This is a genomic window from Brotaphodocola sp., from assembly GCF_050873065.1.
GTDB lineage: Bacteria > Bacillota > Clostridia > Lachnospirales > Lachnospiraceae > Brotaphodocola.
Genome location: NZ_JBNMIC010000014.1, coordinates 1 through 57,671 on the forward strand (window position 1 = coordinate 1; position 57,671 = coordinate 57,671).

Annotated in this window: 48 protein-coding genes and 1 tRNA gene (1 of these 49 running past the window's edge); 45 read left to right on the top strand and 4 right to left on the bottom strand. The window is 49.6% G+C overall.

Annotation, left to right across the window (positions count from 1 at the left end):
* The first annotated feature begins 317 nt into the window (after nucleotides 1–317).
* From ACR0QE_RS05535 to ACR0QE_RS05595, 13 genes are all read left to right on the top strand, one after another.
* A complete protein-coding gene (locus tag ACR0QE_RS05535; protein WP_432627367.1) occupies nucleotides 318–1,037 on the top strand; it encodes a GntR family transcriptional regulator in 720 nt (239 codons plus the stop codon).
* Between the two features lie 385 nt (nucleotides 1,038–1,422).
* Nucleotides 1,423–2,817 carry a glycoside hydrolase family 1 protein gene (locus ACR0QE_RS05540; RefSeq protein WP_432627368.1) on the top strand — a complete coding sequence of 465 codons (1,395 nt, stop codon included), beginning with the start codon at nucleotides 1,423–1,425 and terminating at the stop codon, nucleotides 2,815–2,817.
* Between the two features lie 131 nt (nucleotides 2,818–2,948).
* Nucleotides 2,949–4,256 carry a PTS sugar transporter subunit IIC gene (locus ACR0QE_RS05545; RefSeq protein ID WP_432627369.1) on the top strand — a complete coding sequence of 436 codons (1,308 nt, stop codon included), beginning with the start codon at nucleotides 2,949–2,951 and terminating at the stop codon, nucleotides 4,254–4,256.
* Between the two features lie 158 nt (nucleotides 4,257–4,414).
* The gene (locus ACR0QE_RS05550; RefSeq protein ID WP_432627370.1) at nucleotides 4,415–4,714 is read left to right on the top strand and encodes a PTS sugar transporter subunit IIB; all 300 of its coding nucleotides are present in this window, start codon (nucleotides 4,415–4,417) and stop codon (nucleotides 4,712–4,714) included.
* Nucleotides 4,714–5,031 carry a PTS lactose/cellobiose transporter subunit IIA gene (locus ACR0QE_RS05555; protein WP_432627371.1) on the top strand — a complete coding sequence of 106 codons (318 nt, stop codon included), beginning with the start codon at nucleotides 4,714–4,716 and terminating at the stop codon, nucleotides 5,029–5,031. The genes ACR0QE_RS05550 and ACR0QE_RS05555 overlap by 1 nt, the downstream gene beginning before the upstream one ends.
* Before the next feature lie 97 nt (nucleotides 5,032–5,128).
* Nucleotides 5,129–5,216: transfer RNA gene (locus tag ACR0QE_RS05560), tRNA-Ser, on the top strand.
* A gap of 108 nt (nucleotides 5,217–5,324) precedes the next feature.
* Complete coding sequence (locus ACR0QE_RS05565; RefSeq protein WP_432627372.1) at nucleotides 5,325–6,107, top strand: HAD family hydrolase; 783 nt, start codon at nucleotides 5,325–5,327, stop codon at nucleotides 6,105–6,107.
* A gap of 44 nt (nucleotides 6,108–6,151) precedes the next feature.
* Complete coding sequence (locus tag ACR0QE_RS05570) at nucleotides 6,152–7,153, top strand: peptidylprolyl isomerase (protein WP_432627373.1); 1,002 nt, start codon at nucleotides 6,152–6,154, stop codon at nucleotides 7,151–7,153.
* A 19-nt stretch (nucleotides 7,154–7,172) separates the two neighbouring features.
* The gene (locus ACR0QE_RS05575; protein WP_432627374.1) at nucleotides 7,173–7,673 is read left to right on the top strand and encodes a DUF5721 family protein; all 501 of its coding nucleotides are present in this window, start codon (nucleotides 7,173–7,175) and stop codon (nucleotides 7,671–7,673) included.
* 161 nt (nucleotides 7,674–7,834) lie between these two features.
* A complete protein-coding gene (gene htpG, locus ACR0QE_RS05580; RefSeq protein WP_432627375.1) occupies nucleotides 7,835–9,835 on the top strand; it encodes a molecular chaperone HtpG in 2,001 nt (666 codons plus the stop codon).
* An 18-nt stretch (nucleotides 9,836–9,853) separates the two neighbouring features.
* On the top strand, nucleotides 9,854–10,720 hold the full coding sequence (gene aroE, locus ACR0QE_RS05585; protein ID WP_432627376.1) for a shikimate dehydrogenase: 867 nt from the start codon (nucleotides 9,854–9,856) through the stop codon (nucleotides 10,718–10,720).
* Nucleotides 10,721–10,930: 210 nt separating this feature from the next.
* Nucleotides 10,931–13,792, top strand: a complete 2,862-nt coding sequence (locus ACR0QE_RS05590) for an ATP-binding protein (RefSeq protein WP_432627377.1) — start codon at nucleotides 10,931–10,933, stop codon at nucleotides 13,790–13,792.
* Between the two features lie 218 nt (nucleotides 13,793–14,010).
* Nucleotides 14,011–16,464, top strand: coding sequence for an ATP-binding protein (locus ACR0QE_RS05595; RefSeq protein WP_432627378.1), 2,454 nt, complete (start codon nucleotides 14,011–14,013; stop codon nucleotides 16,462–16,464).
* A 103-nt stretch (nucleotides 16,465–16,567) separates the two neighbouring features.
* Here ACR0QE_RS05595 and ACR0QE_RS05600 read toward each other — a convergent pair whose 3' ends face one another.
* From ACR0QE_RS05600 to ACR0QE_RS05610, 3 genes are all read right to left on the bottom strand, one after another.
* Nucleotides 16,568–17,926: a hypothetical protein gene (locus ACR0QE_RS05600; protein WP_432627379.1), complete on the bottom strand. Its 1,359-nt coding sequence runs from the start codon at nucleotides 17,924–17,926 to the stop codon at nucleotides 16,568–16,570.
* A gap of 115 nt (nucleotides 17,927–18,041) precedes the next feature.
* Entirely contained in the window at nucleotides 18,042–19,814 is a 1,773-nt protein-coding gene (gene argS / locus ACR0QE_RS05605) for an arginine--tRNA ligase (RefSeq protein ID WP_432627380.1), read from the bottom strand.
* A gap of 194 nt (nucleotides 19,815–20,008) precedes the next feature.
* Nucleotides 20,009–21,091, bottom strand: a complete 1,083-nt coding sequence (locus ACR0QE_RS05610; protein ID WP_432627381.1) for a hypothetical protein — start codon at nucleotides 21,089–21,091, stop codon at nucleotides 20,009–20,011.
* Between the two features lie 199 nt (nucleotides 21,092–21,290).
* On the opposite strand from ACR0QE_RS05610, the gene ACR0QE_RS05615 reads away from it, so the two are divergent.
* From ACR0QE_RS05615 to ACR0QE_RS05770, 32 genes are all read left to right on the top strand, one after another.
* The gene (locus ACR0QE_RS05615) at nucleotides 21,291–21,845 is read left to right on the top strand and encodes a biotin transporter BioY (protein WP_432627382.1); all 555 of its coding nucleotides are present in this window, start codon (nucleotides 21,291–21,293) and stop codon (nucleotides 21,843–21,845) included.
* A gap of 282 nt (nucleotides 21,846–22,127) precedes the next feature.
* Nucleotides 22,128–23,039 (top strand): AEC family transporter, encoded by a 912-nt coding sequence (locus ACR0QE_RS05620; RefSeq protein ID WP_432627383.1) that lies wholly within the window; start codon nucleotides 22,128–22,130, stop codon nucleotides 23,037–23,039.
* A gap of 17 nt (nucleotides 23,040–23,056) precedes the next feature.
* The gene (locus tag ACR0QE_RS05625) at nucleotides 23,057–23,293 is read left to right on the top strand and encodes a hypothetical protein (RefSeq protein ID WP_432627384.1); all 237 of its coding nucleotides are present in this window, start codon (nucleotides 23,057–23,059) and stop codon (nucleotides 23,291–23,293) included.
* 174 nt (nucleotides 23,294–23,467) lie between these two features.
* Nucleotides 23,468–24,085, top strand: coding sequence for a TetR/AcrR family transcriptional regulator (locus ACR0QE_RS05630; RefSeq protein WP_432627385.1), 618 nt, complete (start codon nucleotides 23,468–23,470; stop codon nucleotides 24,083–24,085).
* An 86-nt stretch (nucleotides 24,086–24,171) separates the two neighbouring features.
* Nucleotides 24,172–25,926 carry an ABC transporter ATP-binding protein gene (locus tag ACR0QE_RS05635; RefSeq protein WP_432627411.1) on the top strand — a complete coding sequence of 585 codons (1,755 nt, stop codon included), beginning with the start codon at nucleotides 24,172–24,174 and terminating at the stop codon, nucleotides 25,924–25,926.
* Nucleotides 25,919–27,703, top strand: a complete 1,785-nt coding sequence (locus ACR0QE_RS05640; protein WP_432627386.1) for an ABC transporter ATP-binding protein — start codon at nucleotides 25,919–25,921, stop codon at nucleotides 27,701–27,703. The genes ACR0QE_RS05635 and ACR0QE_RS05640 overlap by 8 nt, the downstream gene beginning before the upstream one ends.
* Before the next feature lie 223 nt (nucleotides 27,704–27,926).
* The gene (locus ACR0QE_RS05645; protein ID WP_432627387.1) at nucleotides 27,927–28,937 is read left to right on the top strand and encodes a hypothetical protein; all 1,011 of its coding nucleotides are present in this window, start codon (nucleotides 27,927–27,929) and stop codon (nucleotides 28,935–28,937) included.
* A gap of 188 nt (nucleotides 28,938–29,125) precedes the next feature.
* Nucleotides 29,126–30,127 carry an isocitrate/isopropylmalate dehydrogenase family protein gene (locus ACR0QE_RS05650; protein ID WP_432627388.1) on the top strand — a complete coding sequence of 334 codons (1,002 nt, stop codon included), beginning with the start codon at nucleotides 29,126–29,128 and terminating at the stop codon, nucleotides 30,125–30,127.
* 290 nt (nucleotides 30,128–30,417) lie between these two features.
* Nucleotides 30,418–32,622, top strand: a complete 2,205-nt coding sequence (locus tag ACR0QE_RS05655) for a M13 family metallopeptidase (RefSeq protein ID WP_432627389.1) — start codon at nucleotides 30,418–30,420, stop codon at nucleotides 32,620–32,622.
* A gap of 23 nt (nucleotides 32,623–32,645) precedes the next feature.
* Nucleotides 32,646–33,455: an ABC transporter ATP-binding protein gene (locus ACR0QE_RS05660; protein WP_432627390.1), complete on the top strand. Its 810-nt coding sequence runs from the start codon at nucleotides 32,646–32,648 to the stop codon at nucleotides 33,453–33,455.
* On the top strand, nucleotides 33,448–34,191 hold the full coding sequence (locus ACR0QE_RS05665; RefSeq protein WP_432627391.1) for a hypothetical protein: 744 nt from the start codon (nucleotides 33,448–33,450) through the stop codon (nucleotides 34,189–34,191). The genes ACR0QE_RS05660 and ACR0QE_RS05665 overlap by 8 nt, the downstream gene beginning before the upstream one ends.
* 228 nt (nucleotides 34,192–34,419) lie before the next feature.
* Nucleotides 34,420–36,033 carry a precorrin-2 C(20)-methyltransferase gene (gene cobI, locus ACR0QE_RS05670; protein ID WP_432627392.1) on the top strand — a complete coding sequence of 538 codons (1,614 nt, stop codon included), beginning with the start codon at nucleotides 34,420–34,422 and terminating at the stop codon, nucleotides 36,031–36,033.
* 55 nt (nucleotides 36,034–36,088) lie between these two features.
* Nucleotides 36,089–36,817 (top strand): precorrin-3B C(17)-methyltransferase, encoded by a 729-nt coding sequence (gene cobJ / locus ACR0QE_RS05675; RefSeq protein ID WP_432627393.1) that lies wholly within the window; start codon nucleotides 36,089–36,091, stop codon nucleotides 36,815–36,817.
* A gap of 114 nt (nucleotides 36,818–36,931) precedes the next feature.
* On the top strand, nucleotides 36,932–38,005 hold the full coding sequence (cobT, locus tag ACR0QE_RS05680) for a nicotinate-nucleotide--dimethylbenzimidazole phosphoribosyltransferase (protein ID WP_432627394.1): 1,074 nt from the start codon (nucleotides 36,932–36,934) through the stop codon (nucleotides 38,003–38,005).
* Nucleotides 38,006–38,136: 131 nt separating this feature from the next.
* Nucleotides 38,137–38,898 (top strand): precorrin-4 C(11)-methyltransferase, encoded by a 762-nt coding sequence (cobM, locus tag ACR0QE_RS05685; protein ID WP_432627395.1) that lies wholly within the window; start codon nucleotides 38,137–38,139, stop codon nucleotides 38,896–38,898.
* Between the two features lie 22 nt (nucleotides 38,899–38,920).
* The gene (locus ACR0QE_RS05690) at nucleotides 38,921–40,576 is read left to right on the top strand and encodes a cobyric acid synthase (RefSeq protein WP_432627412.1); all 1,656 of its coding nucleotides are present in this window, start codon (nucleotides 38,921–38,923) and stop codon (nucleotides 40,574–40,576) included.
* A 4-nt stretch (nucleotides 40,577–40,580) separates the two neighbouring features.
* Nucleotides 40,581–41,207, top strand: coding sequence for a precorrin-8X methylmutase (locus ACR0QE_RS05695; RefSeq protein WP_432627413.1), 627 nt, complete (start codon nucleotides 40,581–40,583; stop codon nucleotides 41,205–41,207).
* A gap of 168 nt (nucleotides 41,208–41,375) precedes the next feature.
* Nucleotides 41,376–42,218, top strand: a complete 843-nt coding sequence (locus tag ACR0QE_RS05700; RefSeq protein ID WP_432627396.1) for a MerR family transcriptional regulator — start codon at nucleotides 41,376–41,378, stop codon at nucleotides 42,216–42,218.
* A gap of 149 nt (nucleotides 42,219–42,367) precedes the next feature.
* Nucleotides 42,368–43,399 carry an NAD(P)H-dependent amine dehydrogenase family protein gene (locus tag ACR0QE_RS05705; protein ID WP_432627397.1) on the top strand — a complete coding sequence of 344 codons (1,032 nt, stop codon included), beginning with the start codon at nucleotides 42,368–42,370 and terminating at the stop codon, nucleotides 43,397–43,399.
* 162 nt (nucleotides 43,400–43,561) lie between these two features.
* Nucleotides 43,562–45,844, top strand: coding sequence for a RelA/SpoT family protein (locus tag ACR0QE_RS05710; protein ID WP_432627398.1), 2,283 nt, complete (start codon nucleotides 43,562–43,564; stop codon nucleotides 45,842–45,844).
* Nucleotides 45,845–46,081: 237 nt separating this feature from the next.
* Nucleotides 46,082–46,732, top strand: coding sequence for an MBL fold metallo-hydrolase (locus ACR0QE_RS05715; protein ID WP_432627399.1), 651 nt, complete (start codon nucleotides 46,082–46,084; stop codon nucleotides 46,730–46,732).
* A 92-nt stretch (nucleotides 46,733–46,824) separates the two neighbouring features.
* Nucleotides 46,825–48,330, top strand: a complete 1,506-nt coding sequence (gene hemZ / locus ACR0QE_RS05720) for a coproporphyrinogen dehydrogenase HemZ (protein WP_432627400.1) — start codon at nucleotides 46,825–46,827, stop codon at nucleotides 48,328–48,330.
* Nucleotides 48,331–48,557: 227 nt separating this feature from the next.
* Complete coding sequence (locus ACR0QE_RS05725) at nucleotides 48,558–48,989, top strand: PTS sugar transporter subunit IIA (RefSeq protein WP_432627401.1); 432 nt, start codon at nucleotides 48,558–48,560, stop codon at nucleotides 48,987–48,989.
* A gap of 132 nt (nucleotides 48,990–49,121) precedes the next feature.
* A complete protein-coding gene (locus ACR0QE_RS05730; protein WP_432627402.1) occupies nucleotides 49,122–49,613 on the top strand; it encodes a PTS system mannose/fructose/N-acetylgalactosamine-transporter subunit IIB in 492 nt (163 codons plus the stop codon).
* A 49-nt stretch (nucleotides 49,614–49,662) separates the two neighbouring features.
* Nucleotides 49,663–50,505, top strand: coding sequence for a PTS mannose/fructose/sorbose/N-acetylgalactosamine transporter subunit IIC (locus tag ACR0QE_RS05735; RefSeq protein ID WP_432627403.1), 843 nt, complete (start codon nucleotides 49,663–49,665; stop codon nucleotides 50,503–50,505).
* A gap of 1 nt (nucleotide 50,506) precedes the next feature.
* Nucleotides 50,507–51,319: a PTS system mannose/fructose/sorbose family transporter subunit IID gene (locus ACR0QE_RS05740; protein WP_432627404.1), complete on the top strand. Its 813-nt coding sequence runs from the start codon at nucleotides 50,507–50,509 to the stop codon at nucleotides 51,317–51,319.
* 263 nt (nucleotides 51,320–51,582) lie between these two features.
* Nucleotides 51,583–51,894, top strand: a complete 312-nt coding sequence (locus ACR0QE_RS05745) for a hypothetical protein (RefSeq protein ID WP_432627405.1) — start codon at nucleotides 51,583–51,585, stop codon at nucleotides 51,892–51,894.
* Nucleotides 51,895–52,114: 220 nt separating this feature from the next.
* Entirely contained in the window at nucleotides 52,115–53,077 is a 963-nt protein-coding gene (locus tag ACR0QE_RS05750) for a sugar ABC transporter substrate-binding protein (RefSeq protein ID WP_432627406.1), read from the top strand.
* Entirely contained in the window at nucleotides 53,055–54,437 is a 1,383-nt protein-coding gene (locus ACR0QE_RS05755; protein ID WP_432627407.1) for a sensor histidine kinase, read from the top strand. The genes ACR0QE_RS05750 and ACR0QE_RS05755 overlap by 23 nt, the downstream gene beginning before the upstream one ends.
* 2 nt (nucleotides 54,438–54,439) lie before the next feature.
* A complete protein-coding gene (locus ACR0QE_RS05760; RefSeq protein WP_432627414.1) occupies nucleotides 54,440–55,123 on the top strand; it encodes a response regulator transcription factor in 684 nt (227 codons plus the stop codon).
* Nucleotides 55,124–55,224: 101 nt separating this feature from the next.
* On the top strand, nucleotides 55,225–56,559 hold the full coding sequence (locus tag ACR0QE_RS05765; RefSeq protein ID WP_432627408.1) for an extracellular solute-binding protein: 1,335 nt from the start codon (nucleotides 55,225–55,227) through the stop codon (nucleotides 56,557–56,559).
* Between the two features lie 52 nt (nucleotides 56,560–56,611).
* Nucleotides 56,612–57,421: a Cof-type HAD-IIB family hydrolase gene (locus ACR0QE_RS05770; protein ID WP_432627409.1), complete on the top strand. Its 810-nt coding sequence runs from the start codon at nucleotides 56,612–56,614 to the stop codon at nucleotides 57,419–57,421.
* Between the two features lie 10 nt (nucleotides 57,422–57,431).
* Here the strand turns inward: ACR0QE_RS05770 and ACR0QE_RS05775 are convergent, their stop codons facing one another.
* Nucleotides 57,432–57,671, bottom strand: partial view of a hypothetical protein gene (locus tag ACR0QE_RS05775; protein ID WP_432627410.1) — the 3' portion only. It continues 105 nt past the right edge of the window; 240 of the gene's 345 nt are visible here — the last part of the coding sequence; the start codon falls outside the window, past its right edge — the gene reads right to left on this strand; the stop codon is at nucleotides 57,432–57,434.

A 57,671-nucleotide genomic window follows, 5' to 3' on the forward strand; every position in this document is an offset into this window, starting at 1 on the left:
ACATCTATAAGGGGTCACCTCCGTTACATTAAACTTTGGTCGGTAAAATGATTGGGAGGCTTCTTATAGATGTATTTTATTACAACAAAAAGAATGTTGGAAGTATGTTTTTCAACACACCCCAACATTCAGTATAGAACCCTCCTTTTCGATGCTTTGTTTGTCTGAATTTGACTGTTGTAATTCCACTCAAATCAATTTATAATAAAATACAAAAAAGATATGACAACTTTTTGACAAGGGATACAGTGAGCGGTGACATGTCGAAAGACTGGAAGCTCAGACAGATCGGATCAATAAGAACAGGGGAGCGGGAAATGTTTAAATACGAGAGTATAGCAGAAGATATTCAGAATAAGATTCAGAACGGGACGTATCAGCCGGACGAGAAACTCCCGCAGGAGATGGAATTGTGCCGGATTTACGATGCGAGCCGGATCACGATCCGGGAGGCGATGGACCTTCTCGTCTATCGCGGTCTGATCACAAAGCGCAGAGGTGCGGGCAGCTTTGTGAAGGCGGTGACCGGAAGTGCCCAGGATCAGGAGGGATTTGCGAGATCCCAGCAGTTCAGCGGTTTCAGCAGGGATCAGGCGGGGAAAAAGGTCTCCTCGGACGTCCATGTGCTGACTCTGATGAAAGCCCCGAAGGAGGTGGCAGAAAAACTTCAGGTCTCGGAGAATGCACTTGTCTTTTATGTGTGCAGAACCCGTTTCGTGGACAAGAAGCCGTATGTCGTAGAATATACGTACATGCCGACCGACTTTATCACGGGGATCACGGAGGATGTGGTCAAGGGATCCATCTATGCATATCTGGAGAATGACCTGAAGCTCAAGATCAAGAGTGCACACCGGACAGCGCGCGCGGATATGCCGACTGAGGATGAGAGAAAATGGCTTGAGATCGGGGATGCCCAGATTCCGATTCTGGAGGTGGAGCAGGTTGCCTACCTCGATGACGGAAGAATCTTTGAGTATTCCAGGTCCAGACACCGGGCAGACTGCTTTGAGCTGAGAAGTATCAGTGTGCGGTAGATGCGTCAGGAAAATTTATTGAAATTTACTGAATTGCGGTTAATTATCACTAAAAAACGAAAAATATAGAAAATATCAAAAATAGTAAAAAAAGAGAATTGATTTGTCGAAAACGAATTGGTTCTCTTTTTTTGTTGGTGTTTTGCACAAAAACAGTGAGATGAAATTGCGCAAGATATAAGAATCGTTCATAGAATTGAGAAAAGAGCAAAAAAACACTTGCAAAACAAACATAACATGATATTATATAAATATGTTATAACAAATTAAAGAATAAACATAACAAAAGTACCAAGCAGAGATAGAAAAGAGACATAAGACAAAGGCAAAAGAAAACTGCGAGTGGAACAGAAAAACAAAGGGGAAGCAAAATAAGGAGGGGAATATGGAGAGAAAGATTCCAAAAAATTTCTTCATCGGTGCTGCGATGTCAGGTCCTCAGACTGAGGGAGCCTGGAAGACTGGCGGTCGTCTTGAGAGCATCTGGGATACCTGGTCTCAGGAGCGCATTTCCGACTTTTATAACAAAGTGGGAAGCTACGTTGGAAACAACTTCTATGAGAAGTACGAGGAAGACATTCGTCTGATGAAGAGCCTCGGCCTCGATTCATTCCGCACATCGATGCAGTGGAGCAGACTGATGGATGAGAATGAGAAGATGAATCCGGAAGGTGCAGAGTTCTACCACAAAGTGATCCGCTGCGCGGAGGATGAGAAGATTGAGCTGTTCATGAACCTGTATCATTTCGATATGCCGGCTTACCTGTTCAGAAAAGGCGGATGGGAGAACCGGGAGGTTGTGGAAGCTTACGTCAACTATGCAAGAACTGCTTTCCGCGAGTTCGGCAAGGAGATCCGCTACTGGTTCACCTTCAATGAGCCGATTGTGGAGCCGGATCAGAGATACCGCAACGGCTTCTGGTATCCGTTCCTCAAGGATGCCAAGCGCGGCATGCAGGTACAGTATCACATCTCCCTCGCGCATGCACTTGCAGTCCGCGAGTTCCGCAAGGCAAAGGAAGAGGGACTGATGAGAGAGGATGCCCAGATCGGACTCATCAACTGCTTCGCACCGCCGTATACGAGAGAGAATCCGACACCGGAGGATCTTGAGGCACTTCGCATGGAGGACGGAATTAACAACCGCTGGTGGCTGGATCTCGTTGCAGAGGGACATCTTCCGGAGGATGTGCTGAAGACGCTTTCGGAGTGCGGACTGATGCCGGAGACAAGACCTGGGGATGAGGAAATCCTGAAAGAGGGCATTGTGGACTGGCTCGGATTCAATTACTACCATCCGTCACGTATTCAGGCTCCGGCAGAGAAGACCGATGAGAACGGATATCCGAAATTCTCCGATCCGTATGTATGGCCGGAGGCAAAGATGAACATCTGGAGAGGATGGGAGATCTACCCGAAGGGCATTTACGATTTCGGAATGAAGATGAAGAACGAGTATCCGAACCTGAAATTCTTCGTATCCGAGAACGGCATGGGCGTGGAGCATGAGGATCGCTTCCGGAATGAGGCGGGAGAGATTCAGGATGATTACCGAATTGAGTTTGTGTCCGAGCATCTCGACTGGATCTTCAAATCCATCGAGGACGGAGCCCAGTGTCTGGGCTATCATTACTGGGGACTCATTGACAACTGGTCCTGGAACAATGCATTCAAAAACCGGTACGGAATGGTGGAAGTGGATCTGATGGGGAATTATCAGAGAAAACTCAAAAAGAGTGCAGGCTGGATCAAACAGTTGATCGAGGAGAGAGAAAAGTAAAAAACGACTAGAAAAGTGACTGGAGAAGCGACAGAAGACAGACTGGAAGAACGACTGGAGAAGAGACTAGAAGAGAGACGGCAGAAAGAAAACGGTAGGGAACAGGAAAACAGGTTTTAGGAGGGGTAACCATGAAAGAGATATCCTTGGAAAATTCAAAATTCGTGGATAAATTTACAATGATTGCATCTAAGATGGGAAATGAAATCCATTTGAGATCTTTAAGAGATGCATTTGCAACAATCATGCCGCTGTACATTTTGGCAGGCCTTGCAGTTCTTGTAAACAACACGGTGTTTTTGTGGATTTTATCTGGTGATGCATTGACAAATGCACAGTACTGGGGCACACTGATTGTAAACGGAACGCTCAATATCAGCTCGCTGCTGATTGCACCGCTTGTCGGATATATGCTGGCAAAAAACCGCGGGTTCGATAACCCGATTTCCGCAGCGCTGATTGCACTTGCAACCCTGGTTGTGATGATGCCGAATATGGTCAGCATCACTCCGGAGGGCGCAGATCAGGCCGTGATGGCTTCCGGAGCCCTGACGTTCTCGAACATCGGAACGCAGGCAATGTTTGCAGGCGTTATCATCGGACTGGTTGCGACGGAGATCTTCCTCTGGGTATCCTCGATTGAGAAACTCAAGATTGATCTCGGAGACAACATTCCGCCGTCTGTTGCAAAGTCCTTCAATGTGCTGATTCCGTTCATCATTGTTATGGCTGGATTTGCAGTGATTGCAACTCTGCTGAACATGGCAGGAACCAACTTGATCCAGCTGATCACGAACCTGATTCAGGAGCCGCTGCGCACCGTTACAACCGGTCTTGTGGGTTGTGTCATCCTGTACAGCCTCGGAAACTTCCTGTGGCTGCTCGGAATTCATCAGTCTGTCATTTACGGATCGATTCTTGAGCCGCTTCTGATTGTCAACATGACGCAGAACATGGCAGCTTATGCAGCAGGTCAGGCAATCCCGAACATCATCAATGTTGCCTTCGTTCCGGCATTCGGAATGATGGGAGGTTCCGGTTCCACAATCTGCCTGCTGATCGCAACGTTTCTCGTCGGCAGAAACAAGGCGACAAAGAGTGTCTCCAAGATGGCGTTTGTTCCGGGAATTTTCAACATCAATGAGCCGGTTATCTTTGGATACTCGATCGTGTACAACATCAGCCTGATTATCCCGTTCATTCTGGTTCCGGCACTTGGAATCATCATCGGATATGCGGCAACCGCCCTTAACCTGATGAACACCTGCGTGGTCTACATTCCGTGGACAACACCGGTTCTCCTGAGCGGATATCTTGCAACTGCCGGTGACTGGAGAGCGATTCTGGTACAGCTTCTGATCCTTGTTCTCGGTGTAATGATCTACATTCCGTTTGTCAAGATCAACGATGCAGTTATGGCAAAGACGATGGAGGAGTAAAGCAGGGGCACAGAACAACCGAAGAAATAATAAAGGCTGAAGAAAACATATAAAAACTTATAGAATAGTCGTAGTCATAGGGTAGTCATAAACTTATAGAGTTTGAGAAAAAGAAAAATAAATAAAAAGAAAAAAATAAGTAACAGGAGGAAATGATCATGAAGAAGATTCTCTTAGTTTGCAATGCAGGAATGTCTACAAGTATGCTGGTGGCAAAGATGAAGAAGGCAGCAGAGAAAGATGGAATCGAGGTTTCCATCGAGGCAAAGCCGCTGTCTGACGCAAAGACCCAGATTCAGGAGACAGACATCGTTCTTCTTGGACCGCAGATCCGCTATGAGCTTGAGAATGTCCGCAAGATTGCAGGAAGCACTCCGGTTGAGGCGATCGACATGAAGGACTATGGCATGATGAACGGTGAGAAGGTGCTCAAGCACGCTCTGGAGGTGATTGGATAATGGACGAGAAAGCAATCTTAACCTGTATGGAGATCATCACCAATACGGGAAGCGCAAAGTCCTCCTACATCGAGGCGATCCATGAGGCGAAGAAGGGTGGTTTTGAGCAGGCTGCAGCGAAGATGGAAGAGGGAGACCAGTTCTACGCAGCGGCTCACGAGGTACATACCTCGATGATTCAGAAGGAAGCTGCCGGTGAGAAGACCGAATTTTCTCTGATCCTGATGCATGCGGAAGATCAGATGGCGAGCACGGAGATGGCGAAAGTACTTGCGACGGAAGTCATTGATGTCTACAAGAAGCTGCTTCAGAAATAAACCGCTTCCTGAAACATAAAATAAATTCTGATTCTGATTTTGCTTTACAATTTTCATAAGATCGTATATAATGGAAAAGCTGGCAGGTGCCAGCTACGGAGATGTACCCAAGTGGCTGAAGGGTCCGCACTCGAAATGCGGTAGGTCGGGTAACCGGCGCGAGGGTTCAAATCCCTCCATCTCCGTTGAAAACCGGACTCGGGCGACTGAGACCGGTTTTTTTCGTATCTAAAGAAGTTTTAAAAATTTTGCAAAAAGTGTTATATTTTTTCAGGGAAAACAGGAGGTGTCGCATGATCAAATTAGTGGTGTCGGATATTGATGGAACACTTTTGCCGGATGGCGGACATGACATGAATCCGGAGCTGTACGAAGTTATCTTGAAACTGCGGGCGGCAGGGATGCAGTTTGCAGCGGCGAGCGGAAGACAGTGGGCGAGCATTGAGCAGGTCTTTGATCCGATCAAGGAAAAGATTTTCTATCTGTCGGACAATGGCGCTTATGTGGGATGCTGTGGCCGTCGTCTGATCGTGAATCCGATCGAGCGCAACCTTGTTGTCGATATGATTCAGGATATCCGCGCAGCTGGTCTGATCGCCATGTACAGTGGCCCTGATATGGTTTATCTGGATGACCCTGACGAGGACTTCTATGACTGGCTTGTCAACGGATACAAGTTCCGGGTACAGCGGGTTGAGGATGTTCTCAAGGTGGATGATCCGTGCATCAAGATTTCTGCATATAAGAAGTTTGGAATTGAGCCGGCGACGACTGCAATCCGGGAAAAATACAACGACAAGATGAAGATCACGATCTCCGGGGATATGTGGATGGACTGCATGAAGACCGGCGTCAACAAAGGTGCGGCAGTGAAACTGCTTCAGGACAGTCTCTCGATCAAGCCGGAGGAGACGATGACATTCGGAGACCAGCTCAACGATATCGAGATGCTCCAACAGGCGTATTACAGCTTTGCTGTGGCAAATGCGCGCCCGGAGGTGAAAGCGGCGGCGCGGTTTGAGGCGGACTCCAATGTGCAGGACGGAGTTCTCAAAATCTTAAAACTCATCGTCTAGTCGTTGGGATCATGAGTGGAAACAATCGCAGGAGAGAACAGAGAGTGAAAAGAAGACCAGGAAAATCAGGAAAAGGAAGACGGATATTTCTGGCGGCAGCGGCAGCGGTGATGTTGGCGGGAAGCGTGTCGGGGTGCAGCGGAAAGATTTCTTCCCTCGTCTCGGAGGGAATGGGCACAGAGGGATTTTCTGATGCGCAGATGATGCTTGTCGTGGCATCGGAGCGCAACCGCTGTCAGAAGATTTACACCGATCAGATCTGGGACATTGCAGTGGATGACGCCGGGACGACGTTCCAGACGTATCTGCTTGCGGAAATCCAGAAATTTTTAAAGGAACTCCGGGTGATGAACCTGCTTGCGGATGAGCGCCAGATCTCGCTCTCTGCGAGGGAGAAAGAGCAGTTAAATGCACTTGCGGATTCCTACTATGAATCGATGAGCGAGGCGGACCGCGCTTACACCGGTGCAAGCCGGGATGATGTCTACACGATGTATGAGGCATACCACCGTGCCAATCGTCTCGTCGATGCGCTGACCCAGAATGTCAACCTTGAGGTCAGAGACAGCGAGGCAAGGGTGATTACCGTTCAGGAGGCCTCTTTCGCGCAGGAGAGTGAGGCACAGGCATTCTGGCGCCGCGTGACGGAGGATGGGATCGATTTTCAGGCAGCGGTGAAGGAGAGCAGCCTGGATGGAACCGCAGAGAAATCCGTGGGGCGCGGGGAGCGCCAGAAGGCGTATGAGGATGCGGTTTTTGCCCTCGAGAGCGGGCAGATCAGCCCGGTCTTTCAGGATGGGGAGCGCTGGTATGTTGTAAAGTGCGTCAATGATTACGATGAGAATGCAACGCTTGAGCGGAAGCAGAAGATGGCGCTTGAGCGGAAGAACCAGGCGTTCCGCCAGATCTATGACAGTTTTGCCGAGAATCATCAGGTGGAGTCAAACGGAGGCTTCTGGGAGAGACTGTCCTTAAAGGACGGAGCAGAGTCGGAGACGGATGACTTTTTTGAGCAGTACCGTCAGGTGATGGACGGAGAGAACTAGGAAATCGGGAGAGAAAACTATGATTGCACTGAAGATAGAAGATCTCAAACATTTTACCGGTCAGCTTTTTGCCGGGGAGGCGTTTGACCACTGGCAGGTCCGCGATGTCTCGGTGGTGACATTCAACACGTTCACGATCGATGGACGGATTCGCCCGGCCTATTACTCGGAGGAGGAGCGCAGGGAGCAGGAGATCGGCGCGTACTCGCTCTGGAGCAGTCTGCGCCCGTTCTGCTATTCGCTGATCCGCGGAAAGCGCCTTCCGGAGAGTTTTCGGATCACACTCCAGCTTGCACCGGATCAGACCGAGGATTTCTTGAAGAACTCGGGAATCGGGTTCACGGCGGACCAGATCGGCAGTCTCTGTCTGAATATCCGCTATGAGAACCGCGAGCTTGTCTGCGTGACCGGGCTTTCCATGAACATTTTTACGCTGGACAAACAGGCGGAACACGCGTGGGATGAGGCAGTGCGCCGCTATTTTAAGGCAAAGCAGATCCCATTCAGCGAGGAGGCTTAATCACTCCGAGTTTTATTAGCACTCATTTTGAATGAGTGCTAATTTTTTATTGACATTTGAATTCTGCTGTATTACAATACCACTTAGTGGCTTATTAAAGAATGAAAGTAACTATTCAGACTGGACAGTTACGAATGAAAATTCGATAAGGAGTGAGATTTATGAGCAATAAGAGTGGCAATTTATCTATTAACAGTGAGAATATATTCCCGATTATCAAGAAATGGCTGTATTCCGACCATGATATCTTCTATCGTGAGCTGGTTTCCAACGGCTGTGATGCAATTACAAAACTGAAAAAACTGGAGCTGATGGGCGAGTACACCAAGCCGGAAGATCTTGAGTACAAGGTTCAGGTCAGTGTGAACCCGGATGACAAGACGATCACCGTGACCGATAATGGTCTTGGTATGACCGCTGAAGAGGTGGAGGAGTACATCAACCAGATCGCATTTTCCGGTGCACAGGACTTTCTTCAGAAGTACAAGGACAAGGCAAATGAGGATCAGATCATCGGTCATTTCGGACTGGGATTCTACTCCGCTTTCATGGTTGCCGACAAGGTGACGATCGACACCCGTTCCTACAAAGAGGGAAGCACCCCGGTACATTGGGAGTCTGAGGGCGGTCTGACCTTCGAGATGAAGGACGGAGACAAGGCAGAGCAGGGAACTTCCATCACGCTGTATCTGAATGAGGACAGCTATGAGTTCTCCAACGAGTACCGCGCAAGAGAAGTGCTCGAGAAGTACTGTTCCTTCATGCCGGTTCCGATTTACTTAAAGAATGAGAAGGCAGAGCCGGAGTACGACACGATCGACAAGGATCAGCTGACAGACAAGGATACCGTGGTTGAGACGGTGGTAGAGCCGGCAAAGACCGAGGAGAAAGAGAATGAGAACGGCGAGAAGGAGACGGTTGAGGTAGAGCCGGCAAAGGAGCGCTACAAGATTCTCAAGCGTCCGGTTCCGGTCAATGACACGAATCCGCTGTGGAACAAGCATCCGAACGAGTGCAAGGACGATGATTACCGCGACTTTTACCGCAAAGTCTTCCACGATTACAAGGAGCCGCTGTTCTGGATCCACCTGAACATGGATTATCCGTTCAACTTAAAGGGAATCCTGTACTTCCCGAAGATCAACACGGAGTACGATTCCATCGAGGGAACGATCAAGCTCTACAACAACCAGGTATTTATCGCAGACAATATCAAGGAAGTTATTCCGGAGTTTCTGATGCTCTTAAAGGGTGTCATCGACTGCCCGGATCTGCCGCTTAACGTATCGAGAAGTGCGCTCCAGAATGATGGCTTCGTAAAGAAGATCTCCGATTACATCACGAAGAAGGTTGCCGACAAGCTGACCGGCATGTGCAAGACCGACCGTGAGAACTACGAGAAGTACTGGGACGACATCGCTCCGTTCATCAAGTTCGGCTGCCTGAAGGATGAGAAGTTCGCTGAGAAGATGAACGATTACATTCTGTTCAAGAATCTCGACGGCAAGTACCTGACTCTGAAAGACTGTCTGGAGGAGAACAAGGAGAAGCACGAGAATACGATCTTCTATGTGACCGACGAGAAGGAGCAGAGCCAGTACATCAACATGTTCAAGGATGCTGGTCTGGACGCTGTCATTCTTCCGCACAGCATCGATTCTCCGTTTATCGGACATCTTGAGCAGAAGAATGAGGGACTCAAGTTCCTGCGCATCGATGCGGATCTGAACGATACCTTCAAGGAAGATGTGAAGGAGGATGACGAGGTCTTCAAGAAGAATGCGGAGACTCTGACTGCTGTCTTCAAGAAGGCACTCGGAAATGACAAGCTTGAGATCAAGGTGGAGAAGCTCAAGAACGAGGGCATCGCTTCGATGCTGACCGTATCTGAGGAGAGCCGCCGTATGCAGGATATGATGAAGATGTACAATATGTACGGCATGGATCCGTCGATGTTTGGCGGAGCCGGAGAGACTCTGGTGCTCAACGCAAACAACAAGCTGGTTCAGTATGTCATGGAACACGGCGAGGATGCAAACACCGCGAAGATCTGCGAACAGCTCTATGATCTGGCACTGCTCAGCCATGGAACCCTGTCTCCGGAGCGCATGACGAACTTCATCAGCCGCAGCAATGAGCTCATGATGATGCTTGCAAAATAAATGGAGGAAGAGCGAATCATGGAAATCAGTGGACGAACTCGGATGCTTTGCCTGATCGGAAGTCCGGTCGGACATTCCGGATCTCCGGCAATGTACAATTACAGTTTTGAAAAATGCGGTCTGGACTATGCCTATCTCGCATTTGACATCAAGGAAGAGGAGACGAAGAAGGCGATCGATGCCCTTCGCCTCCTGAATGTGAGAGGATTCAACATCACAATGCCGTGCAAGACTGCAGCGCTCGCCTGCTGTGACGAGCTCTCGAAAGAGGCGGAGCTGATCGGGGCAGTCAACACGGTTGTGAATGAGAATGGAAAACTGATCGGTTACAATACGGACGGACGCGGCTGGGTCAGAAGTCTCAAAGAGGCGGGCGTGGATATCCACGGCAAGAAGATGACGATCGCAGGTTCCGGCGGAGCGGCAACCTCGATTGAGATCACAGCAGCGCTGGAGGGACTTAGAGAACTCACGATCTTTGCGAGAAAGTCATCGGCCTCCTTTGCAAACGCACAGCACACGGTTGAAAAGATCCGGAGTGCAGTGCCGGAGTGCAGAGTCAATCTGTATGATCTCGCGGACCGGGAAGTCTTCGCGAGAGAACTTGCGGACAGCGATATTTTCACAAATGCGACGAGTGTCGGAATGAAACCGCACGAGGATCAGACGCTGATTGAGGATTCATCCATGTTCCATGAGGGACTTGTCGTGTCGGATGTTGTGTACAATCCGAGAAAGACGAGACTGCTTGAAGATGCCGAGAAAGCCGGATGCAAGATTGTTCCGGGAATCGGAATGCTCTTGTGGCAGGGCGCAGAGGCATTTAAACTTTATACCGGCGAGGAGATGCCTGCACATGAGGTGGAGGAGAAATACTTCCGGTAGGAAAAACGCGGCAAATGATAAGAACATGATGAGAACAGAAATTGCAATCATGTGAATGATATAGAAGCCTATGAGAAGAAAGAGATTCCGGCGTGACAGGGACATGTCACGCCGGGGTCTCTTTTTTCGTTTCCCGGATACTTAAAATTGACAGGTATTTGTGGGGGGGGGTATAATAAAAAACAGGACTGTCTTAGAGGGGAAGATTGTATGAACGGAATGAGGGGAACTTTGCGTAAATGGGGATGCTTTTTGCTGTGTTTTTGTCTGGTGTTTGCATGTTTTCCTATTTTTGCAAGGGCAGAGGAAGGTGGACGAAAAGAACCGGAAGTTGTCCGTGTCGGATGGTATGAGGATGCGTACCACATTACCGGAGCGAACGGCGAGCGGAGCGGATATGGCTATGAGTATGAGCAGGCGATAGCCGCCTACACCGGCTGGAAGTATGAGTATGTAGAGGGCGAATGGTCAAAATTGCTGGAGATGCTTGCGAATGGCGAGATTGATATGATGGGAGCTTTGTCCTACACGGATGAACGTGCAGAAAAAATTCTGTATTCCGATCTGCCGATGGGTGAAGAGAAGTATTATCTGTACGCGGATCTTGCCCACACGGATATTTCCGCCTCGGATCTGTCAACGCTCAATGGAAAGCGCATCGACATGATTAAAGGCGGTATGCAGGAGATCCAGTTTATAGATTGGGAAGAAACGCACAACATCAAGACACAGCATATCTACACGGACACGTTTGAGGGAGGCATTGAGAATGCGGCAAACGGCGAGATCGACGGCGTTGTTTCCACAGAGACACCGCAGTGGGTCGAATTCGGGATGTCTGCGATTGCGACAACCGGAGGATCCCGTATCTATTACGGAATCAACCGGAAACGCCCGGATCTGAAAGAAAAACTGGATGATGCGATGCGAAAAATGGAGAATGACAAGCCGTTTTATGCGGATGAGCTTTATAAGAGATATCTCTCGGCGGCGTCCAGCCCGGTTCTCTCGAGCGATGAGAAGGAGTGGATTGCCCGTCACGGGAAAATCCGGGTCGGTTATCTGAATGGGGACTGTGGGTTCAGCTGCGTGGATGCGGCGAGCGGAGAACTGGTCGGTATCACTGACGATTATATGAAGTTTGCAGCCGATTCCCTCGGAAAACAGGCTCTGGGCTTTCTGGCGGTCGGATCTGACTCGGTGGAGGAGGAGATTCAGGCGCTGAAAGAGGACAAAATCGATATGATTTTTCATTTCACGCAGAATCCCTACATCGCAGAGAAGAATGGTCTGGTGCTCTCCAACACGGTTCTGACGGTCAATATGGCGGCAGTCACAACGCAGGACTATTTCAATGAGAATGAGAGAAACCGCGTTGCAATTCCAAAGGAAGATCAACTTTTGAGGTGGTATGTCTCCTACAATTATCCGAAGTGGGAGATTGTCGAGTATGACTCGTTTAAGGACGCAGAAAAATCGGTGAGGGAGGGCCGCATGGACTGTTTTCTGGTTGAATCGGGACAACTTGGAACCTACATTGAGGATAATAAACTCCGAAATGTATTCCTGACACAGCCGGGAAATATCTCTTTTGCTGTCAATCTCGGCGATACAGAGCTGTTGTCCATTCTGAACAAGACGCTTGAAGCGATGCAGTCCTCGAAGCTCACCGGGGCGTTGTCGATGTATGACAACACCTCAAAGAAAGTTACGGTCATCGATTTTGTGAAGGACAACCTGATTGTGGTGGTGACGGTGTTTGGGGGAGCCGTTCTGCTTATTCTGTTTATCATTTTAGGTTTCTTGAGAAAATCGATGCTTGCGGAGGCGAAAGCCAAGCAGGCGGCACAGCAGTCTGATAAGCTGAACCGGAAACTTCAGGAGAGCCATCATGAGCTTCAGGCGGCACTGATGCGGGCAGAACGCGCCAATTCTGCGAAGACAACGTTCTTAAATAACATGTCTCACGACATCCGGACGCCGATGAATGCGATCATTGGTTTCACCAACATTGCCTTAAAGCAGGTGATTGACAAGGAAGTGAAGAACTGTTTAGAGAAGATTAAGGACAGCTCGGAACTTCTGCTCACACTGATCAACGATGTTCTGGACATCAGCAGAATCGAGAGCGGACACACGAAGTTTAATCCGGCTGTTGTCAACATCAGCAAGGTCACAGACACGGCGTTAAATGTGGTCTCGGGACTGCTCTCCCACCGGAATCTGACGTTTCAGGTGGAGCGGGAGGAGCTGGAAAATCCCTATGTTCTGGCGGATGCCATTCGGATTCGGGAAGTACTGGTGAATATCCTGAGCAATGCCGTCAAGTTTACAGATGACGGTGGCACGATCCGGTTTATCTCCAGCCGCAGAATGGAGGAGAATGGTCATCGCCTTGTCGTCCGCTACGTGATTTCGGACACGGGCATCGGAATGAGCAAGGAATTTCAGAGCCACATTTTTGATGAGTTTGCGCAGGAACAGTCGGGCGCAAGAACGCAGTATAAGGGAACCGGACTTGGAATGTCGATCGCCAAGCATTATATTGATCTGATGGGCGGCACGATTTCCTTGCAGAGCGAGAAAAATAAGGGTACAGTCTTTACGGTTGAGATTCCGCTTGAGATTGTGACGGATGAAGAGAAGATTCCAAAACAGGAAGTTCCGCTTGATCCGAAGAACATCTCGGGGGTTCGCGTCCTTCTGGCGGAGGACAATGATCTGAATGCGGAAATTGCGATCATCCAATTAGAGGATGCGGGACTCAAAGTCACCCGTACCGTCGACGGAAAACAGGCAGTGGATCTCTTTGCAGAAAATCCGTCGGGAACATTTGACATTATTTTGATGGACGTCATGATGCCGAATCTGAACGGTTATCAGGCAACGGCAGCGATTCGCGGTCTCCCGGATCGCCCGGATGGGCGCACGATCCCGATTATTGCATTGACAGCAAATGCGTTCGCGGAAGATATCCAGGCGTCAATGGATGCCGGAATGAACGATCATCTCTCAAAGCCGATCGTGATTGATGAACTTGTGCGGACGATTGCAAGAAACCTGGGAAGATAAAAGAAAACAAAATAAGAAAAAGAAAATTAGGAGAAAAGAAGAAGGCAAAAGATACGGGAAAAGAAGACAGATGCACCCTGTGATTCCGATAAAAATGCTATAAAATAAATAAAAAAAATAATGCAGTTTTTTGCAAACCGTATTATGATTATAGGTAGAGAAAAGGCTGCCGCGGTGGGGAGCGGACTTGGATATTGGAAGGAATCAGAGGGGACAGAATGGAAAACACAAAAGACGACGCACAGAGAATCAGGGACGTATATCATTTTCTCAACAGGCAGATGCAGCAGTTTGAGCGGACTGCGGAACTCCAGCTTGCGATTGACCACTTGATGGAGGGACTGGGAGAGTATTTTTCTGCGGACACGGTACAGCTGTATAAGCGGGAGGAGGGACTCTATACGCTCGCAAGCATCTGGCCGGCTCTGAATCCAAAGATCGATTACTGGATCCGAAAGACCATTCGGGAGACGGATGGTCAGGGGACTTCCGGAATCCGGATGTTTGACGGGGAGGGAGAGCACGAGGGAGACCGGCTGTTTGCGTTTCCGCTTCTCGACAATGGAAAGGTGATTGCCCTGCTTGCGATCGCGAATCCGCGGGAAGATAAGGTTAGGCTCCTTCTTGAGATCGCGGATATGCTCGATGGCTGGTTTGCAAACCGTCTGGCAAAGAGGGATTACTTAAACAGGGACAATCGCGTCCAGAAGCTGTTGTCCGGTCTCGGAAATGATTACACGGCTGTTTACATGATCAATCTGGATACGGACACGTTTGAGATCATCATCAACCAGCAGTCCAACAATGTCGCGAGAGAGCAGAAGTTCAATGATTTTTCCACCTACCTCGACAACTATGCCAACAAATATGTGCTCGAGGAGTCCAGGGAAGAGATGAAGCGGGTTCTGCGCTTCAATTATCTCAAAAAACATTTTGAGACGAACAGTGATTTCTATTTTCGCTTTCACACGGAACTCAACTCGATCGGACAGAGCTATTTTGAGGCGCATGCGGTTCGCCAGTATGAGAATAACGGTCATTTTGTCGTCATCGGTTTCCGCTGTGTCGATGCTCTCGTGAAGAAGGAGATGGAATACCAGAGGGAGCTTGATCAGGCATACAAGAATGCACAGCAGCAGCTCGATGTGATCGCCTCCTCGATTCAGGGCGGAATCAAGATCAGCTACGACGATCCGTTTTACACGTTTAAATACGTGTCAAAGCAGTATGCGTCGATGCTCGGATATGACAGTGTCGAGGAACTGATGGAAACGTCGGGCGGAACGATCATCGGAATTGCACACCCGGATGATGTCGAGCACGGAATCTCAGAGGCACTCGAGCAGTATTCGCACAGTGACAGTTACGCAATCACTTACAGGATGAAGTGTAAGGATGGGACATGGAAATACATCGAGGATCACGGTCATAAAGTGAGAAATGCGAACGGAGAAGTGGAGCACTGGAACCTGATTCTCGACAAGAACGAGCTGATGCAGAAGACAATCGAGCTTGAGAGTGCAAAGCGCGCGAATCAGGCAAAAAATGAATTTTTGTCGAGGATGTCCCACGACATCCGCACCCCGCTCAACGGCATTATCGGTCTTCTCGAGTATGCGGACCGCCACCCGGATGATTTGAAAGGTCTGATGGTCAACCGAAAGAAAGCTCATGTCGCTGCGAATCATCTGCTGTCGCTGATCAACGACATCTTAGAGCTGAACAAGCTCGACAACGGAACTGTGGAGCTTGTGACGGAGCCGTTTAACTTCATTGATCTGATGCACGACGTGAAGACGATCTCGGACATGCGCGCCTCGGAGGAGGGCGTGTCTGTCTTCATGGAGGACAGCTATTTCAACATCAAGGATCCCTATGTGTTTGGAAGCAGCCTCCATGTGAAGCAGATCTTTATCAACATCATGACGAATGCGATCAAATATAACAAAGCAGGGGGATCCGTCTGGTGCAGGATCAGCGAGGAGGATCTCGAGGATGGGAAGATTGCGTTTACCGTCCGCATCACGGACAGCGGAATCGGCATGAGTGAGGAGTTTCTCCAGAATATTTACGAACCGTTTTCTCAGGAAAATTATGATGTGAAGAGTGTTTACTTCGGCACCGGTCTCGGAATGCCGATCGTCAAAAACCTTGTCGACCGGATGGGAGGAAGCATCTCGATCAACAGCAGGGTGAATATGGGAACGTCGGTGGAGGTGACGATCCCGTTTAAAAAGGCGAGACGCTCCGATCTTCCGCCGAAGATGGAGCTGAATGAAAACCATGACCTGACAGGGGTCAAGGTGCTTCTCGTCGAGGACAATGACCTGAATATGGAGATTGCCAGATGTATGCTTGAGGATGAAAACATGGTAGTCACAGAAGCGGGAAACGGGGCGGATGCGGTCCGGGCATTTAAAAACTGCGCGCCGGGAACATTTGACGTGATTCTGATGGACATCATGATGCCGGTGATGGACGGCTTAAGGGCGACGGAGGTGATCCGCAGCTTAGACCGCGAAGACGCAAAGACAATCCCGATCTTTGCGATGACGGCAAATGCATTTTCGGAGGATGTCGAGTCCGCAAAACGGGCAGGAATGAACGAGCACATCGCAAAACCGATCCGGATGAAGGATCTGATGGCAAAGATCAGCCGATATTGTAAATAATCAAATAAAAGAAAAATACCAAAAGAAAAATACCACTGGTTGGATGTCTCCCAGTGGTATTTTTTCGTAAAACATGATTTATGATCCACGATTTATAAATGGATCAGTTTCCTAACTGCTTGATCGCATCAAGAAGAGTCTGGATTGCCGAGTTGACTGTGCCCACAGAGTCCGCGCCCGGGCCGCTGACCGATGCGGTCTGCGCGGTGAAGCGGCAGTTCATCATCAGCAGGTACTGTCCCTTCTCAAGGGTGATCGGAACAGGTGTGGTGTCGATGTATTTCATGGAGATCATGTCCTTGTACTGGCGTCTGGTTGCAGACATGACAAAGACAATGCCGGTGTTGTCCGGATCATCACTCACGAAATACCAGGTTCCGGCAGGAACGTGAACGCCGACCTTGAATTCCGTCGCACTGCGATAGTCGAGATCCGGAACCTCAGAGATCGGGGAGGCGGATGCATTCTCGAAAGTCAGGTATTCGCCTTCCTCAACCTCAACAATCGCGTCGTTTTGAATTCCGCCGTAGTCAATCAGATCATCATGGTCATCCGGTTTGGCTTCGCGGGAGATCATGTAGACTCCGGGATCATCTGACTGGGAGAGAAGAACATACTCTCCGGCAGGGAGATCGGAACCGACCTGGTAAGTTCCGGCAGGGTAGGAGGTCACCGGCTCGGATGTCGAGGTGGAAAGTCCGGGGACGAGATCGCCCGAGACGAGGACCGGAGAGGTCTGCTGGCGCTTGAGCGCCTCCTCCTCGGCAGCTGCGGTTTCCGATGCAGTCGGAATGCGGTAGCGCTTGATGTCGTCGGCAGTCGCAGTGGCTGCGAGCAGACAATCCTCAAGCTGGAGATACTGTCCCTCATGGACAGTGATTACCGCATTGTCCGTCACCTCCATGTAGTCGATCACAGAGTCGTAAGTGTTGCTCGGCCATGCGAGGGTGAAAGCGACGCCTGCCTGCGCGTTTTTTGCGCGCTTGAGCCGGTAGGTTCCTGCGGGGATATGATAACCGATCTTGTACATATTTCCGTAGAAATGATCGATCTGCGTGACTTCTGAGATCGGGGAGGCGCTGCATCTGGTCAGCTTGAGTACCTGCCCTTCACTCAGGGTCACAATCGAGTTGTACGGAAAGGATGCGTGGTCGAGCACCTGAGCATCGTCACTCGTGTCGGACAGAATGGAGTAAGAACCCTTGATTCCGTTTGTCAGAGTGAAGATCACGTATTCCCCGGCAGGCAGATCTGTTCCAATCTGGTAGATGCCCGGCCGGTAAACGGTCTCGGGAACGGAAGTGGATGTGCTCAGGATGTCTTTCGGCTTCAGGATTCCACGGCTGCTCGTGATGACCGGTGAAGTCGGAACTGCCGTCGCATCCGTGTCCGCCCCGTAAGCGGGGGAGAGCACGGAGACGGAAAGAAGCAGAGCAGCAAAAAGAGTGTGGAGTAGTCTCATGATGTCCTTTCTTGAAAGGGATCCATTTTGCTTGGTTGTCGGGATCCCCGTAAAAACGGCGCTTCTGATTTTACCTGTTTTATATGCGCTTTTTACTTTGCATGTAGCCTTTACGTTACATGCGCTCCGGAGCTTCGAATCCGAGAACGTTAATGCAGGTAGTTAAAACATCTTTGGTCAGGGTGATCAGCTGAATCCAGCTTGCCTGACGGGCCTTGTCTTCCTCGGCAAGAATCCGGTTGTCGTGGTAGAAGCTGTTGAAGGCATTGGACAGCTCGTAGATGTACTGGCAGATCTTGTGCGGTGCAGTCTCAGCAAACGCATTCTCCATCACATCGTTGAAACGTGCAAGGCGGAGCATCAGATCTTTCTCTGCGGTGCCTGCTGCCGGAAGAATCTTTGCATCTGCCGGAGCATTTCCTGCCTGGGTCTCCTGATACTTGTTCAGGATGGACTTGATACGAACGATCGTGTACAGGATGTAAGGACCGGTATTTCCCTCGAAGGAGATGAAGCGGTCGAGGTCGAATACGTAATCCTTGGATGCCTGGTTCGTCAGATCGCCGTACTTTAAGGCTGCAAGACCGACGATCTTTGCCGTCTCCTTTGCCTCCTCCTCAGACACGGTGCGGTTCTCCATGATACGGTCGTAAACAGCAGAGTCGATGTCAGCAATCAGGCGCTCTAAGCGCATTACGCCGCCTTCTCTCGTCTTGAACGGCTTGCCATCCTTTCCGTTCATCGTACCGAAACCGATGTGGATCATCTGGGTCTCCGGCTTCACATAGCCGGCCTTTCTTGCCACACGGAATACCTGGACAAAGTGCAGTTCCTGACGCTTGTCCGTGATGTAGATGTATTTTACCGGCTGGAAATCTTTCTCGCGCTCGATGATTGTTCCAAGATCGGAGGTTGCGTACAGTGCAGCACCGTCGGACTTGCGGACGATACACGGTGGAAGCTCCTTGCTGTCGGTCGGCTCTGCGATGTCGACAACGAGGGCACCCTCGCTCTCATGTGCGAGTCCCTTGTCCTGAAGATCCTGAATCAGCCACGGGATGTACTTCTGGGCATCGCTCTCGCCCTTCCAGAGCTCAAAGTGAACATCCAGGTTGCCGTAGTTCTTCTTCAGATCGGCGAGGGAGACAGCCATGATGTGCTTCCAGATTGCGGTGAACGGTGCGTAGCCATTCTGCAGCTTGAAGGTTGCCGTCTGTGCGCGCTCCTTGAATGCCGGGTCCTCTTTCGCTTTTCCGCTTGCGGTCGGGTAGATGTCCTCAAGCTCGCTGATCGTAAACGGTGCCTCTGCCGGATACTCTCCGGTGTAGGACTCATCAAAGTAGACGAGATCCGGCTTGCGGTCGCGCAGCTCCTCGATGATCAGACCCATCTGAAGACCCCAGTCACCGAGGTGGACATCACCGATCATGTTGTAGCCGAGGAATTTACCCATGCGCTTTACGGCCTCACCGATGACTGCGGAGCGCAGATGGCCGACATGAAGCGGCTTTGCCACGTTTGCGCCGCCGTAGTCGACGATGATCGTCTCACCGTGTCCGGTCTCCTCAAGACCCAGCTTCTCTTCCTTCTGCATACCGCCAAGGTAATCAGCAAGGTACTGCGGATTCAGACGGAGGTTGATGAATCCCGGCATAACTGCGGTAATCTCAGAAAACATCTCATCCCCGCTTAAGTTCTCCACAACAGCTGTTGCAATATCGATCGGCTTTTTCTTGTATGCCTTTGCTGCCGCCATTGCGCCGTTGCACTGGTACTCGCACAGGTCCGGGCGGTTGGACAGCACAATTCTTGCGTAAGAGGCTTCATAGCCGCAAGCTTCAAACGCTTTGCGCATCTTGTCTTCGATCAGATTCAGAATCTTCTTCACGTTCTCAAATTCTCCTTTTTCTTCTTCAATATTCTTCAGAGTTCTTCCGATTTCTTCAGACTGATTTCTAATTATAATGGATTTCACAGGAAAATACAACCCGCTTCTCTCAGCTTTCCCGCTCTATTTCCTGCGTTGATTCCCGTTTGTGCACTGCACCTGCCGCACCGGCGGAAACAGAGTTTGCTGCGGCATCACACGCGCAGTAGTTTGCGGATCAGGGAGAGAGAGGCACCTGCGATGCTCACGAGCATCAGCTGGCGGCTTTCACTCTGCACCGCAGTCACTCCGGCAGCCACTGCCTTTGCCATTCCGTGCCACATTGCGCCATCCTCCGGCACAAGATCGGAAAGACGGGTCACGGCATAGACCGCTCCGAGACAGAGAAGAAACGGGATCAGTCCACGGCCGGTATCATAAGTCTTCATGCGGACTTCACCGCCGGCGCCTTTGCGGCTCATGATCCAGAGCGTCCAGATCATTCCGAAAAAGATCACCCCTGCGGCGGATGCGAGATAGAGTGCAAGTCCGTAGTTTCGCTCGTCGACGATCGTCATCACTCCTCCAAGCCCGTCCCTGTTCTGCCAGAACGAGAATGCGCTCATCACGGTCAGAAGTGCCATGAGAACGGCGGAGGCGAGCTGGAGAAGACGGGAGAAGCCGACGATCGCCAGAACGGCCGGTTTTACTGTCTCCTTGACGGGCTCTTTTACCGTTTTTTCGACGATCACCTTTTGGGCGGTGTTTTCAATTTTTTCCGCCTGACCTGCCGGAGAGCGAAGAATCTCCCGGCTCTGCCGTTTCGCTTCAAGGGCACTTTGGCGTCGCTCCTGCTTTTCCTGACGTTTCCGGTCGCGTTCCCGCCGGTCATGTTCCTGCTGGCGCGCTCTCAAATCTTCGAGTTCCGACTGCATCGCGCGGATTTTGCTGTCTTTCTCTTTCTTTTTCTTCAGGTCCTTTTTGTCATTGCGCTCAGAACTTCTCTGGGGCTGTCTGGCCACCCGCTTTTTGCGGGAACGCCCGCGGCCGTTTGGATCGATGGGATCCTTTTGTTCTCTTGTATTCTCAGACGGTGATTCGGATTCTGCTTCTTCCGTGCCGCCATTTTGCGGGATCGTGTTATCATTGTTATCGTTTTGTATATATGAATCTTCTTCGGGGATCTCTGCGCTGTACTTGTCATAGTCTTTGATCGAATATTCGGACAGATTTCTGCCGCTCCGGCACCAGACACAGATTTTTCCGGATGATTTTCGTCCACATCTTGGACAAACCATAATGATCGGCTCCTTTTTATGAATTTGCTACAATATAGCGCGCATTTTTGCAAATGTCAAGAAATGCAGAGACTTTCCGGAAGGGACTTATAAAAAAAATAGTAATGGAATATGGATGGAAAACCTGTTATAATGAAATTGTTAAATACGGAACAGGGAAGGAGAAAATGAGTTGATTAAACAAAAGAGGGGTGCGTCCATGAATCTTGCGGTTTGTGGATTGTTTGCTGCACTGATTGCAGCGGGGGCGTTCATCAAAATAACGATCCCGATGCCGCTGACGGATATGCATTTCACGATGCAGTGGTTTTTCGTATTGCTTGCGGGGCTTTTGCTTTCTTCCAATCAGGCATTTGCAAGTGTCGGTACTTACCTGATTGTGGGTCTGATCGGAATTCCGGTGTTTGCGACGGGCGGCGGTCCGGCATATCTGCTGAAGCCGACCTTCGGTTTTCTGTTAGGATTTGCGCTTGCAGCATGGACGATGGGATTCTTAAGTGAGCGGATGCATGCGACGCGTGCGCTTCCGATGATGATTCCGGCGACCGCAGGCTTTGTGGTATATTATGGAATGGGTCTGATCTATTTTTATCTGATCGCGAACTTCCTTCTTGCGAATCCGATCGGCTGGAAGGAAATCTTTGTTGTGTACTGTGTGGGCACCATGGCACCGGATTACATCCTCTGTGTGCTTGCAGCAGTTGTGGCAGCACGGCTCAAGCCGGTGATCTCACAGATGATGATTTATTCTTAGTGGTATTTTTTGCGGATTCCTGATCGGGGATCTGTTCATTTCAGATGTATGAGTTTTTCACACTCAGGGGACCTGATCAGGATACTTACAGTGAGACAAAAACACACTGTCAGTCAGTTTTATGGCTGCCGGTGTGTTTTTTTGTCCTTCACCTTTTTCTTGCGGGATTGGGATGATTGTATTAAAATGATAAGATAAAAGTCGAGTGCGTGATGGGAAGCGGATGCACGAGACGAAAAAGACAATAAAACAAAGGAGAAAGAGGAAAAAGAGGGAAAAGTTATGGGAGAGATACTGGTTCATGCCGCCTGTTTTGTGGGAATCATTCTGCTTGGATATGTTCTGCGAAGCATTGGATTTTTTGCAGAGGATGATTTCCATGTTCTGAGCAAGATTGTGGTCAAGATCACGCTCACAGCGGCGATCATCACGAATTTCTCGGGGAGAGAGATGGAGACTTCAATGCTGCTTCTGATGGTGATGGGATTTTTGTTCGGCGTATTTATGATCGGGGTCGGCGCAGTCCTTTACCGGAAGAGAGGACGCGAACATCAGGCGTTTGCGATCTTAAATATTTCCGGATGCAACATTGGAAACTTTGCGATGCCGTTTGCACAGGGATTTCTCGGACCGGTCGGAGTCATGGCGGTCAGCCTGTTTGACTGTGGAAACAGCTTTATCTGTATGGGAGGTTCCTGCAGCGTCGCAGATATGGTAAAGTCGGGAAATGGAAAATTTGATTTCCGCCCGATTCTGAAGAGACTTTGCAGCAGCATTCCGCTTTTGACGTATGTGTTTATGACGGTGCTGGCATTCTGTCATCTGTCTCTGCCGCAGCCGATCATTGAGTATGCGGGAATCATCGGAAATGCGAACGTGTTCATGGCAATGCTGATGATCGGAGTCGGTTTCCATTTAAGCGGGGATCGGGAGCAGATCGGAGATATCGTGAGAATTCTCTCTGCGCGCTATTTTGTGGGAATCTGTTTTGCGCTGGCATCGTACTTTTTCCTTCCGTTTCCGCTTGAGTACCGCCAGGCGCTTGTGATCACCTTCCTTGCGCCGATTGCGAGCATCGCTCCGGCATTTACCGCGGAACTCAAAGGAGATTTTGGACTGTCTAGTGCGGTCAACTCGATTTCCATTCTGGTCAGCATCGTTCTGATCACAGTGGCACTCGTTGTGATGCTCTAGGAAAAGAGAAATACAAGATGACTAAGAATATGGATTTACATCAGAAAAAACGTGCACAGAACGAGATTCATATGGAAAATCCAATGCTTACAGGCTCAGCAAACCGTCAGATCATTCGTCTGGCACTGCCTCTTCTCTGCGGAAATATTCTTCAGCAGGGATATGGGGTGGTTGACTCGATGATGATCGGGCGGTTTCTTGGTTTTGATGCATTTGCTGCCGCCGGCAGTCGGCTGGTGCGGACTTCTTATTAGTTATGGGTTACTGGTTCTTGGATTATTGAGAAAAAATGATTATTTAAAATCTTGAGAAAACAGGTTGTCTGTGCGATAATAACAGTGTTATATAACGCTGTTATAAAACGTTGTTACAGAATAAGAAAATTCGTAACACGGGTAATAACATTGACAACACAGAGAGGAATTTCCATGGCAATTCAGAAAAAAGAAACGGTTCAGGCAATCATGGAAGCAGGAAGAGAAGAATTTCTCTCCTGCGGATATGAGAAGGCATCCATGCGGCGGATTGCCCAGAAAGCATCGGTGACGACCGGAGCGATCTACGGGTATTTTGCGAGCAAGGAGGCGCTTTTTGAGGCGCTGACCGGGGATGTGGTATATGGACTTTTGGACTGGTACAGACAGGTGCATGAGGAATTTGCACAACTTCCTCCGGAAAACCAGCCGGGGCGGCTGACCTCGGTTGTGGAGGAATACATTCCGCAGATGATTCACTATATTTATGAGAATTTTGAGGCATTTCGCCTGTTCTTTAGCGGGGGAAATCCGGCAGTCTGCGAGGATTTCATGGATCAGCTCGCAAAGATTGAGGAGAAATCGAGCCGGGAGTTTTTGGCGGCGATGAGACAGATCGGAAAAACAATGCCCGAGATGAGTGATACACTGATTCATATTCTGTGCCGTTCATTCTTTCAGCAGATTCAGGAGTTTGTCTCCCATGAGGTGCCGGAGGAGCAGGCGGTGCATGATGCCCTGATTCTGTCCAGGTTTCAGCATGCGGGCTGGCTCAGTCTGATTGAGTCCTGAAACAGGAATCCCTGAAACCGGGAAAGAAGGACGCAGTGAACAAAGAAAATGGAAAAAACGGGAAAGGAAGAGAGAACGTCACATGGATGACATTCGCAGGCAGTTACCGTTATCTGACGGGACTTGGATGTCTGCTTGCGGGGATCAGTGCAGTGGTGGGACTTTTTCCCTATCTGTATATGTGGAGTGCAATTAAGACCGCTGTTTGCAGCTGGCCGGTGGCAGATGCGCAGGCGCTGATCTTATGTGGATGGAAAGCAGTTGCCTCGGCGCTCGGATCGATGGCACTGTATTTTCTGGCACTTCTTTGCACCCATTTTGCGGCGTTTCGGACGGCGCGAAATTTAAAGAGCAGGGCAATGCATCGCCTGATGGAACTTCCGATCGGAACGATTCGCCAGATCGGAAGCGGAAAAATCCGGCGGATTGTGGATGACGGGGCAGCGCAGACAGAGACGTATCTTGCCCATCAGCTTCCGGATCTGACCGGAGCTTTTGTCACTCCGATTGCGGTTTTGATTCTGTTATTATTTTTTGACTGGAGATTTGGACTGATCAGTCTGATCCCGATGGGAATCGGTGCGGTGTGCTTAAGCCGGATGGCAGGGCCAAAGCTTAAAGAAAAGATGGACCAGTATCAGGATGCACTCGGTGACATGAACAATGAGGCAGTCGAATATGTGCGCGGAATTCCGGTTGTAAAGACATTTCAGCAGAGTGTTTTCTCATTCAAAAATTTTCACGAGGCGATTCTGCGCTTCCGGGACTGGTCGGTGAGCTACACGATCTCCCTGCGGCTTCCGATGTGTGGATATACGACGGCGATCCACTCGGCGTTTCTCTTTCTGATTGTAGCGGGAGTCCTTCTGGTCGGTGATCTCTCATCGGGACAGCAGGCGGTTGACACGGCGCTTGATCTCGTCTTTTATCTGCTGTTCACACCGGTGTGCGTGACGATGATGGACAAGATCATGCACTCAAGCGAGAACACGATGCTTGCAAAAGATGCGATTGAGCGAATCCTTGCGATTATGCGTAAGGAGGAACTTTTAAAGCCGAAACATCCGAAAACTCCCGAAGATACTGCTGTGGAGTTTGATGACGTGAGCTTTTCCTATCGCAAGGACGGAAAGAATGCGCTTGAGCATGTCTCGTTCCGGATAGAGCCGGGTACCTGCACAGTGCTTGTCGGAGAGTCCGGAGGAGGAAAGAGCACGGTTGCAAGCCTGATTCCGCGTTTTTTTGACGTGGATCAGGGGAGAATCCTGATTGGCGGAGTCGACGTCCGCGAGATGGACACCGAGGAACTTATGCGTCAGGTCAGCTTTGTCTTTCAGGACAGCCACCTCTTTAAGGCAACCCTTCTCGAAAACATCCGTGCAGGTCGCCCGGATGCTTCCCGGGAGGAAGTCATGCAGGTCGCTCTTGAGGCACAGTGCAGGGACATCATTGAAAAAATGCCGCAGGGACTCGACACTGTAGTCGGAGAGAAGGGCGTTTACCTGTCCGGCGGAGAGTGTCAGAGAATTGCGCTTGCGCGGGCACTGTTAAAAGACGCCCCGATCGTTGTGCTCGATGAGGCGACGGCATTTGCCGATCCCGACAATGAGGCATTGATTCAGAAAGCATTTGAGAAGCTGATCCGGAAAAAGACGGTGCTGATGATTGCACACCGGCTCTCGACCGTGTGCGGGGCAGATCAGGTCCTTGTGATGCGGGCGGGGACGATCGCAGAGTGCGGAACGCACCGCAAACTGCTCGAACAGAATGGGATCTACTCAAAGATGTGGGCAGATTATCAGGCAGCGGCAGAATGGAAGGTGGGTGAGAGAAATGCGTAAATATCTTCAGAACAAATTTGCGCTCAGTGAACGGGGAGCGTCAGATCTTGTGAGAGCATCGATCGCCTGCACGCTCAGCAACATCGGGCTGATGTTTCCGATGGGAATCCTGACGATTTTTCTTGCGAACCTCTTTGCACCGGTTCTTGCGCTTGCACCGGGCATAATTTCGCCGTCAGCGGGTAGGGCAGCAGTGAATACAGGTAATGTGGCGCAGGACATCGCTGTCGGGGTGATTGTTCTGGCTCTGATTTTCGGGCTGACGTACCACCAGTATAATGCGACGTTTCTCTCCTCTTACCAGGAGAGTGCGGGGATGCGTATCCGCATTGCGGAGAAACTCCGGAAACTTCCGCTCGCATTTTTCGGTCAGAGAGATCTCGCGGATCTGACGACGACGATCATGTCCGACTGTGCATTTATGGAGACGGCTCTGTCCCATTTCATCCCGGAGCTGATCGGTGCATTCTGCTCGACGGTTCTGATTGGAATTGTGATGATGATTTTTAACTGGAAACTGGGAATTGCGATGCTCTGGGTCGTTCCGGTTTCGTTTGGGATTGCGGTCAGTGTACGTCCGGTTGTCGACCGTGCTGAGCGCAGACAGAAAGCAAAAAAGCTCTCTGCGTCAGACGGAATTCAGGAGTGTATCGAGACGATTTCCGATATTCGCGCCAACAATATGCAGAACCGCTATCTTAAGGCGCTTGATGCGAAACTCGATGCGGCGGAAGACGCGACGAGAAAGACGGAATTTATAAATGGAATTCTTGTCACGGCGACTCAGATGATTCTAAAAATCGGAGTGGCGACGACAGTTCTTGCCGGGGCGCACATGCTTGCGGATGGGTCACTCGAACTTTTGACGTTTTTGATCTTTATGATTGCGGCAACGAGAATCTACGGTCCGCTGACGGGCTGTCTTGAAAATCTCTCCGCAGTCTTCTCGGCGCTTCTCGTCGTGGAGCGGATGAAAGAGATTGAGAATCAGCCGGTCCAGAGCGGAGAGAAGGCAATGAAAAATCGCGGATATGATGTTGTCTTTGACCATGTGGGCTTTGCCTATCAGGATGGAAAAACCGTTCTCCGAGATGTCTCGTTTTCTGCAAAGCAGGGACAGATCACGGCCCTTGTCGGACCGTCCGGCGGAGGAAAGAGCACGACAGCAAAGCTCGTCGCCCGCTTCTGGGATGCGACTTCCGGAACGATCACGATCGGCGGGCAGAAGATCAGCGAGATCGATCCCGAGACGCTCTTAAAACAGGTTTCGATCGTCTTTCAGGACGTCATGCTGTTTAACAATACGATCATGGAAAATATCCGGATTGGAAGAAGTTCTGCGACGGATGAGGAAGTCATGGCAGCGGCGCGTATCGCCCACTGTGAGGAATTCATCAAACGCCTTCCGGATGGCTATCAGACCGTGATTGGGGAGAATGGCTCGGAACTCTCTGGCGGTGAGCGTCAGAGACTCTCAATCGCACGGGCGCTGCTGAAAGATGCGCCGATTATTCTGATGGATGAGGCAACCGCCTCCCTCGATGTCGAGAATGAGTCGCTTGTCCAGCAGGCAGTTTCTGAGCTTGTGAAAGACAAAACGGTTCTGATTATTGCGCATCGCATGCGCACCGTCGCAACCGCGGACCAGATCGTTGTCCTAAAAGATGGCGTCGTCGCGGAGTCGGGAACACCGGAAGCGCTGATGGAGCAGAAAGGAATCTTCCGCCATATGACGGAACTTCAGCGCGCAAGCCAGAAGTGGAGTTGCACGAACTGATTTCAGACCGCCCGGTCATTTGTAGGGGAGGAAAATCCCTTGCAGGTGACCGGGCGGTTTTTGCTTTGTAGGGAAAATGTCACCTTCAGGGCGACCATTTCAGATGAGAGATTTGGTATACTCATTGAGAAAGAAAACTTAGTTGCTAAAAAGATACGTCTAATGAGAGCAAGATAATATTGGGCAATCGTTAATATGCACTAAGGGAAAGAGGAAGAGAACGATGAAAAAGCGAAAAGTATTGGCAATGATGTCACTTTTATTAGCACTGGGGTGTACACAACCAGTACTGGCAGTAACCAGTGAAACGCCGCAGTGGGATCAGAGTGGTGGTGAATGGTATCAGGAAGATGGAAGTTGGAAATATCGTTTACCGAATGGAAAACGGGCAGAAGGACAGACAATCAAGATTGATGGCTATTGGTACTGTTTTAAAGCGATCAATGGAGTTATGCAGACTGGATGGTTTAAAATGGGTGGGGGTGATAGTTATGCGGACGAAAATGGACATATTTTGATGAATGCAATGACTCCTGACGGTTATTGGATTGATGGAGATGGACTATGGAATCCAAATGTGCCAAGGTGGACGAATCCAAATGGTGAGAATGAGCAGAATCAGCAAGAAAGTTCTGAACAAAATAACTCTCAATCACAATCGGAATCAGAGTCAGCAAATACGGAAGAATCCAAGAATCAGGATGAGGCATTTTCAAATCTGGTATATCCGGTGGATGTAATCAGTGGAGGATTTACAGTAAACAGTGTGGGTGGAGTTACTCCGGGAATTCTGTTTAGAAATAATTCAGGAAAGACAATAAAATATATTTCCTTTGAAATGACACCGTATAATAAGGTGGACGATCCAGTCAAGTGTACGGTTCGTAACTATTCTACAAAAACATGCAAAGCAACAGGTCCATTTGAGCCAGATGAAGGGATTGGAAAAGTGACGTATTCTCTGACATCGAGCATTCTTACTATTTTGGGAAGGGATACAGATAAGCCTTATTATTATACAAATATTACACACGAAAAAGTATATTTGGATAAAGCATCGTACGCAAAAACAGCGAATAATATGCCGGGATGGGAATGTGTGTGGTATAACAGTGGAATAGATTATATAAAAGTTACGAAAGCTATTGTAGAATATATGGATGGAAGCAGCGACACGGTTAGCTGTGACGTGGCAATGTTCAGAGATCGTTTTGACAAATACAAATATAAGTAAGCTTGTTCTAAATCAAAAGCAATACATTGTGATTGCCACAATCTATTGACTTTGAATGCCCGGTGTGCTACTATTGGAAAAAATTTCATACAGCAACAACAAAAGCATACAGGATAAGGAATCCTTCTGGAAATCTGGATGCAAAGATGGCTTCAGAAGGATACGGCAAAGAGCAGGAGGTCAAAATTATGAAAAAGACGATCACAGTGTTTAAGGGAGACGGTATCGGACCGGAAATCACAGACTGCGTTCTGGAAATTTTGGAAGCAGCGGGCGCAGAGCTGGATTATGAGATTTTCAATGTCGGGGAAGCAGAGTGGAAGCGAAATGGTGCGCTGATTCCCGATGAGGCTTATGCGTCGTTTGAGCGGAATCGCGTTCTGCTCAAATCCCCGATCACAACCCCGATCGGTCACGGTTTTCGTTCCTTGAATGTGACACTGCGGAATAAGTATGACCTGTATGCGAACATTCGCCCTGCTAAATCAAACGCTGCGGTGAAAACCCCGTTCTCCAATGTGGATATGGTAATTTTCCGGGAGAATACGGAGGATCTCTACGTCGGTGTGGAGAAGATGATCGATGAGGACACCGTCCATGCGACAAAGATCATCACCCGAAAAGCGAGCACGAGAATCATTCGCGATGCGTTTGAGTATGCGAAGAATCACGGGCGAAAGAAAGTAACCTGCGTCCACAAAGCCAACATCCTGAAAATGTCGGATGGCCTGTTCCTGAGCATCTTTGAGGAGATTGCGAAAGAGTATCCGGAGATTGAGCACGATGACAAAATCATTGACAATACCTGTATGCAGATGGTGATGAATCCGAATCAGTTTGACATTATCGTGACGCCGAATTTGTATGGCGATCTGCTTTCTGATCTGGCGAGTGGTCTGATCGGCGGACTCGGACTTCTGCCGTCGAGCAATCTAGGAACCGATTATGCGATGTTTGAGGCTGTTCACGGCAGTGCGCCGGATATTGCGGGAAAGCACATCGCAAACCCGACTGCCCTTTTGTGGTCTGCCTGCATGATGTTGGAGTATCTCGGTCAGAAAGATTGCGCAGCAAAAATCCGCGGGGCAGTTGATGAAGTTCTTGAGGATGGAACCTGCCTGACACCGGATCTTCACGGAATGGCGACAACGGAAGAGTACCGGGATGCGATCATCAAAAAAATAAAATAAATTCTTTTACCAAAAAATTCAATTATCAAAAGATTCAATGCTTTAAAAGAATTGTGCATCAGATTTCTGTCATAATGTTTCGGACGATTGTGAGGAGACTGGTGCACAGATTTTTTATGCTTTTTTTAAAATTTCTCATAATTCTCCAGAATTTCCCAAAATATGATAAAATAAAACATGTGAAAAATGAAAAAACCGATGAAAGGAAGAAAAAAGAAAAAAATTCCCAAACAGAGAAAGAGGAAAGCGAACAACAAAAAAACGAACAACAAAAACAGGAAAGGGAAAGAATGGGAAAAAAGTGGAGAAGCCGGGTGATGGCGTTTTTGCTTGTCTTAGCCGTATCACTTTCAGGATGCGGGGAAGTAGGCACGGCAATCGAGGCAAGTAGCACGGCAGAAGATGTTTTGGAAAAATACGCATCGCCGGTTAAAGCGGGGCAGACGATTTCCGGGGATTCCAAGTGGATCAATTCGGAGATTGAGGGTGCAATCGATGCAAAGACCTCGGTCAACCAGAAAGATGATTTCTTCACGGCAGTGAATCGGGACTGGATTCTTGACACGAAACTCAGCGAAGAGGAGCCGGAAAAATCAATCTTTTCAGAAATTCAGGATATCATGGATGAGCGCCAGAGCCAGATGTTGAAGCTGGATGTTGAGAATACGGATGGTCTCGATCCCGAGGTGATGAGCCAGAATCAGCTGATTCATGTACAGGATCTTGTTCACCAGATGATGACGTGCGCGGGAAACTGGGAGACGCGAAATGAACAGGGTGCGCAGCCTCTTGTGTCGTATCTGAATGCGATTGAGGAGATTCAGACGCTCGATGAGATGACGGCCTATCTGAAAAACCAGAATGGAAAGAATCTGGCTATGGATTTTCTGATTCCGTTTTCAGTTGAAGCTCCGATGAAGAACGGAGAGGTTTATACGGTGATGCTCTCGACACAGGCACCGGTTGCATTGCAGGAACCATACAAGTATTTGCAGGTCAGCGGGGATGGAATCCGGTACAAAGAGATGACGGATGCTCTGGTCAACCGTGTGCTCGGGATGCTGGGATATGAGAAAGTACAGATCCGCAGAATTTTAAAACAGAATTACCTGTTTGAGGCCGAACTGGCAAAAAACATGACATCATCGGCGGAACGTCAGACGAAAAAATATCTGACAAAAGATCGAAAGGTCTATAACAGAGAAGAACTGGAAAAAATTCAGGGAAATTATCCTCTGCTTGAGATTCTGGATACTTACGGTCTCGGGGATTCGGAGACATTTACGGTTGAACAGCCGCAGTATGTGAAGCAGGTTGGAAAATTGTATACGGAAAAACGGCTGGAAGAGATCAAGTCTTATTATATGGTGCACACCATTTTGTGTTCTCTTGAGCTGTTGGATCGTGATACTTATGATATGGCACAGATGCTCAGTCCGGCTGAGAAAGAAAAAAAAGAAGAGACTCCGGATGATTCTGAGGAGAAAAAACCTGCTTTTGATCCGGAGACAGAGTTCTTTCTGGAAAATTACATAGAGAATTATCTCTCCGGTGCTTACCAGGAAATGTATATCGGCCGCTACTGCACAGCCTCCGAGAAACAGGCGCTGTCGTCGATGATCAGGGAAGTGGCAGAAGGATTTCGAAAAATTCTTGAAGATACAGACTGGATGGGGGAGGAGACCCGAAAAGCGGCTCTGGAGAAACTGGATTATATGGGATTCCATATTCTCTATCCGGATAAGATGAAGGATTACACAACGCTGAATCTGAAAGAATCGGATACACTCGTGGATATGGTGGCATCTATCAATCAATTTGAGATAAGTCGGATCGATGAAAAGGTCAATCAGCCGGTTGATCGCAGTGACTGGGATATGGATCTGATGCCCACGACCATTGTGAATGCGTTTTATCAGCCGACTGACAATTCCATCAACATTACGGCTGGAATTATGGCGGGAGATCTTATGTTCAGTGAAGAGTTTTCTTATGAGAGAAATATGGCAATGCTCGGAAGTGTTGCAGGTCATGAGATCACGCACGGATTTGATACGAGTGGATATGAGTTTGACAAAAATGGTCATTATCTGGACTGGTGGACTGCTGCGGACAAAGAAAAATTCCAGCTCCGTGCTTCTAGACTCATCAAGTATTATAGCAGTCTGACACCGGTTCCGGGTGAGGCAGGTTATCAGGGACAAAGGGTTTCGGGAGAGGCCATTGCAGATATGGGAGGAGTCAAGAGTATTCTTCGCCTTGCAAAAGAAAAGGACTCGTTTGACTATGATGAATTTTTCCGGTCATATGCAAAACTTTGGTGCTGCAAGCATACTTACGGCAGAGAGACGGCATATTTCTCGGACGAGCATCCGCTTGGTTTTCTCAGAACGAATGTGACGCTTCAGCAGTTCGATGAATTTTTGGAGACGTATGGAATTGAGCCGGAGGATGGCATGTATCTGGAAAAAGAAAAACGAATTGTTGTGTGGTGAGAAATGGAAGGATGCGAATGACGATGAGTGAGACGGTTATCTCTTTAAAAGGAATTGAAAAAAGCTACGGAAAACATAAGGTGTTGTCGAATGTCAATCTGGATATCCAGAAAGGCGATATCTTCGGTCTGGTTGGAAAAAACGGAGCAGGAAAGACTACTATATTTAAATTGATTCTCGGACTCTCGGAGTACTCGAAAGGGACAATGGAGCTGAATGGGAGTGGAACGGATCTCGACAAGGGACGAGAGAAGATGGGATTTTTTATCGGCTCTGATTTCTTCGGGTATCTAAGTGGAAGAAGAAATCTGGAATATTATCGGCGGATGAAGGGAATCCGCGATAAGAAGGAAGTCGACAGGGTGCTCGAGATCGTCGGACTTGAGAATGCAAAGGGACCGGTAAGCCGCTATTCGATGGGAATGAAGCAGAGACTCGGAATTGCAAATGCGATCATGGGAAATCCTGAGATCCTGATTCTTGATGAGCCGACAAATGGCCTTGATCCTCAGGGAATTGCGGGAATCCGTGAGCTGATCCAGAAACTGAACCGCGATTACGGAATGACGATCGTGGTTTCCTCACATATTTTAGGGGAACTTCAGCATACCGCTCACCGTTTTGGAATTGTGAATGGGGGAAGTGTGCTGAAGACGATCACTCAGGAAGATCTGGTTTTGGAGCAGAAAGCAGTGAGAATCTCGGTGGATGATCTTGAGCGTGCAAAGGCAGTGCTTGAGGAGGCGGGAATCCATATCCTCAGTGAGGAGCGCGAGACGCGCACTCTGGAAGATTTCTACTTTAGTGTTGTGGAGGGAGAAAAACATGATTAACTATATCCGTGCGGATTTATACCGGTTGAATCGCCGCCTGCCGAGACTTTTCTGGCTCTTTATTCTGCTTGTCAGTAGTATGATATTTCTGGTGTGGAAATCACAGCATGATGTCTGGAACTCTGTCAATTATACGGCCGCTGTTGCATCGGTGATAGAGCTTGTGGGGATTCTCGCAGGTTTCTTTGAGACAAATTTTGCTTTCTCGGAAGATTTTAAGGCGAAAACCATGCAGATGGCGATCGGTTCGGGAATCTCCCGCCGACAGGTTGTGATGACAAAAATTGCAGGACTTGGAACAGTGATGTTTCTGGATCTGATGGTGCTGTATCTGTGCAGTCTTGTGTTTGGGCTTGTGACGGGAATTCAGATTCTGCCGGAGCAGATTGGGGAGATGAGCATTGTTCTTTTGTGCACTTGGATGAATGTCCTGTTTTATGCATCGGTGATCTCGATTGTCCTGTTCTATTTTCAGAGCGGAGGTGTCTGGATGATGCTGTACTGGATTGTGATGATTGATCCGGTAAACGTGATTATAGAGCAGTTTTCCGACAATGATATTGTGGCGTTTCTGCATCTGAAGAGTTTCACTTATACGACAATTCTGGGAAAATTCCAGACTCAGCTTGTGTTTGGAAAATTCAATTTTCCAAGCTTTCTGGGAATTGCGATTTACTTTGTGCTTGTGTGGGGAATAACCGTATTTTTATTTAAGAAGAGAGAACTGGAGTTTTAAGATAACGGAAAGATAAAGGAGTGTGTCAGGGAGAGAGGAAGACGGTAAGTTGCTGTACAGTGACGATTGCAAAGTCTTCCTCTTTTTTGGTTGGTGTTTCCGCGCGGTTCATGGTATGATAAGGGAGATTATTTGGAACTTAAAGATTTTAGGTTTTAGAAGCTAGACGATAGAAGATAGAAGATAGAAGGACAAAGCAGAGGACAGCATAGAAAAATGGAAAGACAGATGAAAAATAAAAACGAAGTGCCGGAAAGTGCACAGGTAAGTACACAGAAGAATGCACAGGAAAGAGCACAGGAAAAGGCGAAAAAGCGTGCGCTTCTCGTAATCAGTTTCGGAACAAGCTATCCTAAGACGCGTGCGAAGACGATCGATGCGATTGAGGCGGAGATGAGAGAAGCATTTCCGGAATATGATTTCTTCCGCGCTTTTACAAGCCCGACGATTATGAGAATCATGAGAGAGCGCGAGGGAACCTGGGTGGATGATGTGGAGCAGGCATTTGAGCGTCTGCTCGCAGAAGGGTATGAGGAAGTTCTTGTCCAGATGACCCATGTGATCCGCGGATTTGAGTACGATCGGATGATGGGAACAATCCGCAGATATCAGGATCTTTTCCGCTGGTTTGCGTGTGGAGAACCGCTTCTGACGGATGAGAAAGACTATCAGCGTCTGGCAGAGATTCTGGAAAACAAGTTTGCAGCATACCGTGTTCCGGGGACGGCAGTTGTGCTGATGGGACATGGAACAGAGCATGTCGCAAATTTCTCCTACGAGCGTCTTCAGAGACATCTGACGGACGACGGGGCAGGAAATCTTCTGATCGGAACGGTCGAGGCATCCCCGACTCTTGATGCGATGATGCAGGCAGTCAGAGATCAGAAACCGGACCGTGTTCTGCTTGCACCGCTTCTGATTGTAGCAGGAAACCACGTGATGATCGATATGGCGGGAGATCAGGAAGACTCATGGAAGAATCAGTTCCTTCGTCAGGGATACGAGGTGGAGTGCAGTTTTGAGGGACTCGGAGAGTATCCGGAGATCCGCAGGATGTATGTGGATCATGCAGAGGATGCCTTCAGATGCGCACAGGAAAAGTATGCACAGGATGCTCAGACGGAGAATCATTCCGGAAAAACGGTTCCGGGAATTCTCTGGGGAATCGGTGTCGGACCGGGAGATCCGGAGCTTCTGACACTCAAGGCAGTCCGCAAAATCCGGGAGTGCGATGTGCTGATGGTTCCGGGAGAGGATTACCGCAGCAGCATTGCGTACCAGATCGCACAGCGCGCGATTCCGGAGGTGGAGGAGAAACCGTGCGTGGGCGTGGAACTTCCGATGACCCGCGATAAGGAGCGGCTTGCACAGGCGCACCGGACAGCTGCAGAGCAGGTGGAGAATCTTCTCGCACAGGGCAAACAGGTCGGTTTCTTAAATCTCGGGGATGTGACCTTGTATGCAACTTATCTGTATATTCACCGCCTCGTTCAGGAGGCTGGGTATGAGGCGAGACTGATCAACGGAATCCCGTCATTCTGTGCAGCGGCAGCAGCGCTGAATGTGGGCCTTGCGGAGAATTCCGATCAGCTTCATGTGCTGTCTCAGCCGGGACAGATCGAGGAGGGACTCAAGCTTCCGGGAACAAAGGTCATCATGAAGATGGGCAAAAATCTGGATCAGGTGAAAGAGGAGATTGCACAGTCCGGCATGGAGGCGATGATGGTGGAAAACTGCGGGCTTCCGGGCGAGAAAATCTGCCGGAGCCTGGAAGAGATCCACGACGGTGCAGGATATTATTCGCTTGTGATTGTAAAGGAAAAGCAGGAAAAAAGAAACTAGGATTTCAGAGAATACGAGAAAAAACAAAAAGAGCAGTGGCGGAGAGGAAAACTTGATGAACAAGATTTACGTTGTGGGAATGGGACCCGGGGAAGAAAGACAGATGACGATCGAGGCGAGAGAGGTGCTGGAATCGTGTGATGTGATCGTTGGATATACGGTTTATGCGGAACTGATGAAAAAAATGCTTCCGGAGAAGACTTATCTGACGACACCGATGCGTCAGGAGGCACAGCGCTGTCGTCTCGCATTTGAGGAGGCACAGAAAGGCAAAAAAGTTGCGATGGTGTGCAGCGGGGATGCCGGTGTCTACGGAATGTCGGGTCTGATGCTTGAGATCGGGGAAGAGTATCCGGATTGTGAGGTCAAGGTGGTATCCGGTGTGACGGCGGCGCTTGCAGGCGGAGCAGTGCTTGGAGCACCGTTGATGCATGATTTTGCGGTCATCAGTTTGAGTGACCTTCTCACTCCATGGGAGAAGATTGAGAAGCGCCTGAAAATGGCAGCTGCCGGTGATTTTGTGATCTGCATTTATAATCCGTCGAGCAAGAAGCGCGCCGACTATCTCAAGCGCGCCTGCGAGATCATTCAGGCAGAGATCGGGGAGGAGAGAGTCTGCGGAATCGTCTCCCAGATCGGAAGAGACGGAGAACATGCCGAGGTGATGAAGCTCTCTGAGCTTGCAAACCGGCAGGTGGATATGTTCACGACCGTGTTCATCGGAAATTCACAGACGAAAGAGATTGATGGAAGAATGGTGACGCCGAGAGGGTATCGCATCTAAATTATAGGATACATAGGACGGATATGAGGGCAGAAGATGTGAGCTGAGCGTGTGAGATGGATCAACGGATCAGATCAATCAGGGATTACGAAACAGAAGGGTGAAAGACAATTGATGGAAGAGTATTATCAGAGACAGTTGGATTGCCTTTGCAGGCAGGTGCGCCCCCTGAGTGAGGAGGCGATGGAGGCGGCAGTCCGTCACTGGGACGGGATTGCAAAGCCGTTAAATGGTCTCGGACGTTTTGAGGCTATTTTAAGACAGATTGCGGGAATCCAGAGAACAGAGAATATTTCTTTAGATCGCAAGGCTGTTGTCGTGTTCTGTGCGGATAACGGAGTTGTCGAGGAGGGTGTGAGCCAGACAGACAACAGTGTGACAGCGATTGTGACGGAGAACTTTGCCCGCGGAATTGCGAGTGTGAATCGAATGGCGTCAACGGCAGGTGCGGAGGTACTTCCGGTCGACATGGGAGTTGCGGGAGAACTTCACGAACCGGGGATCCGGAAGATGAAAGTCGATTTCGGCACAAAGAATTTCTGCCGGGAGATGGCAATGACGAGGGAACAGGCGCTTGAGGCGATTCACAATGGAATTGCACTCGCCGGAGAACTCAAAGATGCCGGATATGATGTTCTGGCAGTTGGAGAGATGGGAATCGGAAACACGACGACATCGAGTGCGATTGCGAGTGTGATGCTTGGAGTGGATCCGGAGACGGTGACCGGAAAGGGTGCAGGTCTCTCAGATGAGGGACTCACGAGAAAGATCGATGCGATCCGGCGGGGAATTGCGCTCCATCATCCAAGCGCAGCAGATCCGGTCGGTGTGCTCGCCGCACTCGGTGGATTTGATATTGCGGGAATGGCGGGACTCATGCTCGGTGGTGCAATCTCGAGAATTCCGATCGTTCTTGACGGAATCATCTCGGAGGTGGCAGCGCTTCTCGCCACGGCAATCTGCCCGGAGACGGTATCCTATCTGATTCCGTCCCATCTCGGAAAAGAACCGGCCTGTGCCCGCATTTTTGAAAAGCTGGATCTTGAGCCTGTGATCCATGCGGAGCTGGCGCTCGGAGAGGGAACGGGAGCCGTGATGCTCTTTCCTCTTCTCGACATGGCATGGGAAGTTTACAGGGAAAACAGCACTTTTGAGGATATTCATGTGAAGGCGTATGAAAAGCTGTAACAAAACTGTGAATCCCCAAAAACAGAAAATGGGAATTGCAAATAAAAATCGTAAACAAAAATCGTAAACAAAGATCGTGAACAAGGATCATAAATCCATAAACAATAAGTGAAGGAAAGGACGGTTGAGAAATGGTCTATTTTATCGGAGCGGGACCGGGAGATCCGGAGTTGATTACGGTGAAAGGAAAGCGTCTGATTGAGGAATCCGATGTGATTATCTATGCGGGATCTCTGGTGAATCCCGAGGTACTTGCAGGCGCAAAACCGGCTGCAAAAATCTACAACAGTGCAACAATGACGCTTCCGGAAGTGATTGAAGTGATGAAGAAGGCGCAGGCAGAGGGCAAACAGGTGGCACGCGTGCATACCGGGGATCCGTCGATTTACGGAGCGCACCGTGAGCAGATGGTGCGTCTCGATGAGCTTGGAATCGCATATGAGGTGATTCCGGGAGTCAGCTCTTTTCTTGCGGCAGCGGCAGCCCTCAAGCGCGAGTACACGCTTCCGGAGGTCAGCCAGACAGTGATCCTTACGAGAATGGAGGGACGTACCCCGGTGCCGGAGAGGGAAAAAATCGAATCGCTTGCATCGCATCAGGCGACAATGGCGATTTTCTTGAGTGTCGGTCAGCTCGATCAGCTTGTAAAGCGGCTGATGGAGGGCGGCTATCCGGAGAACACCGAGACAGCAGTTGTATACAAGGCTTCCTGGCCGGATCAGAAGATTGTCAGGGGAACACTCTGCGACATTGATGGGAAAGTGAAGGCGGCGGGAATCCGCAAGACTGCCCTTGTTCTTGTCGGAAGATTCCTTGGAGATGATTTTGCACTCTCAAAATTGTATGATGAAAACTTTACACATGAATTCCGGGAGGCAAAAAAGCGTGACTGAGAAAAACAGAACGGGAAATGACATGGCTGGGAAGAAGAGTCCCGCAAAGAAAATCATGGTTCAGGGAACGATGTCGAATTCCGGAAAGAGTTTTCTTGCCGCGGGTCTGTGCAGAGTCTTAAAGCAGGATGGATACCGCACGGCACCGTTTAAGTCCCAGAATATGGCGCTGAACTCTTACATCACAAAAGACGGACTTGAGATCGGGCGCGCGCAGGCGATGCAGGCGGAGGCAGCGGGGATTGAGCCGACAGTCGAGATGAACCCGATTCTCTTAAAGCCGACGAGCCAGATGGGAAGTCAGGTAATTGTGAATGGGGAGGTCTACGGGAATCTCCGCGCGATGGATTATTACCGGAGAAAACCGGAGTTCATTCCGGCAGTGAAGAAGGCCTTTGAGACTCTCGAGGAGGAATTTGATGCGATCGTGATCGAGGGCGCGGGAAGTCCGGCTGAGATCAACTTGAGAGACAATGACATTGTGAACATGGGACTTGCAGAGCTTGTCGACGCGCCGGTCATCCTTGTCGGGGATATCGACCGCGGGGGTGTGTTTGCCTCGCTCTATGGGACGGTCAGTCTGCTCGAACCGAAGGAGCAGGCGCGGATCAAAGGTCTTGTGATCAACAAGTTCCGCGGTGACAAGAAAATCCTTGAGCCGGGACTTCGGATGATTGAGGAGCGGCTCCACATTCCGGTGATCGGTGTGATTCCGATGGAGCAGATCGACCTTGATGATGAGGACAGTCTCTCTGACCGCCTGACGAGGACGGGAGCGGAAAATGGCAGCGGCACAGCGGACACAGCAGATGGCAGCGGTGAAGAAGAGGTCGTGAGAAATGCACTTGATCTGGCTGTGATCCGCCTGCCGCACATCTCCAATTTCACGGATTTCAATGCGCTTGAGCGCCATCTGGGAGTTGAACTGCGCTATGTCGAGAGGGTTTCCCAGCTTGGAAATCCGGATCTGATTCTGCTTCCGGGAACAAAGAACACGATCTCGGATCTGATCTGGCTGAGGGAGAGCGGATTCGAGCCGGCAATCCTCAGAAAGACTGAGTTTGATCATGTCCCGGTCATTGGAATCTGTGGAGGATATCAGATGCTTGGCGAGCAGCTTTCCGATCCGGACGGAGTCGAGGGCGAGGAAGGAAGAAGGATCCGCGGAATGGGACTGCTTCCGGCGCGGACCGTGTTTGAACAGAGAAAAACGCGTGGCCAGACGGAAGTTGTTCTTCAAAGGAACACGGGAATGTTTGAAAAATGTGCTGTGGGAGCGAGAATCACCGGATATGAGATTCATATGGGAATTACAGAACTGACCGGGAAGGCAGAGCCGGTTTTTGAAAGAACTCAGGATGATCATGGCAAGACCTCTCAAATCATAGCCCATCAGAGCTGGGAGGGACTTGAGCGCGAGGATGGACTGGTGCTCGGCACCTATCTGCATGGACTCTTTGACAATGAGGAACTGACGGCGGCTCTTCTTGAAAGACTTGCGGAGAAAAAGGGAATCTCCCTTGAGGCGACGATGGAGAGTCAGGAGGCTTATAAACAGCGCCAGTATGACAAGCTCGCCGACCTCGTCCGCGAATCCCTCGATATGAAGGCGATTTACCGGATGATGGGACTTGAAGGACCAAAGCAGAAAGGAAAGGACGGACAGAGACGTGTTTGAACAGATGGAATGGGTGAAACCGGCGGAGATCGAGGCGAGAAGCATGCAGATCATCGAGTCGGAGATGCCAAAAGGAGACTGGACACCGGGAGAACTCCTCGTCGTGAAGAGATGTATTCACACTTCTGCGGATTTTGATTATGCCAAAAATCTGTATTTTTCGGATCATGCCGTTGAGCGGGCGATCGAGATCTTAAAGTCGGGTGCGACGATTGTGACGGATACCAACATGGGTGCAGCCGGTATCAATAAGCGCGCGCTGACGGCACTTCATGCGAATGTCCGCTGTTTTATGGCAGATCCGGATGTCGCAAAAGAGGCGAAGGAGAGAGGAGTGACCCGGGCAGTTGTCAGCATGGAATATGCGGCAAAACTGGAAGGACCGGTGATCTTTGCGATTGGAAATGCGCCGACTGCTCTGATTCGTCTCTACGAGATGATTCAGGAGGGAAAAATTTCTCCGGCATTTATCATCGGGGCCCCGGTTGGATTTGTCAATGTCGTGGAATCGAAAGAGCTGATCTGTGATCTTGACGTTCCGTGCATTGTGGCGAGAGGAAGAAAGGGCGGAAGCAACATCGTGGCTGCGATCTGTAATGCACTCATGTATCAGATCGAGGGAACAAGATGAGAGTTTCTGCGGGTGTCGACGTGAATTCTTGTTTGTGAATAAACGAATAAAAATGCAAAACTCTCAAGTTACATGAGAGTTTTTCTGGCATATCGTGTCTGGTGTTTTATATGGTGAGCGGGTGTCTGAAGAGGTCTGAAAAAGCAGAAAAAGAAAGGGGAATGGCGGATGGCTTACAAATATTTGAGTATTGGAGAGATGGCAAAAATCAACAACATTTCGGTTCCGACGCTTCGTTTTTATGATTCTGTGGGACTTCTGCGCCCGTGTTACACCGATCCGAACACGCATTACCGCTACTATGATATTCGCCAGAATGCAAGGCTGGACATGATTCAGTACATGAAGGAACTCGGGATGGAATTAAAAGAGATCCAGGAAGTGCTTGCCTCGGAGGATCTGCACAAGATCGAGGCGATTCTGATAAAAAAACGGGAGCAGACAATCGAGGAAATCGAGCAGAGAAAGGTGCAGAGGGACGCGATTGACCGGGCGATCGAGAGCATGGAGCGCTACCGGAAGTCTCCGAAGCGAGGAACCTTCACTTTAGAGTATATCCGCCCGAGAAAAATTTACGGAATGGAGACAGATCTCAACTTTTATGACCATGACATTGACACTTACGAGGTTATTTTGAAAAAGTTGAAAATGAAACTCTTAGAGCACAATGTTCCGCCGGTGTACTATTGCAATGCCGGAACTTTGCTGAAAAAAGAGAATTTTCTGAGACAGCGCTTCGTCTCAAACAAGATTTTTGTCTTCGTGGACGAGCATTTTCCGCTTCGGAATGAGGTGGAGACGATCGAGAACGGGATGTATGCCTGCGTGTATCTCGATGAGTTTGGCGATGAGCAGGAATTTGCTGCGAGACTGCTCAACTATTGCCGGGAACAGGGATATGAGGTTGCCGGGGATTACATCTGCGAGACGATGACGGAATTCAACGTGTTTGACACGGAAAAACGATCGATGTTTCTCCGCCTTCAGGTTCCGGTAAATTTCACAAAATAGCGGGAAATATTTGGCTATAATACACAGTTGACCATCAAGTGACATGAGACCTTATACTATGGGTATGATAAATAAATAACAAAGCGACAGGGGCAAACAAAACGGAGAATTTCCTGTCGTGCCCGTAGAACGTAGAAGGAGGTTTCTATATGGAAAAGATTAAAGTGGTTCAGTATGGCTGTGGAAAGATGAGCAAATACATTCTGCGTTATCTGTATGAAACCGGATGCCAGATCGTGGGAGCTATCGATAACAATCCGGCGATCGTAGGCATGGATGTGGGCGATTATGCGGGAATCGGCGTGAAGACGGGAATCCTGATCAGCAACGATGCCGACAAGGTGCTTGATGAGTGCGATGCAGATATCGCGGTTGTCACTCTGTTCAGCCTTGTCAGTGACTGTTTCGATCACTATATGAAATGTCTGACGAGAGGAATCAGTGTGATCACAACGTGTGAGGAGGCTACATACTGCTGGACGACCGATGCTGTCCGCGCAAATCTTCTCGATGTGACCGCGAAAGAGAATGGCTGTACTTTCGTCGGAAGCGGTATGGAAGATATCTTCTGGGTAAATATGGTAGGAATGGTAGCAGGCGGATGCCACAAGATCGAGAAGATCGAGGGTGCAGTCAGCTACAACGTAGAAGATTATGGTCTTGCACTTGCAAAGGCACACGGCGTTGGACTGACACCGGAAGAGTTTGAGAAACAGATTGCACATCCGGAAGAGATTGAGCCGTCCTATGTATGGAACTCAAATGAGGCACTCGCATCGAAGATGGGATGGACGATCAAGAGCCAGACGCAGAAATGTGTTCCGTATTTCCATGACAGCGATCTGTACTCCTCCACGATGGGAACGACGATTCCGAAAGGAAACTGTATCGGAATGGCAGCAGTTGTGACGACAGAGACGTTCCAGGGACCGGTGATCGAGACTCAGTGTATCGGCAAGGTATACGGACCGGATGACGGAGATATGTGTGACTGGAAGATCACGGGCGAGCCGGATACCGAGTTCCATGTTGTGAAACCGGCAACCGTAGAGCACACCTGTGCAACGATTGTGAACAGAATTCCGGCAGTGCTGCGCGCACCGGCAGGACTTGTGACGATGGATCAGCTCGAGGAGATCGCATACCCGACTTATCCGATGGAATTTTATCTTAATAAGTAGAGATAAGTGTAAATAATAAATTATAGAAAGAAATGATCGTGTGGGGCGGAGCGCAGCTGCAAATGAGCAGAGGCGCCCCGCCCCTTTTTATTCCCCCTTGCTTTTTTTGACAAAAATAATTATAATACATAATAACTTATGCGCAGAAGAGGTGGCTTTCCCATGGCAAACGAAGAAGCAGCAAAGAAGGTTGAGAGAGAACTGGAGGATCCGGCAGATTTTACGAGCCCGGAGGAATTGTACAAGGACCTAGTCCGCACCATCCGCAGATATCATCCGTCCGATGACATTTCGATGATTGAGAAAGCATACAGGGTGGCAGACGAGGCCCATGAAGGACAGAAACGGAAATCGGGTGAACCGTACATCATTCACCCGCTTTGTGTTGCGATCATTCTCGCTGATCTGGAGATGGATAAGGAGACGATCGCAGCAGGCCTGCTTCACGATGTCGTGGAAGATACGGCGATGACGCTCGATGAGCTCACGAAAGAGTTTAACTCAGAGGTGGCATTCCTCGTAGATGGAGTAACAAAGCTGACACAGCTGTCATGGGATAAGGATAAGGTGGAGATTCAGGCAGAGAACCTGCGGAAGATGTTCCTTGCGATGGCAAAGGATATCCGTGTAATCATCGTAAAGCTCGCCGATCGTCTGCACAATATGAGAACCGGACAGTACTGGAAGCCGGAGAAACAGAAAGAGAAGGCGAGAGAGACGCTTGAGATCTATGCTCCGATTGCCGATCGTCTCGGTATTTCCAAGATCAAGATTGAGCTCGATGACCTCTCCTTCCGTTTCCTGAAACCGGATGTATACTTTGATCTTGTGGAGAAGGTCAACCTCCGCAAAGACTCGAGGGAAGCGTTTGTCCAGGAGATCGTGGACGAGGTTCAGGCACATATGAAGGAGGCCGGAATCGAGGCGACAGTTGCCGGACGCGTGAAGCACTTCTTCAGTATTTACAAAAAGATGGTCAATCAGAACAAGACCCTCGATCAGATCTATGATCTGTTTGCAGTGCGAATTCTGGTTGACAGCGTGAAAGACTGTTATGCGGCACTCGGTGTCATCCATGAGATGTATAAGCCGATTCCGGGAAGATTTAAAGATTACATCGCGATGCCGAAGCCGAATATGTACCAGTCTCTTCACACGACGCTGATCGGAAATACCGGACAGCCGTTTGAGATTCAGATCCGCACCTATGACATGCACCGGACTGCTGAGTACGGTATTGCGGCTCACTGGAAGTATAAAGAGAGCGGAAGCGGAAAGATTGCTGCCGGAGACGAGGAGGCAAAGCTGTCATGGCTTCGCCAGATTCTGGAGTGGCAGCGTGATACAGATGATTCAAAAGAATTCCTCAGCATGGTAAAGGGCGACCTTGACCTCTTCTCCGACAGTGTGTACTGTTTCACCCCGACCGGAGATGTCAAGACGCTGCCGAGCGGATCGACCCCGATTGACTTTGCCTACTCGATTCACAGTGCGGTCGGCAACAAGATGGTCGGAGCGCGTGTCAATGGAAAACTCGTCAACATCGACTATGTGATCCAGAATGGTGACCAGATCGACATCATCACATCGCAGAACTCCAAGGGACCGAGCCGGGACTGGCTCTCCCTCGTAAAGAGCACACAGGCGAAAAATAAGATCAATCAGTGGTTTAAGAACGAGCTCAAGGAGGACAATATCGTCCGCGGCCGTGAGCTGATTGACCGCTACTGCAAGGCAAAGGGCATTAATTATCCGGACATCAACAAGCCGGAATTTCAGGAGAAAGTCATGACGCGTTACGCGTTCAAGGACTGGGATTCGGTGCTGGCTTCGATCGGACACGGCGGTCTGAAAGAGGGTCAGGTCATCAACAAGATGCTTGAGGAGCGGGCGAAGAAAAAGAAAAAAGAGATCACGGACAAGACGGTTCTCGACACGCTTGCAGAGTCGGATTCCAAGGCTCCGACATCCACGAAGAAGTCCAAGAGTGGAATTGTCGTCAAGGGTGTTCACGACCTTTCCGTTCGTTTCTCGCGCTGTTGCAGCCCGGTGCCGGGCGATGAGATTGTCGGGTTTGTCACCCGTGGACGAGGCGTCTCGATTCACCGCACAGACTGCATCAACATCATCAACCTTCCGGAAGATGAGAGAGCGCGTCTGATGGATGCAGAGTGGCAGCAGCCGGAGAGTGATGAGGGCAAGGAGAAGTACTCGACCGAGATTCAGATTTACGCAAACAATCGAATCGGAATGTTTGTCGACATCTCCAAGGTATTTACGGAGCGCCAGATTGACATCACCTCGATGAACGTGCGGACGAGCAAGCAGGGCAAGGCAACGATCGTGATGACATTTGACATCCACGGAGTTGAGGAACTGAACCGTCTGATCGATAAATTGCGCCAGATCGAGGGCGTTCTTGATATTGAGAGAACTGCGGGTTAATCACCGCAGTTCTTTTACTGTAAAGTTGTAAAGTCTTTTTGCCATAACATTCTTTTGCTGCATCTCTGCGGGGATGAGACGCAAAATCCCGGTGCTTCAGATGACAGGCGGGAAAAGGATAAAAAGGTTAAAAAAGAAAAAAAGATAAGAAAATAAGCAAAGAAAAGAAGATAAGAAAAAGACGAAAAAAAGAGTACGAAGAGAAAACGGGAAAACAGAAAAGGAGCTGGGAACGAGATGAGCGATTTTCGCATAAAGACCTATGTGCTGGGTGGAGTCAGCACGAACTGTTATATCATTTACCATGAGGGAAAAAAGGAAGCGGTGATCGTGGATCCGGCGGACAATGCGGCATTTCTGCTGAACAAATGCAGGGAGCTCGGTGTGGAGCCGGCGGCGATTCTTCTGACGCATGGTCATTTTGACCACATTCTGGCGGCAGCAGACATCCGCCGTGCGTTCCGCTGCAAGATCTATGCGCACATGGATGAGGAGCGCCTGCTCGGCGATTCCTCGATGAACCTCTCCGGAACGCTCGGAACAGAGCGCATGGAGCTGAGTGCGGATGAACTTCTGCGCGATGGACAGGTGCTTCATCTGATCGGATATGACTGGAAAGTGCTTGCAACGCCGGGACACACGGCAGGTTCTGTCTGCTATTATCTCGAGTCCGAGCAGGTGCTGATCAGCGGAGATACACTCTTCCATGAGTCTCTGGGAAGGACCGATCTCCCGACCGGAAGCTCCTCGGCGATTGTGAAATCCATCACGGAGAAACTCTTTGTGCTTCCGGATGACACGATGGTGTACCCGGGACACGGGGATCCGACAACGATCGGTTACGAGAAGAAATATAATCCGGTTGTGGCGTACAGCCGTTTCCGCTGATGTCATCTTGAAAATAGAAGGCGTGAGTGAATAGAAGAAAGACGGACAGAGGCAATTAGAGCAATGAGCGATAGAGGTATAGAGGTAGACAGATGATAGGAATTTTACTGAATGATGATGCTTACGAGCAGGATATCCGGGAACTGATGATGGCATTTTTTCCGGGAGAGACGTTTGTCCATGAATATCAGGACGGACTCAATCTGGCAGTGAAGGGAACTCTCTCGGAGGACAGGAAGACGTTTGATCTCCATGTGATTTCGTTCGGAGAACCGCAGTTTTTTGCTTTTTCCGAGATGAAACTGGAACCGGAGATGCGCGAGGAGCGCCGTGCGATTGAGGGAGAACAGCCGATCAAAGTGGATTATGACAACCGTTTTGAGACGAAAAACAAGATCAAGCGCCGTCTCTATCTGCTTTTGATGGAGAGAACGGGCAAACAGCTTCCGTGGGGAACGCTGACCGGAATTCGACCGACAAAGATTGCCCTGACAAAACTTGAGGCGGGGGAGCAGGAGAATGAGATCCGTCGGGAGATGAAGGAGACGTACTATGCCGGAAACGAGAAGATCAATCTGAGCATTGAGATTGCGCAGAAGGAGAGAGAACTTCTCTCAGGCATCGATTACCGCGATGGATACAGCCTGTATGTCGGGATTCCGTTCTGCCCGACGACGTGTCTGTACTGTTCCTTCACATCTTATCCGATTGGAAGATGGCAGAAAAAGATGGACCAGTATTTTGAGGCGCTCTTTAAGGAGCTAGACTACGTTGCAGAGAAGAAGCGCGGCTGCCGCTTAGAGACGATTTATTTCGGAGGCGGTACCCCGACTTCCCTGAGTCCGGAGGATCTCGACCGTCTGATCACAAAGATTGAGAACACGTTCGATCTGTCCCATGTGCAGGAATTCACGGTTGAGGCAGGCCGTCCGGACAGCATCACGAGGGAGAAGCTTCAGGTGCTGAGAAACCATGGAATCACCAGAATCTCGATCAATCCGCAGACGATGAAGCAGGCGACCCTTGATCTGATCGGCCGCCGCCACACGGTCGAGGATGTCAAAGAGCGGTTTGCGATGGCGCGCGAGCTTGGATTTGACAACATCAACATGGATCTGATTGTGGGACTCCCGGAGGAGAATCTTGAGGATGTCCAGGCGACGATGGAGGCGGTCAAGGCGCTTGCTCCGGACAGCATCACGGTTCATTCCCTTGCGATCAAGCGTGCGGCGAGACTGAACACGATGAAGGAAGTCTACAAGGATTTAAAGATTACAAACACGCAGGAGATGATTGACATCACGGCGAAATATGCCCGTGACCTCGGTTTAGAGCCGTACTATCTGTACCGCCAGAAAAATATGGCTGGAAATTTCGAGAATGTCGGATATGCTCTGCCGGGAAAAGCCTGCATCTACAACATCCTGATTATGGAAGAGAAGCAGACGATCATCGCCTGTGGAGCCGGAACGACGACAAAGCGCCTCTTCCCGGAGGAGAACCGGATTGAGCGCGCGGAGAATGTCAAGGATGTCGAGCAGTATATTGAGAGAATCGATGAGATGATTGCGCGCAAGGAGAAACTTCTCTCCATGTAAAGCAAATATCCATGTAGAGGAAATAAAAGAAAGCCGGGGGCCGGCTTGAACAAAACGATCAGAGGAAAATGACATTTGTCACGGTGACATGACAGATGTCATTTTTTTGTGCTTGTAAAAAGTGACAGAGTGCAGATGATTTGGATTGGGAAAATTAGTAAAATGTGATTACAGAGATGAAAAAAATATAAAAAATATGAAAAGATAAGAAAAAGGGGGAAGACGAGATGAAATATGTCGTACTTGTCAGCCATGGAACCTTTGCACCGGGTCTGCACAGCGTGCTGAATATGCTGGCCGGCGGCGGCCGCGAGGATATCCTGAGCACGAGTCTTCAGGATGGAATGGGTGCAGATGAGTTTGCGGAGAATTTCGGAAAGCTGATTGAGCCGGTCAAGGAGGACGATGAGATCATCCTGCTTGCGGACATCATCGGAGGCTCTCCGCTGACAACCGCACTCGATGTTCTGACGAAAAAGGGACTGCTCGCAAAGACAACTGCTTTCGGCGGCATGAATCTTCCGATGGCACTGACGGCAACGCTGATGAAGGATGCACTTGATACGGAGAGTCTCAAGGCAAGCCTGATCTCAGAATCGAGAGATGCGATCAAGGAGATGGAGCTCAAGCTCGACGACGATGAGGAAGATGATATTTAAAGCGTCGTTCACCTGCTGAAGATCAGAAGTTAAAGATCAGAAATGCAGAAGCTAAGCCGGAAAGTAAACGAAATAATTAATAAGGGAAATAAAGGACAAGAATTAAGGGCAAGAATTAAGGAGGAAAAACTTATGTCAGTATCTTTTGTGAGAGTAGATGATCGTATGATTCATGGACAGACCTGTACCAGATGGGCTTTAGAGTACCCGTGTGACGGACTTGTCGCAGTCAATGACCTTGCAGCATCCAATCCGGTTCTGAAGGCAGCATACAAGAGTGCTTCCGGAAAGAAGACCTTTGTCTGGACGATGGAGGAGTGGAAGGCAAAATGCCAGAAGGTGCTCGACAGCAAGGACCGCTATTTCCTGATTACCAAGAACCCGGTAGATATGAAAAAAATTCTTGTCGATCAGGGGTTTGATCCGGGTGTGAAGACTGTCATCATCGGACCGTGCAACGATCGTCCGGGCGCAACAAAGCTGGGAAATAACCAGTCGATCACTCAGGAAGAGGCAGAGGCTCTCGAGGCAATCATGCAGAAAGGATACAGCGTAGAATTTGCTCTGCTGAAAGAGGAGGCAATCGGAAACTGGACAAAGTTCCGCGGACAGTTTGGATTCTAAAAACGTGGATTTTAAATGAAAAAATCTTTTGAAAGGCAGGGATTGATTTATGCAAATTAATCTTATTCAGGCAGTCATTCTTGGTATCTGTGCATGTCTTTCCAGTATGCCGGGTCTTGGAGGCACGACATTCGGAAACTACACGCTGGGCCGTCCGCTTGTAGCCGGACTGGTTGTTGGTCTGGTGCTCGGCGACATGAAGACCGGAATCATCGTGGGCGCAGCAATTCAGGTTATCTACATCGCACTGGTAACTCCGGGCGGAACTGTTTCCGCCGATGTCCGTGCGATCAGCTACATAGGAATTCCTCTTGCAATCTGTGCAATCAAGGGAATGGGCATTGATCCGGCTTCCAAGCAGGCAACGGATATGGCAGCAACCCTTGGCGCAGCAGTAGGAACCCTCGGAACTGTCCTTTTCTATGGAACTGCAACGGTAAACCTGGTATGGCAGCATATGGGCTGGAAAGCACTTGAGGACGGAGATTTCAAGAAACTCTATCTCGTAGACATGGGTCTTCCGTGGCTGTCCCATTTCCTCTGCTCCTTCCTTCCGACCGTGATCATCACGATGGCAGGTTCAAGCATGGTAGATCTGATGAAGATTTACCTGCCGATGGATGGAATCGCAATGAAGACGCTGTTCACCGTAGGAAGCCTTCTTCCGGCAGTCGGAGTTGCAATCCTTCTGAAACAGGTTATCACAAAGGCAACGGACTTTTTGACCTTCTTCTTTGGATTTACACTGGCTGCATGCATGGGTGTCAACCTGATCGGTGCAGCTCTGATCGGCGGATTCTTTGCAGTCATCAACTACAAGATCCAGATGCTGAAAGTTCGTCCGGCAGTAGCTGGAGCAGCAAGCTATGACGATGATGAGGAGGATATATAAGATGAAAAAACTTTCAAAGAAAACATTAAATAAATCTTTCTTATCCTGGTTTTACGGCAACCTGACCTGCTTCTCCCAGGAGCACATGCAGACTTTCGGTTATCTGTGTGCGATGCTTCCGGTTGTGCAGGAACTGTATGACACGAAGGAAGAGCAGAAGGAAGCTTTAAAGACTTACTCCGCATTCTTCAACACAGAGCCGCAGATCGGTACCCTTGTAGTCGGCATCACGGCAGGTCTGGAAGAGGCGAAGGCAAACGGCGAGGGCATCGACGGTGAGACAATCAACGGTATCCGTGCAGGTCTGATGGGACCTCTGGCCGGTATCGGTGACTCCCTGATCGTGGGAACCCTGATTCCGATTCTTTTGGGAATTGCACTTGGACTTTCCGGCGGCGGTTCTCCGCTCGGCGCAATTTTCTACATCGTTGTATGGAACGCATTGATGTTCTTCGGAATGAAGTTCGCTTACTCAAAAGGGTATGAGATGGGCGGTAAAGCCGTTGAGCTTCTCGTAGGTGAGCAGGCGCAGGCAATCCGTGAGTCGATCATCATGGTCGGCACGATGGTAATCGGTGCGGTGGCAGCGAGCTGGATCAGCATCTCCACAGCATTTGAGATTCCGGGAATCATCACCCTTCAGAGCACACTCGATCAGATTTACCCGAAACTTCTGTCCGCAGCAACCGTTATCTTCTGCTGGTGGCTGATGACGAAGAAGAAAATTTCCCCAACCATGGTAATGCTGATTCTGGTCGTGATCGCATTTGTTGGCGTACTTCTTGGATTCTTTGATCCGGGTCTGTCCTACTAAGAATCACAGAATAGTTACTTGCGACTGGTTAATTGCCAGTGCTGTCCTCATTTCTGTTTCGTTCCTGCTTCATTCCCATTCCCCATATTTTTTGGAGTGAGGCAGGAAAACGACAGAGCAAAAGTGAAAAAAGGATATTTTGGCAGGTCAGATCTGGTTAGGTCGCCTTGGATTCAGATTTAGATTCAGATTCAGATGCAGATGCAGAAGCCGAAACGGAAATCGAGATCAAAACGATTTAGAAAGTGAGCGGAGGGATTGCAATGAACAGTGGTGCGGCACAGACCATACAGGATCAGAACATGCTGATCAGGGAAGCGCAGATGCAGATGGACGCCATAAGACGCCTTGGAAACTGGCAGAGAGGGTGTCTGTCGATCGCGGTGATCGGAGTGATTCTGGCTGTGAACGGATTTTATATGAATGCTGGAACTCTGAGGGGAGTATTTGGAATCATATTGGCTGTGTGTTTCTTCGCGATGGCTCTTGTCATCTGGACCGGAAGAAAAAATGGAAAAGAGAACGTGAAAAAAATTCTGGAGGCTGCTCATCAGCCGATCTCAGAAAACTTGTAAATCCCGGCATCTCGAAATTATTTGAGACGTGCTCTGGGGCATTGAGGCTGGCGCACATGAAAATGTGTGCTGGCCTTTTGTGGCATTGCGGTGGTGTGTTGAAGCATTGTTGGCGAACTCCTTCGTCTAATTTATGGAAACAGAAAATTGCCGAATTCGGGAAGTCATGGTAAAATGAGGGCAAGTGACAGATGCAGAAAACAGGGGGTGAGAGAGGAAGATGGACGGGCGCAGAAAGAGAATTCTGATGGCGGCAGTCAGTATGGTTCTGGTGGTTGTGGGACTTGAATTTTTTATTCTTGCGGGGAAGACGATTGCGTTTTACCGGGCGGGAAGAAAATTTGGAGCAACCTATATGACGATGAACAATCCGTTCTACGAGATCATTGACGATGAGATCCGCAATGCGCTTGAGGCAAACGGGGATATGCTGCTCACGAGAGATCCGGCACTCGATGTTGAGAAGCAGATCAGCCAGATCCGCGAGTTTGTGGATCTGAATGTCTCTGGAATTTTCATCAATCCGGTTGACTGGAAGGCGATCAAGCCGGCGCTTGAGGAGGCAAAGGAAGCGGGGATTCCGGTGATCGTCGTGGACAGTGATGTCTATGATGAGTCCCTCGTCCGCTGTACGGTGATTTCGGACAATTATCGTGCGGGGGAGCTCTGTGCACAACATCTGATGGAAACGCGGGAGAGCGCAAAGATTCTTTTGCTCGGTCACAGTGTGGCAAAATCGGGAATCGACCGCATTCAGGGGTTTAAGGATTTTCTGGCAAATGCTCCGCAGTATCAGATTCTCGATGAGGCAGACTGCTTAGGCCAGCTGGAACTTGCGATGCCGGCGACGGAGGAACTGTTGAAAAAGCATCCGGATGCCGATGTGATTATGTGCCTGAATGATTTGGCGGCGATGGGGAGCATGGCGGCACTGAAGGAGCAGGGAAGAGACGGAAAGATCCTCGTCTACGGGGTGGATGGCTCTCCGGATGGAAAGGGAATGATTGCTGAGGGGATTATGACGGCTACATCGGCACAGTTTCCGAGAAGAATCGGACGAAAGGCGGCGGATGTGATTTACCGCCTTTCTGAGGGGGAGAATGTTCCGAGACGTGTTCTCGTACAGACGGAACTTGTGACAAAGGAGAATCTGGAGGAATATGGAGCGGATGGATGGCAGTGATGAGAGAAACAGGATGAGTACAGCTGCACCGGTGGGTGTGCGTGAGATGACGCAGGGAGAAAAGCGGGAGTCGCTGATTTCTAAGCTTCAGATCGGAATCTATATTGTCAATTTTATCGCGGTCTGCTTTGTCAGCGGTGTGATGGCATATGCGCTGTGGAGCGTCGTCGGGCGGATGGAGGCCGGAGAATTTTTAAAAACCGTGAAGGTGAGACCGTGGAAGCCGGAGCAGATGATCGGTTTTTCGGTGTTTGGCTATATCGCATTTGTGATTTTTGGAAGCCTGAGCCGAAAGTGCGAGGGCGAGTGGGAGGAGCTTCGCCCGCTTTTTCTTGAGGCGGAGATTGTGGCGTGTATTGCGTCGGCAGCAGGCATGAATCTGGCATACAACGGACTTGTGCTGGTGATGGCAGCGGATATGATGCGCGGAGAGCGCGGCGGAAATCAGAAGCTGATGTTTGGACTCTCCGTGGTGATCCTGTCCACGATTCTCGATTTTGATCTTGTCGGAGAGCGATTTTCGATGATCTCCTGGGATGTCTTTCTGGCGGTGTTTGAGACGGATATGCAGGCAGTCTTAAAAAGTGTCAGGAGTATTCTGGTTTCGACGAATCTTGTACTCTTCATCTGGTATACGGCGCTGGTGATTCAGGAAGAATACCGGGAGCGCGAGCGGATCCAGTCTCTGAATGGCCAGCTGGAGCTTGCAAACAGAAAGCTCAAGAGTTATGCGATTGAGGCAGAGAAAAATGCGGAGATCCGGGAGCGAAACCGGCTTGCGAGAGAGATCCATGATACCCTTGGTCATGCGCTGACCGGAATCATTGCCGGTGTGGATGCCGCGGTGATGATGATGGAGATTGCGCCGGATGCCGCAAAGAAACAGCTTGAGAAGGTGTCAGAGGTCGCGCGCGAGGGAATGACGGATGTCCGGAGATCGATGAACAGCCTTCGCCCGGATGCGCTCGAAAAACTGGAGCTTGAGGACGCAATTCAGAAAATGCTCAAAGATATGGGGGAGACGGCAAAGGTAGAGATTGTCTTTCACGATCAGGTCCATCCGTTCCGTTTCCACGAGGATGAGGAAGAGGTGATTTACCGGGTTATTCAGGAGGCGACGACGAATGCGATCCGGCATGGAAAGGCGAGCTATATTGATATCGGAATCAGCAAGGTCGATCAGTGGCTCACGATTGCCGTAAAGGACAATGGCTGCGGATGTCCCGACGTGAAACCGGGATTTGGCCTGAAACATATGAGAGAGCGTCTTGCGATGCTCAATGGAACGCTTGAGTGCAGCAGTGAAAGTGGATTTTTGATTGTGGCAAATATTCCGATCAGATGGGGGGAACGAAACTGATGATGAATGGAAAAGAGAAAATCAAGATTTTGATTGCGGATGACCAGGCATTGATCCGGGACAGTCTTCAGATTATTCTGTCTGCGAATGAGGACATGGAAGTGATGACGCCGGTGGGAGACGGGCGCGAAGTCATCCGTGCGGTGCGCGGGGAGAAGCCGGATGTGATTCTGATGGATGTGAGGATGCCGGAGATGGATGGCGTTTCCTGCACACAGATCATCAAGGAAAATTATCCCGATATCAAGATCATCATCCTGACGACGTTCGACGATGACGAGTATGTATACAATGCGCTGAAATACGGGGCGAGCGGATACCTGCTCAAAGGTGTCTCGATGGCGGAGCTGACCGGGGCGATCCGGACGGTTTACAGCGGAAAGGCGATGATCAATCCGGATATTGCAGTCAAGGTCGTGCGTCTGTTTTCTCAGATGGCCCAGGGCGATTACGGAATTCATGTCGACAGCCGTTTCGTCGAGGATATTTCCAAGACGGAGTGGAGAGTGATCCAGCAGGTCGGATATGGCAGATCGAACAAGGAGATCGCGACGGCACTCAATCTCTCAGAGGGAACGATCCGGAACAATTTAAGTTCGATTCTTGGCAAACTCGATCTCAGGGACCGGACCCAGCTTGCGATCTGGGCTGTGCAGACCGGGGTGACAAAGAAGGATTTTTCGTGACGGGCTTAGATTTTTTCTGAAATTTTTTCAAAAATTCTTTCAAAAATTTTTTCGGGGGAAGAGGGCAAAGCGACGAGAAATTGACGGAGAAGAGAAAACAGATGATGCAGACGGCAGAAAAACAGGAAAATGAGAAGAAAAAGAAAGAAAAGGTCGAGATTCACACCGCAATGATCGGGATTCTGGCTGTGGCGATTCTCTTTGCCGGAGTCTGGGCAGTACAGAGAAAGAAGAATCAGACACTGGTGTTGAAGTTTGGCATGTTTGCCGGGAGCTATTGGGATGTGCCGAACGGTGACTGCTATCAGGTGATTGATGATGCGATTGCCCGGTTTGAACAGAAACATCCGAACGTGAAGGTCGAGTATACGAGCGGAGTGCTCAGGGAAGATTACATCGAGTGGCTGTCTGAGCAGGTACTCCTCGGGGAGGAGCCGGACGTTTTCATGATTCCGGACGGAGAGATGGAGAATCTGATTTCTCTAAATATTTTGAAAAATCTGGACAGGCAGATTCGTGAAGATCCGGACTTTTCAAAAGGAGAATACTATCCGGCGGCATTTGCGGGCGGGACGGCGCGAAACGGGCAGTATGCCCTGCCTTACGAGTGTGTCCCGACACTGATGTTTGTGAACCGGACACTTCTCGATCGGGCGGGAATTCCGATGCCGAAGGAGAACTGGACCTGGGAGGAATTTTTTGAGATCTGCAAACAGGTAACGCGGGACTTAAATGAAGACGGGAAGTTTGACCAGTACGGAGTGCTGGACTACAACTGGCAGTATGCGATTCGTGCCTCCGGAATCGAGCTGTTTGATGAAAAAGGAACGACCTCATTTTTCGGGGATCAGGAGGTTGAGGAGGCGGTAAGCTTTCTGATTGCGCTCCGGGCGCTCGATCAGGGGCATCTTGTGACCTCAAAAGAGTTTGATCAGGGCAATGTCGCATTTCAGCCGATGACGTATGCGGAATATAAGACGTACAAGCCATATCCGTGGCGGATTAAGAAGTATTCAGAGTTTGAGTGGGATTGCGTTGCGATGCCCGAAAAGGAAAAAGGTTCGGGGCGGACAGCTTTAGATACGCTTCTGATGGGAGTCAGCAGCCGGACAAAGAAAGAAAACCTTGCGTGGGAATTTCTAAAAGAGCTTTGTTATGATTTCGAGACGCAGAGCCAGATTCCGGAGTCTGCATCCGGTCTTCCTGTGATCCGCAAGGCGGTGGAGCAGATTCAGGCGGAGGACATCAATATGGCGGTTGTGCGCGACGCGATGGAATTTGCGGAGCCGATGCCGCATTTTGTCGGATATCAGGATGCGATGGAGCTGGCGGACCAGCGAATTCAGGAGATGGTCGACGATGGCGTGGCACTGGATACAAAACTTCTGAAATTGCAGAGGGAGATCAATACCTTGCTCAAAAATGAAACAAGATAAAAAGAGAGAAGAGAAAAAGAAAAACTAGAATTATAGAGGAGACGAGACAATTATGAAAAAGAATGATTGCAAAATTGTGTTCAGCGATATTGATGGGACAGTCCTTACCTCGGATGGTATGGTGACTCCGGCAACAAGGGAGATGATCCTTGAGATGGAAAAGGACGGAATTCCGTTTGTCCTGACTTCAGCGCGCTCTCCGGAGGGGGTCCGCGTGATTAAAAAGAAGATCGGCAACCATGCGCCGATGATCTGCTTTTGCGGTGCCTTGATTCTCGATGAGAATGAAAAACCGCTTTACAGCTGTCAGATTCCGCTTGCGACCGCAGTTTCGCTCAAACGGCTTCTCGAGAAAGAATTCCCGGAGGTTTGCTGCAATACATTTGGATTTGAAAAATGGATTGTGGATAACCGGGAGGATCCGAGAGAGCAGAGAGAGGAAGCGATCGTGGGATTTTCTGCAGAGATCGGAAAAATTGAGGAGGTCTTTGCGGAGGACGGCGGAATCCACAAGTTTCTGCTGATGGGCGAGCCGGAACAGATGAAACGCCTTGCAGTCCGTCTTAGAGAAGTATTTCCGGATCTCCAGGTCGCAGCGTCGAATGCGGAGTATCTTGAGGTGACAGAAAACGGAGTCAAGAAGTCCGTCGCACTGGAGACTCTGTGTGAGAAGTTGGGACTGAGTGCAGAGCAGGCGGGAGCTTTCGGAGACGGGGAGAGCGATATGGGAATGATTGCAACTGCCAAATTCGGCTATGCGATGGGAAATGCCCCGGAGGAAGTCAGACAGGCAGCCCCGTTTGTGACCTGCAAAAATGATGAGGAGGGCGTGCTTGCCGGACTTCGGGAGATTTTTGGATAAGATATTGATATTACGGAATACAGAGCTGTTGGTGAGCTTCCAACAGCTCATTTATTTTCATCACATCAAAGTGGTGTTCAATTCCGTAAATCAGAATCGCATCCCGGGCGGATTTCGGGTAGAGAATTCCAAGCTCGGAATATTCGAGAAGTCTCTGGATCTCTTTGAGAGAGAGTCCGGCTGAAATGCCGAGAGCGAGAACCTTGTCCCGTCCGGGAAGCCGGATTCCGCTCAGAATCTGATAGGCATA

Coding starts and splice junctions, on each gene's coding strand:
- ACR0QE_RS05535 (WP_432627367.1), top strand. CDS start 318: ATGTTTAAATACGAGAGTATAGCAGAAGATATTCAGAATAAGATTCAG.
- ACR0QE_RS05540 (WP_432627368.1), top strand. CDS start 1,423: ATGGAGAGAAAGATTCCAAAAAATTTCTTCATCGGTGCTGCGATGTCA.
- ACR0QE_RS05545 (WP_432627369.1), top strand. CDS start 2,949: ATGAAAGAGATATCCTTGGAAAATTCAAAATTCGTGGATAAATTTACA.
- ACR0QE_RS05550 (WP_432627370.1), top strand. CDS start 4,415: ATGAAGAAGATTCTCTTAGTTTGCAATGCAGGAATGTCTACAAGTATG.
- ACR0QE_RS05555 (WP_432627371.1), top strand. CDS start 4,714: ATGGACGAGAAAGCAATCTTAACCTGTATGGAGATCATCACCAATACG.
- ACR0QE_RS05565 (WP_432627372.1), top strand. CDS start 5,325: ATGATCAAATTAGTGGTGTCGGATATTGATGGAACACTTTTGCCGGAT.
- ACR0QE_RS05575 (WP_432627374.1), top strand. CDS start 7,173: ATGATTGCACTGAAGATAGAAGATCTCAAACATTTTACCGGTCAGCTT.
- htpG (WP_432627375.1), top strand. CDS start 7,835: ATGAGCAATAAGAGTGGCAATTTATCTATTAACAGTGAGAATATATTC.
- aroE (WP_432627376.1), top strand. CDS start 9,854: ATGGAAATCAGTGGACGAACTCGGATGCTTTGCCTGATCGGAAGTCCG.
- ACR0QE_RS05590 (WP_432627377.1), top strand. CDS start 10,931: ATGAACGGAATGAGGGGAACTTTGCGTAAATGGGGATGCTTTTTGCTG.
- ACR0QE_RS05595 (WP_432627378.1), top strand. CDS start 14,011: ATGGAAAACACAAAAGACGACGCACAGAGAATCAGGGACGTATATCAT.
- ACR0QE_RS05600 (WP_432627379.1), bottom strand. CDS start 17,926: ATGAGACTACTCCACACTCTTTTTGCTGCTCTGCTTCTTTCCGTCTCC.
- ACR0QE_RS05610 (WP_432627381.1), bottom strand. CDS start 21,091: ATGGTTTGTCCAAGATGTGGACGAAAATCATCCGGAAAAATCTGTGTC.
- ACR0QE_RS05615 (WP_432627382.1), top strand. CDS start 21,291: ATGAATCTTGCGGTTTGTGGATTGTTTGCTGCACTGATTGCAGCGGGG.
- ACR0QE_RS05620 (WP_432627383.1), top strand. CDS start 22,128: ATGGGAGAGATACTGGTTCATGCCGCCTGTTTTGTGGGAATCATTCTG.
- ACR0QE_RS05625 (WP_432627384.1), top strand. CDS start 23,057: ATGACTAAGAATATGGATTTACATCAGAAAAAACGTGCACAGAACGAG.
- ACR0QE_RS05630 (WP_432627385.1), top strand. CDS start 23,468: ATGGCAATTCAGAAAAAAGAAACGGTTCAGGCAATCATGGAAGCAGGA.
- ACR0QE_RS05635 (WP_432627411.1), top strand. CDS start 24,172: ATGACATTCGCAGGCAGTTACCGTTATCTGACGGGACTTGGATGTCTG.
- ACR0QE_RS05640 (WP_432627386.1), top strand. CDS start 25,919: ATGCGTAAATATCTTCAGAACAAATTTGCGCTCAGTGAACGGGGAGCG.
- ACR0QE_RS05645 (WP_432627387.1), top strand. CDS start 27,927: ATGAAAAAGCGAAAAGTATTGGCAATGATGTCACTTTTATTAGCACTG.
- ACR0QE_RS05650 (WP_432627388.1), top strand. CDS start 29,126: ATGAAAAAGACGATCACAGTGTTTAAGGGAGACGGTATCGGACCGGAA.
- ACR0QE_RS05655 (WP_432627389.1), top strand. CDS start 30,418: ATGGGAAAAAAGTGGAGAAGCCGGGTGATGGCGTTTTTGCTTGTCTTA.
- ACR0QE_RS05660 (WP_432627390.1), top strand. CDS start 32,646: ATGAGTGAGACGGTTATCTCTTTAAAAGGAATTGAAAAAAGCTACGGA.
- ACR0QE_RS05665 (WP_432627391.1), top strand. CDS start 33,448: ATGATTAACTATATCCGTGCGGATTTATACCGGTTGAATCGCCGCCTG.
- cobI (WP_432627392.1), top strand. CDS start 34,420: ATGAAAAATAAAAACGAAGTGCCGGAAAGTGCACAGGTAAGTACACAG.
- cobJ (WP_432627393.1), top strand. CDS start 36,089: ATGAACAAGATTTACGTTGTGGGAATGGGACCCGGGGAAGAAAGACAG.
- cobT (WP_432627394.1), top strand. CDS start 36,932: ATGGAAGAGTATTATCAGAGACAGTTGGATTGCCTTTGCAGGCAGGTG.
- cobM (WP_432627395.1), top strand. CDS start 38,137: ATGGTCTATTTTATCGGAGCGGGACCGGGAGATCCGGAGTTGATTACG.
- ACR0QE_RS05690 (WP_432627412.1), top strand. CDS start 38,921: ATGGCTGGGAAGAAGAGTCCCGCAAAGAAAATCATGGTTCAGGGAACG.
- ACR0QE_RS05695 (WP_432627413.1), top strand. CDS start 40,581: ATGGAATGGGTGAAACCGGCGGAGATCGAGGCGAGAAGCATGCAGATC.
- ACR0QE_RS05700 (WP_432627396.1), top strand. CDS start 41,376: ATGGCTTACAAATATTTGAGTATTGGAGAGATGGCAAAAATCAACAAC.
- ACR0QE_RS05705 (WP_432627397.1), top strand. CDS start 42,368: ATGGAAAAGATTAAAGTGGTTCAGTATGGCTGTGGAAAGATGAGCAAA.
- ACR0QE_RS05710 (WP_432627398.1), top strand. CDS start 43,562: ATGGCAAACGAAGAAGCAGCAAAGAAGGTTGAGAGAGAACTGGAGGAT.
- ACR0QE_RS05715 (WP_432627399.1), top strand. CDS start 46,082: ATGAGCGATTTTCGCATAAAGACCTATGTGCTGGGTGGAGTCAGCACG.
- hemZ (WP_432627400.1), top strand. CDS start 46,825: ATGATAGGAATTTTACTGAATGATGATGCTTACGAGCAGGATATCCGG.
- ACR0QE_RS05725 (WP_432627401.1), top strand. CDS start 48,558: ATGAAATATGTCGTACTTGTCAGCCATGGAACCTTTGCACCGGGTCTG.
- ACR0QE_RS05730 (WP_432627402.1), top strand. CDS start 49,122: ATGTCAGTATCTTTTGTGAGAGTAGATGATCGTATGATTCATGGACAG.
- ACR0QE_RS05735 (WP_432627403.1), top strand. CDS start 49,663: ATGCAAATTAATCTTATTCAGGCAGTCATTCTTGGTATCTGTGCATGT.
- ACR0QE_RS05740 (WP_432627404.1), top strand. CDS start 50,507: ATGAAAAAACTTTCAAAGAAAACATTAAATAAATCTTTCTTATCCTGG.
- ACR0QE_RS05745 (WP_432627405.1), top strand. CDS start 51,583: ATGAACAGTGGTGCGGCACAGACCATACAGGATCAGAACATGCTGATC.
- ACR0QE_RS05750 (WP_432627406.1), top strand. CDS start 52,115: ATGGACGGGCGCAGAAAGAGAATTCTGATGGCGGCAGTCAGTATGGTT.
- ACR0QE_RS05755 (WP_432627407.1), top strand. CDS start 53,055: ATGGAGCGGATGGATGGCAGTGATGAGAGAAACAGGATGAGTACAGCT.
- ACR0QE_RS05760 (WP_432627414.1), top strand. CDS start 54,440: ATGAATGGAAAAGAGAAAATCAAGATTTTGATTGCGGATGACCAGGCA.
- ACR0QE_RS05765 (WP_432627408.1), top strand. CDS start 55,225: ATGATGCAGACGGCAGAAAAACAGGAAAATGAGAAGAAAAAGAAAGAA.
- ACR0QE_RS05770 (WP_432627409.1), top strand. CDS start 56,612: ATGAAAAAGAATGATTGCAAAATTGTGTTCAGCGATATTGATGGGACA.